The organism is Acinetobacter sp. 243_ASPC (genome assembly GCF_001054715.1).
GTDB lineage: Bacteria > Pseudomonadota > Gammaproteobacteria > Pseudomonadales > Moraxellaceae > Acinetobacter > Acinetobacter soli.
Genome location: NZ_JVOR01000105.1, coordinates 57,672 through 107,471 on the forward strand (window position 1 = coordinate 57,672; position 49,800 = coordinate 107,471).

Here is a 49,800-nt window from a genome sequence, read left to right on the forward strand (position 1 = left end):
CGCTTTTAACGCAATATGATAAAACCCGCTTTTAAAGGTGCTGGCCTGTTTGCGCGTACCCTCGGGCGCCATGCCAATCCAGATGCGTTCATGCTGTTCGATGGCCTGAACCACCTGCTCGGTTAAACCCGTACGTTTGCTGCGTTGTACCGGAATAAGCCCTAACCAGTTCAGTACGGGCGTACTGACCGGAGTAAAAAGCGAATCTTTGCCGAGTACCGTGATTTTAATGCCCAGACCACCGATGGCCAAAAAGCCGTACCATGCATCTAGGTTAGATGTATGGGGTGCAATAATCGCGACGGCTTTAGGAACATTAGGAAACTCGCCCTCAATTCGCCAGCCTTGAGCCAGAAATAACTGCCTGCACATGCGGCGGCTTAAGGCAGTGCCACGTTGCGGCACACGATCGGGAAGATCAGGAAAAAACTGGGTCATATCCATCTGTGGTCATGTTGGTCATCCTATTGTCATCTTAAGCCTTTGAAAGGTACGCTACATTGGCAAAATAGTTAGATGCATTTTAAAACAGACTGATTTTTGCAATTTTTTTGATTCGAGCCCGATACGCTATGCATGCAAGCCGTCTTTATCTGTTGTTATTTAGCCTGTATTGGGCACAAGGGTTACCCGTAGGCTTTATGACCCATGCCTTACCCGTCATTTTACGGGCACAAGGCGTGTCTTTGGCACAGATTGGCGGCTTTGGCCTGCTGATGCTGCCGTGGTCGATCAAAATTTTATGGGCACCTTGGGTCGATCGGTTTGGCAGTTCACGCATTGGGCATTATCGTAGCTGGATCATTCCCATGCAGGTATGCAGCATTTGCGGGCTTGTTGTGCTGGCGTATTTTCCGATTGAGGCATTGAACCAGCCACAATTTTTGTTGATGTTTTTTGTGCTGATGCTCTGGATTAATTTTTCAGGAGCCACTCAGGATATTGCCACCGATGCATTGGCCGTGAATTTACTCAAAACTGATCAACAGCACTGGGGCAATACCTTTCAGGTGATTGGTTCACGTTTAGGATTTATTGTGGGTGGCGGCGTACTTCTGTGGGCTGTCGATGCTTTGGGTTGGCAGAATACCTTTTTGTGTTTGGCGGCTCTAGTGGCACTTAACACCTTGCCCATTGTGCTACAACCCGCGCGACAGGATCGTCAGGGCGTGCAGGGCAGTGCGGCAAAATTATTCTCAATACGCCATTATTTGCAGCACTTTTTACAGTCTAAGACAACACGAGCATGGCTTACCGTTTTACTTAGCTTTAAGGTGGCAGATGGCTTGGCCGGCCCTTTACTCAAGCCGTTGATGGTCGATATAGGCTTGAGTTTTACCCAAATTGGGCTTTACATTACCGTGCTAGGTGCTGTGGCTGCATTACTGGGTGCATTCATTGCCGGATATCTACTTCAAAGTTTCAGCCGTGCAGGTGTACTGCTGTTCTTTTCAATAGTTAAAATTTTAACTCTTATTGGCTTTGCAGGATTGGGCTGGGCATACGAAAGCGGGATGTCAGTATCTTTTACGCTCATTTATGCGCTCAATGCACTTGAAGATCTATGCTCGGCGATGCTACTGGTGGTAATGCTCACACTGGTCATGCACTATAGCCGAAGTGCGCTTGCAGGCACGGATTTTACCTTTCAGGTTGCTTTGATGGCCACGGTCAGCGGTGGTTTTTACCTGATCAGCGGTGTTATTGCCGACCAGATTGGCTATGCCTGGATGCTGAGTTTGGTCGTGGTCATGGCTATTTTATCTGTGTTCCCCATTTACTTTTGGTCTAAAACATTAGGGCAGTCTCAAGCATCACTCTAGATCATGATTGGGCTAAACTGCTGCGTCATTTTTCGGTGCTGTATGTAAAATTCTACTACTGAGGATACCGAGCAAACTCAAAAATATTGCTTTAATTGTTATTATGTATAAATATGCCTGTATCGGTTTGATATTGTTGCGATAAAATGAAGCAAATACGCAATTGATCAAATGGTATAAAAACGACAAAGCTTTTATTTAAGTGTGTTTTAAGCTTATATTTTTACAGTAGAAAAGTAAGTGTTGCCAAAACAATAGTCAACACGCGATTTCATTTGATATGCAAAACAGTTATGTTGAGCCAAAATGATAATTATTCTGTTGCATCGAGTCAGCGTAAAAACAGATTATTGCTCGTTTTCCTGATGCATCAGATTCATGTTATTCCACAGTTGTGCGAGTCTAACCCATGACCAAAATTTTGATTATTGAAGATGATTTCATGATCGCTGAATCCACGATTACCTTATTGAAATATCATCAATTCGAGGTAGAGTGGGTGAATAATGGATTAGATGGCCTAGCGCATCTGTCAAAGCAGAAGTTTGATCTGGTGTTGCTCGATCTGGGCCTCCCCATGATGGACGGTATGCAAGTGCTGAAGCAGATCCGCCATAAAACCGCGGTGCCAGTGCTGATTATTTCAGCGCGTGACCAGCTCGAAAACCGTGTGGAAGGTTTGAATCAGGGGGCAGATGACTACCTGATCAAACCGTACGAGTTTGATGAATTGCTGGCACGAATCAATGCATTGCTGCGCCGCACCAACAGCAAAGACAACGCTGCTTTGCAGCAAGATCAGGTGTTAGTGAATGGCGATGTGGTGCTCAATGTTGAAAAACATGTGGCCACGTTTCAGGGTAAAGAAATTGAACTCTCAAACCGTGAGTGGGCGATTTTGATTCCGCTGATGTCACATCCGAACAAGATTTTTTCCAAAGCCAATCTAGAAGATAAGCTCTACGACTTTGATAGTGAAGTCACCAGCAATACCATTGAAGTGTATATTCACCATTTACGCTCTAAGCTGGGTAAAAACTTCATCCGTACCATCCGTGGATTAGGCTATCGAATGGGACAATCATAAGGAAACGCTGAGGATGGCCAAGCATTATTCATTAAGACGTCGATTAATCTGGGTCACCTCTGTTTTTAGTCTTTTACTGGGCTGTATTCTGGTTTTTACAGCCTATAAAGTTGCCTTGCACGAAACCAATCAGATTCTTGATGAGCAAATGCGCTATCTGGCCGATCGCACGGCACGTCAGCCGCTCTACAATCTCGACAGCCACTTTCAGGCCAATCACGAATATCACGAAGAAGATTTACTGGTCGATATCTGGGCCTACGACGATCAGCGCCATTTACAAGACGAAAATCAATTGTTGATGCCTCCGGTAAAAAAAGCCGGGTTTTATTCGCAAGAGACACGACAGGGCACCTTGCGCGCCTATGTCTTGCCTTTAGAAAATTACCAGATTCAGGTCAGTCAGCTCGAAAAAGTACGCAAAGTGGTAGCACTTGAGCTTGCGGCCAGCATGTTTTTACCTTATGGCTTTATTTTACCGTTTGCCTTGCTTGGCCTGATGGGCATTATTCGGCGTAACCTCAAGCCTTTTGATGATTTTAAACGTGAGCTGACGCAGCGCGATTCCAATGATCTGTCGCCTATTCACGATGAAACGTATCCTGAAGAACTGTTACCGACCATTGAAGAGATGAACCGCCTGTTTGAGCGAATTTCAGAATCTCAGCAAGAACAAAAACAGTTCGTGGCCGATGCTGCGCACGAGCTGCGCACGCCAATCACGGCACTGAATTTACAAACCAAAATTTTGTTGAGTCAGTTTCCTGACCACGCCGCACTGCAAAATCTCGGCAAAGGCTTGGCGCGAATCCAGCATTTGGTCACGCAGTTACTGGCGCTGGCCAAACAAGATGTTTCCTTGAGTGCTATTGAACGACACAGCAGCTTTGAGCTTAATGATGTAACGCTCAACTGTGTCGAGCAACTCATGAATCTGGCGGTAGAAAAAGATATCGATTTAGGTTTTGTACGTAATGAATCGGTAAAAATGGTCAGTGTTGAACCGACCGTGCATTCCATTGTTTTTAACCTGATTGATAACGCCATCAAATATACGCCAGCCGCAGGCGTGATCAATATTTCTGTCTATGAAGATGGCGAATACGCCTGTGCACAGATTGAAGATAGCGGCCCCGGAATTGACCCCGAGCATTACGACAAGGTGCTGAAGCGTTTTTATCGTGTGCATCATCACCTTGAAGTGGGGAGTGGGCTGGGGTTATCAATTGTCGATAAGGCCACCAGTCGGTTAGGTGGAGAACTTCAACTGCTCAGAAGCGAGGAGTTAGGCGGCTTAAGTGTGTTGGTGCGTATTCCCAAACAACCGCCGCATCATTAAGAATGCTGCTGGCGAGCACCCAAATGGCGTGCCGCCCACAAGTAGATTAGGCAGTTGATTGACCACGCCCACCATCCTGTCCATAAATTATGACTTAAAAAGTGTGCGCCGCGCATCATCTGTGCCCAGCCCATTGCAAAGCCTAAAATGAGCCCGGCAAACAAATAAAACAGTGCACGTCGATGATGTGTCGCGCGGTACACAAAGTAGCCAGTCATCAAGGCGAATCCGGTGCTGGCATGTCCACCCGGAAAACAGTGCCCATGTGTGGCGCTAAAATCCCAGACAAAACCCTGTGCTGCTGGGTGGGTCATATTCCAAGGGCAAGCATGAGACGACTGTGACTTAAGAATGCCAACGATACTGGTACACAGCATACTCACCCAAAACATATAGCCATATTGCCAGCGCTGCGCGGCCAGACGCGTCATTTTAAATGATGCCAGCCACAACACAAAAAATACTGCATAAACCCCGATGATGATGTTTTTCACAATCACATGATTCAGTTTGGCCAAATACCAGTTATCGCGATGATGAAATTGCCCTGTTGCATCGACCCACGGTGCAATCAAATGCAGATCAATCGCACCGCCTACCGGAAAGAGCATCATCAGTACAACTGCACTGCATGCGATCAGTACAAGCTGTACGCGCATAAAAACAGAAAATTGCATAAGGAATTGAATAAATATAGAAATCTCTGAGCATGATTTAAACGTGCCAAACTTAGCGATCACTTAAGCGACTACATCAAATCGCAGTTAAAAAAAAGCGACTCAGAGAGTCGCAAAAGCACAAACGGGTGCGGGATTAAAACATTCCATCTTCAGAATTTGCAGAGATTTTATGAATAGACAAGTCTGCGCCACGAAATTCATCTTCTTGGCTTAAACGAATGCCCATCACGGCTTTGAGTAGGCCATACACCACAAATCCACCCAGCACAGCAATTACAATTGCAAGACCCGTACCAATCAGTTGAGACATCATCGAGACACCGCCCAAGCCTCCAAACGCCTTTTGTCCAAATATCCCTACTGCAAGGCCTCCAAGGGCACCACAGACGCCATGTAAAGGCCACACACCAAGTACATCATCAACCTTGAGCTTGTTTTGTGTATAGGTAAACAGCTTCACAAAGATTACACCTGCCACAACACCGATCACCAATGCACTTACAGGATGCACAATATCTGACCCTGCACAGATGGCGACCAAGCCTGCCAGCGGGCCGTTGTGTAAAAAGCCGGGGTCATTTTTACCCATAAAGTTGGCGCTTAAGGTGCCGCCTACCATCGCCATCAGTGAATTGATGGCCACCAAGCCTGAAATCGCATCGACACGCTGGGCACTCATCACATTAAAACCAAACCAGCCCACAATTAAAATCCAAGACCCTAACGCTAAGAATGGAATGGACGAGGGCGGATGAGCACTGACACGTCCGTCTTTTTTATAACGACCATTTCGTGCGCCCAGTAAAACCACAGCTATGAGGGCAATCCAGCCGCCCATGGCATGAACCACCACTGATCCGGCAAAATCGTGAAAGCTGGCGCCAAATTGGCTTTCGAGCCATTTTTGCAGACCAAAGTTACCGTTCCATGCCATACCTTCAAACAGTGGATACACCAACGCCACCAGTGCAAACGTGGCAATGGCTTGTGGACGCATTTTGGCACGCTCGGCAATACCGCCCGAAATAATGGCCGGAATGGCAGCGGCAAAGGTCAGTAAAAAGAAACAGCGCATCAGGTTATAGCCATGATCCGCGGCGAGTACAGCACCAGTTTGAAAGAAGCTGTGCCCATAGGAGATGTAGTAGCCTACAAAAAAGTAAGCAATTGCAGAAATAGAAAAATCGGTCAGAATCTTACTGAGCGCATTGACCTGATTCTTATGCCGCACGGTGCCGAGCTCTAAAAAGGCAAACCCGGCATGCATGGCCAGCACCAGCACTGCGCCGAGCAATAAGAAAAATAAATCGACATTTTGCATAATTTGCTCAAAAAAAGTGCTTAAATCCAGCTTGGTTGCATATAAAAAATGATTTATGCACCAAAATGGTTAAGAAAATCTAAAGGGTGATTAACCACAACGCACGGTTGGGTTAATTTGCCTATTCAAAGCAAAAAACGCACCAATATTGGATTAAAATTTAAAGCTTCCGATAAGCGTGGTGCAGACTGAGCAAAAAGAGTGCTCTAAGGTGGGCTGATCTGACACGCTTTCCCTTCATATTCGTAACGGTGAAAACGATAATTGCTGCCATCCCAGCGCAAAACCGGAAAGCAGAACCCCGGCCCACCTACCGAAACGTCGGGCATACGATTTTTTCCTGTCGATTTTAATAACTCGGGCACACCTGTACCATCATAGCGCACGCGCCATACACCTTGCGCCGTTTTACTTAATAGCACAAACCCCATACCTGTCAGTCCATAACAGCCAGTATCTGCACTGCTGACAATGGCCTCGGGTAAACGGTCATGGTTGATGTCTTGATACAGCTCAAGCGTTGGCTCACCACATTCGGATTGCCACTTATTGTGATGAAACTGAAAACCGGCAGCTTTAAAAATCGCACGCTTTTCTGCTAATGGGGCGCGTACTGCTTCGGCAAAACCGGCAGTCGAGAACAAGCTGCTCAAAGTAAAGGCGCAGGTGAGAAGTAATCGGATATTCATAGGTGCTTTATTTTTGTTCATTTGCTTAAGTTTAACGCAAATTTTAAGCCTGATCCGATTTTTGCGCATAGAATGAATCAGGATTTAAAAATAACGATAGTAGACACTGATCGAACATGGCTCATATCTTTCTTGCACTTTTTCCCCTGATTGCGCTCATTGCGACAGGGTATCTGTTTAAAACCTATCAATTTTTTAGTGCAGAATTTTGGGCAGGCGCAGAAAAACTCAATTATTACGTGCTCTTTCCAGCGCTACTGTTTCATACCCTTGTTACGGCCAAAATTGATTTTCAGAATCTAAAGTACGTGATTATTGCCATGTTTACAGTTATTGCTGTGGCCACCGCTGTGCTGTATGGCATCAAGTATTTCAAAAATATCCGACCGGCACGCTTTGGTGTGCATGTACAAAGTATTGTACGTTTTAATACCTATATTGGGTTGGCTTTGGTGGCAGCGCTCTATCACAAAGAAGGCATGGCGATCTTGGCTATTTTGCTGGCGGTAAGTATTCCGGTGGTGAATGTAATTTCGGTGCTGTCACTTACCTCAAGTGAAAATATGGCCCTTAAACCCGTACTGCTGGCATTATTGAAAAATCCGCTCATTGTCTCTTGTCTATTTGGTGGCGTATTCAATGCACTCCAGATTCCGCTGTGGGACGGTATTTTAAATTTACTCAAGCTGTTTTCATCGTCGAGCTTACCTTTGGGGTTACTTTGTGTAGGCGCGGCGTTACAGTTTATGGAAATGAAAAAAGATGTGCCCGCCTTGCTACTCGATACCGCTGCGCGTTTGCTTATCATGCCTGCGCTAGCTTACATGGTGTGTATGTGGATGGGTTTATCGACGCTTGAAACCCAGATCATGGTGGTCTTTTTTGCATTGCCTACGGCATCTGCGGCTTACATTTTAACAAAAGTGCTGCGTGGTGATAGTCAGCTTATGGCAGCGGTGATTAGCTTACAAACCCTGTGTGCGGCCGTGACCTTACCGCTGGTGATTTGGTGGGTGGGCCAATAAGTTAACGTCTTTCAATGCTGTATGGCGTATTGTCTGCTAGCATAAATACACCCGTTGAATGGTTTTCTCTTTTAAATAAAACAGAGATGCGGCACAGGTCGCATCTGCCGTACTGGCTTCAACACCTTCATTTTTTAAAATCAGACGAGCCTCTTTGGGCGCTTCTTCAAAAGGCACAATATCGGCACCATCCAGTTTCGACATATCTACAAAATTTTCTCCCCGTTCAGTTGGCTCAAACGTGGTGAATACATTTAGATCGTAATCGTGAGTGTCATTTTGGTAGTAATACACGTCCTTGCTGTTGCCAAGACGAAACTCAAACAGATATTGCAAGCCTTTGGCATTCGGATTTTTAAGCACCCGAAACGCATCAGGGTGGCCATCACCATTGGCATCGATTATAAGCGGTTGTTTTAAATAGGTGCGATCGACCACATAACCTTCTGGTAAAGGCGTAGGGTTATCTACCAAATACGTTGGCTTTGAAGCAGCTTGCACCTTAATGTGAGCGGCGGGTTGAGCGGTATTTGTTTCTTGCTTTACTGCTGCGTGTTGTGGTGCAGTATTTTGCGTTGTCGAAGGGGCTTGCGGACTACAGGCACTGAATACACCCACCAACCACAATATGCCATATTGCTTTTTCATGTTGATCTTCTTGTATTGAAAATAGCCCATGCTGGGTGCTTTATGGTAACGCTTAAATTGAAAATCTTAAAGTTGATGTTATCGGCAGAGAAGCTGAGTATTTATGGTGAGATATCTTCCTGTGAATATTGTTGCTACACTTTTTCATTTTTAGGTGGTAGATGACTATGTCTTTTGATCTTAAGGTTACGATCAAGAAAAAGGGAGACGTATCTGGGCCGCAGAAAAAACTGAATGTGCTGATTGAGAAAATTGAACAACAAAAAAAGATGTTGGCGGCATGGCAAAATGCGCAAACCGAGATCCAGCACTACACCCGGCAAAAGCTGTTGCCTTTGTATCACGAATTGCACGAACTCTGGTTTCAGCAGCTCACCCAGCTTTGGAATGTATTGCATCAACATGAATTTTCTAAAGCAGAGATCGCCAAGCTTGATGAGAAAATTGCCCAGCTTGCAAAGCGCTTAAAGTGCTCTCAGATGCTCAATGCCGAACAGCATAAACAGGCAATTCAAATAGATACCTTTTATCGCCAGCACGCCGAGCACAATCAGCGCAAAGCTCCAAAAGAATTATCAGCGCATGCCGAACCTATACAAAATACAGCGCATGATTTTGATCAAGAGGATGCAGCCGAGGCTGATTTTGAGCGCTATGCAGCCGATCAGCAGCAGGCACGTGAACAAGCCAAACAGATACGGCAGCAACAAAAACGCGAACAGGCTGAGCAGATGGCAGCGCAATCACTCAAAACGGTGTATTTAAAAATAGCCGCCATAATTCATCCAGATCGCGAGCATAATGAAACCAGAAAAGTAGAAAAAACTGAGCTATTTCAACAAGCCAGCCAAGCCTATGAACAGCAGGATTTATTTTATCTGCTCAAAATGCAGTTACAGTTTGAGCAAAATAAAGGAGCTACCTCAAAGGAGCTTAGCTCTGAGCAAGTGAAGTTTTATAAATTGGCTTTAGATGCGCAAAGTCAGCAGATTGAAAGCCAGATCGAAGACATTCTAAACTCGTTTCAACTGGTTAAAAAACTCAAAGCCAATCAGGTACATACCAGTGATGTGTATAAAGCGATTGATGCAGATGCTACTGAGTTAAAGCAGCATGTGAAATGGGAAAAAGACTGTTTAAAGCATATGAAAAAGGTGAGTGGGGTGGAGATGTTGTTGGGGAGTGAATTGTTGTAAGTGTTTATGCGATATTATTTTAATTACTATCGAATAAATCTAATAATTTTATTCGATAGAGTTAATGGTATTAATTTAAACATTAGGCTACTTTTTGTTGGATAGCTTGAATCCAGGAGCTTATTTCTTCGTAGGCACCAATATCTTTAAGTAAGTCTTTAGTTAAAACTTTTGAAAGTTCATAATTCAACTTTTTTTTAATTTGTTCAGAACTATATTCTTTTAGAGATCTATCTCCATTTTCGAAACAATATTTCAAATGTTGACTTAGTTTTTTAGGAACATCTATACTATTCCATTCGGATTTCCACTGGTCATTTGAAAAATCAATAAATGGTTCAGAAAATTGATAACAATTTGAATATAGGTTTGGATGAATATAATTCTCTATTTCATAAAAATTAGTTTGAAATGCTTTATGTAGGGAATTTTGGTTTATCTTTTGAATAAATTTTCCATATTTTTTTACATCACGATCATAAATATGTATTTGAGAAATGTTAGGTAATTTATCTAAATACCTAAAAGTAACCCAATGCTCCAAATTTCCACCTCCAAGTGGGATTAATAAAACCTGAGGGTGATTTGATAAATCAAAATTGAAACAAGATATGGATATGTTTTTTAAAAATTCGATATCTGTTGGGCCTTCCATACAAATAATTAATTTTATATTTGTATAAATCTTACTAATCATTATATCAGGTGTTATTCCTAAAGATTCTGTAACTTTTTCTAGAATGGTTACATCATTTGTTTCAATTATTAATTCTTTATCTTGTTTATATAAATAAATAATATTTGAAAGTGGTACTAACGAACCTAAACTCGGACTATGAGTTGTTAAAAAAATTTGAGTATCAGCTTTTTCAGATAATTCAACTAAAGCAGAATATAGCATAACTTGCCAGTCTGGATGTTGGGCAGTTTCTGGTTCTTCCAGAGCATAGATTACTGTTCTATCATTAGATCTTTTCCTTTCTGCTTCAGCTCTGAAATAGTTTAAAAGAATTAGTCTACGTACTCCGCTTCCTCTTTTATTAATTGGTATTCCTGCTTCATCTTCAAATGTAAATGAAAAAAGAGTGTCCCATGCTTTAGTTGATACATTAGGAATTAACTGGTCAGCAATCTCTGGATTCATTTCTCTTAGTTTGGTTATTGTTCTTTGTCCCACTTCTTCAGTAGCACTTATAATTTGAGCTTTTAATTCATCAAGTTGAGTTTGCATATTTGCTAAAATTGATTTTGTAATAACTTTTAGTGGACTCTGTACTTCGGTATCTGAATCTTTATTTTCTCTATCAGCTTTAAATAGAAAGTATAGAGGAAAATCACTTTTTATTGCCTCATAAATTTTTTTACCGTCCTCAGCGTCAATTGGTATAAATGTTTCACTTAAGTCAATTGGCTGAACATCAGAAAAATTATAGATTGCTTGTCTAATAGAACTACTTTTTGCTTTGTTAACTGAGGAGGTATCATGTGAGCTATCAAATAGGGCTAAATCCTTCTTTAATTCTGATATCTTTTTATTTACTAAGGGTGTGGCAAATTTTTTATTCGGATAGTCTGAAACAATAAATGTTTTTAAAGACTTTGCTGTAATAGTCTGAGTAGAAGCACTCCAGACTTTTCTGATTGTTAAAAATTTCTCAGAATCTAGTAAATATTCATTTGTAAGATAGGTTGGAACTGTATCTATGGTATAGGATTTTCCTTGAGCAACTTGAAATGAAACTTGAATAATAATATCACTGTCTGATTCTAGCTCTCTTTTTTTACTAAGATCACTGACATCAATTTTAACTAACTCATTATTAAAAAAAATTTCTAGTGCTTCTAATATTGTAGATTTTCCAACATCGTTTTTGCCTATAATAACGTTTAAATTGTCGTGCAAATATATAGTTTGCTCTTTATAGCCCCTAAAATTTTTTATATATAATTTTGAAATGATCATTTTTTATCCTTTAATTGAAAAATCCCTCCTAATTAGAAGGGATTTTATTTTAAATATTCACTATTTTAAAGCTTAAAGCGCAGCAATCTGTTCCATGCTTTGCTTAATTTTCACAAGCTGATCAGCAAACTCAGCCAATTTCACTTTTTCACCTTCAACAACTGCTGCTGGTGCTTTGGCAACAAAGCCTTCATTAGCAAGTTTGTTGGCAATCTGGTCATGCTGCTTTTGTACTTTATCCAAATCTTTCTGTAAGCGGCCCAATTCTGCTTTCGGGTCGATCAAGCCTTTCATTGGAACAAATACAGATGCGTGGCCTACAACGCTAGAAGATGACAGTGGCGGCTCTTCACCTTGTGCCAAGAACGTAATGCTTTCTACTTTGGCCAAAGCTCTAAAGAGCGGCTGAATACGTTCGATCTGCGTGCGTTCGCTGTCAGAGATGTTTTGAAGCAATACTGGCAACAAGCGAGCATTACCCAAGCCCATTTCACCACGGATATTACGTACAGCACCGATTAAGCCTTGAAGCCATTGCATATCGGCTTCGGCTTGCTCATTCATTTTTGCAGCTTCCGGCACTGGGTATTTCGCCGTCATGATGGTGTCGCCACCTTTACCAATCATTGGCGCAAGCGTTTGCCAGATTTCTTCGGTCAGGTACGGCATCAGTGGATGCGCCAAACGAAGTGAGGCTTCCATCACTGCAAGCAATACGCGGCGAACTTCTGCTTTACGTTCTTCCGAAACTTCTGCATCGTTTAAAACTGGCTTGGTCAGTTCGACATACCAGTCGCAGTATTCGTTCCAAATGAAGTCATAAATGGTTTGCGCAGCAAGATCTAGACGATACGTTGCAAATGCCTGATGTACCGCTTGCTCGGCTTTTTGTAGGCGACTCATGATCCATTGCTCTGGCAATTCCCATAGCTCTGGGCGCGCTTCCTGAGCAACGGTTTGACCTTCTACGTTCATGAGTACGAAGCGGGTCGCGTTCCAGATTTTGTTACAGAAATTACGGTAGCCTTCTACACGCTTCAAATCAAACTTAATGTCACGGCCAGTGTTGGCAAGGGCACAGAACGTGAAACGCACGGCATCTGTACCATACGAGTTAATTCCTTCTGGGAATTCTTTACGCGTGGCTTTTTCAATTTTTTCGGCTTGTTTCGGGTTCATCAAACCAAAAGTACGTTTTTGTACCAAGCTTTCAAGATCAATCCCGTCAATCAAATCGAGCGGATCAAGTACGTTGCCTTTCGATTTCGACATCTTCTGGCCTTCGCCATCACGTACCAAACCATGTACATATACGGTCTTAAACGGCACTTGTGGCGTACCATCCTCATTCTTCATGAAGTGCATGGTCATCATGATCATGCGCGCCACCCAGAAGAAGATAATGTCAAAACCAGTTACCAATACATCGGTCGGGTGGAAGGTATTGAGGAAATAGTTTTCCGCATCTTTCTTGGCATCGCCTGTCCAGCCCAAGGTCGAGAATGTCCAGAGGCCCGAAGAGAACCATGTGTCTAACACGTCTTCGTCTTGTTGAAGCGCAAGGTCGGCAGCAAGGTTGTTTTTCGCACGAACTTCTTCTTCGTTACGGCCAACATATACATTGCCTTCAGCGTCGTACCATGCCGGAATACGGTGGCCCCACCACAACTGACGTGAAATACACCAGTCTTGAATGTTGTTCATCCATGCCATATACATGTTGGTGTATTGCTCTGGTACAAACTTGATGCGTCCGTCTTGAACTGCTTCAATTGCAGGCTGTGCCAATGGCGCAATTTTTACATACCACTGGTCGGTTAAAAGCGGCTCTACAATCACGCCTGAACGGTCACCGCGTGGCGCTTTGAGGTCATACGGCTGAATCTGGTCTAACCAGCCTTCTGCTTCGGCTTGTGCAACCAGTTTTTTACGTGCAGCAAAACGCTCCAAGCCAACATAATCTGCTGGCGCTGCAATTGCGTCAGAAATTTGTTCACCAGCTTTTGCAATATATTCAAACTCAGCCAGAACTTCGGCATTTTTATTGAAGATATTGATAATTGGCAAATCGTGGCGTTTACCTAAGTCGTAATCGTTAAAGTCGTGTGCAGGGGTGATTTTGACACAGCCTGTTCCGAAATCTTTTTCAACGTATTCATCGGCAACAATTGGAACCAAACGGCCCGTAATTGGCAACACAATATTTTTGCCAATCAAGTGCGCATAGCGTTCGTCTTCCGGATGTACCGCAACCGCAGTATCGCCTAATAGCGTTTCAGGACGCGTCGTGGCCACCACAAGGAAATCATGGCCGTCTTGAGTTTTGAGTGACTTGTCTTCAAAGAAATATTTGAAATGCCACAACGAGCCTTTTTCTTCAACCGACTCAACTTCAAGATCAGACAGCGCCGTTTGTAGTTTCGGGTCCCAGTTTACCAAGCGTTTACCGCGGTAAATCAAACCTTGCTCGTGTAGTTGAACAAACACTTCTTTCACGGCATTAGACAAACCATCGTCCATGGTAAAGCGTTCACGCGACCAGTCGACAGAAGAACCCAAACGACGAATTTGTTTGGTGATGGTGCCGCCAGATTGCTCTTTCCATTCCCAGACTTTGTCAATAAATTGCTCACGGCCCAAATCGTGACGGCTGACATTTTGTGCAGCCAACTGACGCTCTACAACCATTTGCGTGGCAATACCCGCGTGGTCGGTTCCCGGCTGCCATAAGGTATTTTTCCCCATCATGCGGTTATAGCGGGTGAGGGCATCCATAATGGCATTGTTAAAGCCGTGCCCCATGTGCAAGCTACCAGTGACGTTTGGCGGCGGAATCATAATACAAAACGAGTCACCTTGACCGGATGGCTTAAAGTAGCCTTTCTCTTCCCAGATTTGATACCATTTTCTTTCAATATCAGTGGGATCATAGGTGGTTGCGATGTTTTGGGCAGATTGAGCGTTGGCGTCAGTCATAGTAAAAATCAAAAATGAATAAAAAATTGCGACTATTGTAGCAAAAAATACATCGGAATTAATGCTTAACTCATCGACAAAAAATTTACCTGCTCGGCAAAACACGCTAGATTAAACCCAAACGCAGACATTCATGTCTTTACATGGATATCAGACAATAAAATGCGAGGGATGCTTCATGGGATATGCTGTATTTCTTAAAATCGATGAGGCCACGCATCATCATTTTGATCAGATTCATGCCCAGCTCAATCAGGGCACTACACAGCCGCAGTCCAAGCAATTGGGAATCGTACTTTCCGACATTTCCTGTCAAATCATTCAGCAAGTTTTTGGCGATATGCTGGCGCAGCAAAAGCACAAGCCCGATCAGTCCTTCATCAAACAAATCGACGAGTCTGAAAAAGTCATTCAGCAGGTCATGGCCACCATGAAAAAATATTTGCCGTGGTCAGTTTCATTTTTTAGCAATGAACGCCTGCTGCCACTAGTCAATTATCTGGCAAGTACCTTTCGAACAGAAGCGCAGACCACCTATATGCGCTACAGCCTCGATTCGGTCTTGGTGCAGGATACCTTTTCTGCGGTCGATAAAGTCCGCGCAGGGCAAGCCGTATATGTACCCAAAGCTTTTCAGGCGCTCACACAAATTGTCGATCAGGGCGTTACACAGCTCATTCGGACACCGAAGCAGCTCCTTAAGTTTAATCTGGTGGTCGATAAAACCTTAAACGGCGTGATTCATATGACCACGCATCTGGGCTACAAGCGTCTGGAAAAGCTGGGCACGCAAATTGACCCCGATATGGCAAATGACTATATTGAACACTTTATGGCATTTTTAAAAAAAGAAGCCTAACGCATTTATTTATAGGGTAAATTCTAATGTCAAAACTCAACTCGCTCGAAAATAAAGTGGTCTGGATTACAGGGGCATCTTCAGGTTTGGGTAAAGCCTTGGCACGTGAGTGTGCCTTACAGGGGGCACAGGTAATCTTAACTGCACGTCGTTATGATGAACTCGAAGCGGTGCGAGTGGGGCTGTTTAAACCAGAACAACATCTGTCTGTGGCTGCCGACATTACCGACGAATCTCAAGTGCGTCATGCCTATGCAGAAGTGTTAGCACAAAAAGGACGTATCGATTGGCTCATCAATAATGCGGGCCTGAGTCAACGCGCACTCATTCAAGACACCACCATGCAAACCGAACGTGCGATTATGGAAATTGATTATTTCTCGCAAGTGTTTCTGACCAAAACTGTATTGTCGACTTTTTTACAGCAAAAATCTGGACGTATTGCTTATGTGTCGAGTGTCGCGGGTTTGCTCGGAACACAGTACCGTGCCAGTTATTCGGCAGCCAAAGCCGCTATTCATATGTGGGCCAACAGCTTGCGCGCCGAAGTGGCAGAGCAGGGCGTTGGGGTTTCGGTGATCTTTCCCGGTTTTGTGAAAACCAATGTGTCACTCAATGCACTCAATGGAGAGGGAAAACCTCAAGGCCATCAAGATGAAGCCATTGAAAATGGTTTGGAGCCAGATGTATTTGCTCAAACCGTAGTCCGAGCACTGATCAATGATGAAGAATACATTGTAGTTGGTGGTGCCAAAGAGAAGTTAGGCGTACTGGTGTCTCGCTTATCGCCATCACTCTTGTACAAAATGATCCGTAAAACCAAAGTGAAATAATCAAACCATTCAATCTCGTTCAAGGACGCGAAATATCGCGTCCTTGTCGAGTGAGTTTTTAATCGATGACTTACTCAGTCACTCAGCGGACTGTTTGGTCAATCGCGGTACCATAGGCAAAGACTTCAACCATTCCGCCTTGCATGCCCAGTTCGGTGGTACTTAAACGTAGCCCCATAATATGCGTGCATCCATATTGCTGCGCCTGAAGTTTGAGCCTAACAATCGCTTCGCGCCGTGCCCGCTCTACCACGGTTTCATAGCTGGTGAGTCTGCCACCAAAGAAATTTTGAATATTGGCAATGATGTATTTAAAGTAATCGTGGGAAATTACCACATTACTTGAAACGAATTGTCCCGGCTGAACAGGTTGTACAAAACGATTGGTATCGAGTTGAATATGCGCCAGTAGTCGTTCTTTTTGTTCTAATTCTTTGAGGTGTTTACGCTCAAAGTATCTTCCAAATCCCCAGCCCACGACAAAGAGCACCACAAAAACGCCAAGCTGAAAAATAAGATTTTCCATGCAGTTGTCCTTGTTTACTGAAATGGATCGGGAAGCTTGGGCGTATTGGGCTGCACAATCACGGCTGTGCCGTATACAAACAGCTCCGAAGCACCTTGAGTAATATTGGAGGTCGAAAAGCGAATCCCCACAATGGCATTGGCACCGAGTTGTTGGGCTTTGGCAATCATACGTTGCATCGCCTCTTGACGCGATTCTTCTAACAGCTCGGTGTAGGCGGTCAACTCACCACCCACAATGTTTTTAAGTCCTGCCAGCAAATCACGACCAACATGCTTGCTTCGAACAGTACTTCCATACACCACGTCGAGTTGCTGCGTAATGTGATGGCCTGGCATATTTTCTAAATTACTTAATAACATACAGTTTTCTTCTTGGCATAATAAATATCAAGATAAGAAAAAAGAAACCACGTTGCAATGAAAAACACATAAAAAAAAAGCCCACCGAAGTGAGCTTTTCTAGAGTAATTCATTATTTCTTATGGCGTTCTGCACTCGATGCCGGATAGGTTACCGTCTGGGTTGAGGTTGCTTTTACACCGCCGCCCAAGGTTTTATACAGCTCGACCTGATTGTTTAAATTGGCTTGTTGAAGCAAAAGTAAACCCTGTTCCGCCGAATACGAGGTACGCTGTGCATCGAGTACCGTCAAGTAACCGTCAATACCTGCACGGAAACGCGCAGTAGAGAGGGTATAGTTACGGTTCGTTGCTTCCACCAAACGACGCTGTGCCTGTAAACGATCGCCAATGTTATTGCGCGTTGCCAGAGCATCATTTACTTCACGAAATGCGGTTTGAATCGACTTTTCGTAACTTGCTAAAGCCAACTGCTGGTCGGTTTTAGAGATGTTGACATTGGCACGGCGCGTACCCCAGTCAAAAATTGGTAAGTCGAGACTTGGACCAATCGACCAGATACCTGCACCCGATTTAAACAAATCGCTCAATTCAGTTGACGCATAACCCGCCGTTCCGGTGAGTGTAATCGTTGGAAATAACGCGGCTTTTGCTGCACCAATATTGGCACCTGCTGCACTGAGTTGATATTCCGAAGATTTCACATCTGGGCGGTTATTAAGTAAGTCACTTGGTAAACCCGTAGCAAAAATACTTTCACGCGTAATTGAACTGACCGGCTGATTCGGTAGCAAGTTTTGTGGCACTTGCTGACCCACCAATAGATCGAGCAGATTTTTGGCCTGAGCCATCTGAGTCTTGTAGTTGGCAACGTCATCACGTGCTGTTTCAACTGAAATTTGAGCCTGACGCAGCGGTACTTCACTATCAATACCCACATCAAAACGTTTTTTATTCAGGTTGTACGCATCGAGCTGTGATTTCAATGTTTGATCAGCCAGTTTTAAATTGGCAGTTGCAAACGAATAGCTCAACCATGCCTGAGCCACCTGACTCACCAGACTGATCTGGGTGGAGTCACGTGCTGCTTGTGTCGAGAGGTAATTGTCGAGTGCTGCATCTTTTAAGCTACGAACACGTCCCCAAAAATCCAGCTCATAGGCAGTCACGCCTAAACCGACCTGATACGTCGAGTAAGGATTGTTTGGATCACGTGTAGACGACACTTGACGAATCGCACTACCACTGGCACCAATGGTAGGTAACTGATCGTTTTTGGTAATCTGATACTGTTGTTGCGCACGCTGAATATTCAGTGCAGCAGTGCGTAGATCACGGTTATTGTTGAGCGCCAAATCAATCACTTGCAATAAGCGAGGATCAGAGAAAAAGTCTTTGTAGCCTTGCTCAGCAATAGACGGTCCTGAAGCATTTGAACTGTAGCTTGCAGGGATATCGGCTTTGGCAACTGGTTCTGGGCCACGCATGCTTTGACACGCGGTCAAAGCAAGCGCAAGTGCAGATACCGCAATGCTACGACCTGAAATAGACCATACTTTTTGCATCACGATCTGTGCTCCTGATTGTTGATGGTTTTAGGTTTGTACTTAAAGACACTTCGAATCCACACGAAGAACAATGGAATAAAGAAGATACCTAAAAGTGTTGAGCTGATCACACCGCCAAGAACACCATAGCCGACTGAATGCTGACTACCTGCACCTGCACCAGAGGCAAGCGCGAGAGGAAGTACACCAAAGCCGAAGGCGAGGGTGGTCATGATGATTGGGCGTAGACGCATTTTAGCGGCATGTAAGGTCGCTTCAAGTAAGTCTTCACCTTTTTCTTGCAGTTCTTTGGCAAACTCGACAATCAAGATCGCATTTTTTGCCGACAAACCAATCACCGCAATCATGGCAACTTGGAAGTAAATGTTATTGGATAAGTTCGGATCGCCTTTAATCATCGAGCCAAAGAAGGTTAACAAAACGGCACCAAATACACCCAGTGGCACCACCAGTAAGACCGAAAACGGAATCGACCAGCTTTCATACAGTGCAGCCAAGCACAAGAATACGATCAGCAACGACAATGCGTACAAGAATGGTGCCTGAGCGCCTGATTCGCGTTCTTCAAGCGATAAGCCGGTCCACTCATAGTCAAAGCCTTGTAAGCCCATCGATGGCAATTTGTTAACAATCTCTTCCATGGCCATCATGGCATCGCCCGAGCTGACACCCGTTGCTGGAGTACCTTGAAGGTTGACCGAAGACACACCGTTATAACGCTCAAGGCGTGGTGAACCATAGGTCCATTCGCCTGTCGCAAAGGCAGAGAACGGAACCATGGTGCCCGCACTATTACGAACATACCATTTGTCTAGATCGCCCGGCATCATGCGGCTGGCCGCATCACCTTGCAAGTAGACTTTTTTCACACGACCACGATCTACGAAATCGTTAATGTAAGATCCGCCCCATGCAATACTCATGGTAGTGTTGATATCGGAGATACTTACACCCATCGACCCTGCTTTGGCCTGATCGATATTGATTTGATATTGCGGTGTATCTTCTTGCCCGTTAGGACGAACACCCGTTAAGCGCTTGTCTTGTGCGGCCATACCCAAAATGGCATTACGCGCAGCAATCAGCTTGTCATGGCCTTGTCCGCTTGAATCTTTCAACTGCAAGTTAAAGCCTGCTGTGACACCGAGTTCAGGCATCGACGGCAATTGCAACGGAATAATGTACGATGCGTCTTTGACGATCATATTCAGTGCCATACCGCGCTGGATGATATTCCCAATCTGGGTTTCAGGCGTGGTCCGCTCACTCCAGTCTTTTAGACGGATAAAGGCAAGACCTGCGTTTTGACCCACACCGGTAAATGAGAAGCCCGATACAGTAAAGATCGACTGAACCGAATCTTTTTCCTTATCGAGGAAATAGTTGGTCATGGTATCAATGACTTTACCAGTTCGGTCTAAGGTCGCATTTGGTGGTAACTGTACTAAGGTCAGTACGATACCTTGGTCTTCTTCTGGTAAGAATGACGATGGCAGTTTGACAAAAACAAAGACCAAAATCCCGACCACAGCAGCATACAAAAGCCCAGAGAATAACTTGTGATGCAACATGCGCCCCACACCGTTTTGATAGCCATTCGATAGACGATCAAAACTGTGGTTAAACCAGCGGAAAAAGCGGGCAAATACATTGTTACTTGGCTTTTTGTTTGGATCGTGCTGTTTAAGCAAGGTCGCACAGAGGGCAGGGGTGAAAGTCAGAGCTACGATTAGCGAGAGCACCATCGCGGTGACCAGCGTAATCGAAAACTGACGATAAATGACCCCGGTAGTGCCAGAGAAAAATGCCATCGGTACGAATACCGCAGAAAGTACACTAGTAATCCCGATCAGGGCGCCAGAAATTTGCTGCATCGAGTGTTCGGTTGCAGTGACGGGGTCACTGTGTTCTTCAGCCATTACCCGTTCGACGTTTTCGACCACCACAATTGCATCATCGACCAAGAGACCAATGGCCAGTACCATGGCAAACATGGTCAGGGTGTTGATGGAGAAGCCAAAAATATTGATGACGGCGAAGGTTCCGAGTACAACTACAGGCACTGCAAGCGTTGGAATAATCGTTGCACGCCAGTTTTGTAGGAACAAGAACATCACGATAAACACCAGTACCACAGCTTCAATCAGTGTATGTACAACACTTTCAATCGAGAGGCGGATAAACGGTGTTGTGTCATACGCGAGCTGATCTTTTAGACCGGCAGGGTAGTTCTTACGTAACTGTTCTAAACGGTTTTCAACAGCTTGTGCAGTGTCTAACGCATTGGCACCTGTTGCAAGCTTGATAGCAAGACCACCCGCAGCTTTACCGTTGTATTTCGACTCAAACTGATAATTGTCTGAACCAAGTTCTACACGCGCAACATCTTGGAGTCGAACTTGAGCACCACCTGCGGTGTTTTTCAAGAAGATATTACGGAATTCTTCTGGCGTTTGAAGCAGACTTTGCGCAGTTACTGTCGCGTTCAGAACTTGCCCGTTGACGGCAGGTGCACCACCTAACTGACCCACTGCAACTTGCGCATTTTGAGCTTTAAGTGCAGTTGCTACGTCACTTGGTGTAAGTTGATAGCTGGTGAGTTTGGCTGGATCGAGCCAGATTCGCATAGCATAAGAGCCACCAAATACCTGAATCTCACCTACGCCTTCTACACGGCTAAGGGGTTCAGAAATATTTGAGTTTACGTAATCTTTAATGTCTGCATCAGACAGGCTGCCATCAGGTGAGTAAAATGCAATTACCTGTAAGAAGCTGCTGCCCGATTTGGTCACTTTTACGCCTTGGCGCTGTACATCTTCAGGTAAGAGTGCCGTTGCAGACTGCAACTTGTTTTGTACCTGTACCTGTGCGATATCTGGATCAATGCCTTGTTCAAAGTTTAATTGAATCGAGGCCTGACCGTTACCTGCACTGTTTGATGAAATATAACGTAAGCCATCCAGACCATTCATCTGTTGCTCAATAATCTGTGTCACTGTGTTTTCAACAGTTTGAGCAGATGCACCTGGATAAGTTGCAGCAATAGTAATGGTAGGCGGCGCAATCGTAGGATATTGTGCAATTGGCATTTTGGTCAGCGTAAGAATACCCGCCAACATAATGACCAATGCAATCACCCACGCAAAAATGGGGCGATGAATAAAAAACTTAGCCATTCTGTCTACCCCTTATGTATTTGAAGTAGTTTTTTGATCAGAAGGCGCCTTGTTCTGTTCAGTCATTTGTGGCTTGCCTGAGGTTGCTCCTTGAGCAGCTGCACCTTGTGGAGCGGCTGATTGCTCAGGTTTGGCCTGATATGGCTCAACCTTCACCTGCTGGCCTTCTTTAACTTTGGCTACGCCATCGACAATGACTTTATCTCCCTGTTTTAAGCCGCCAGTCACAATCCAGTTTTGACCTTGAACGCCAGAGGTCTGGATTTGACGTGTTTCAACCACACCTTTGGCATTGGCAATCATTGCAGTGGCTTGACCCGTTGGCGTACGGGTAACCGCAGCTTGAGGAATCAAATATGCATTTGGAATAACGGCCTGTGCAATCTGCGCCGTGGCGTACATGCCCGGTAACAATAAGTGATTCGGATTTGGGAACACCGCGCGTACCGTAATGGTTCCGGTTTCGGTGCTCACAGACGCATCAGAGAACGCCAATCGCCCTTCAATTGGATACATTGAACCATCTTCAAGACGAAGTTTGACTTTGGTGTTATTGCTGTTGTCTAGGCTACCTTTGCTCAGTTGCTGACGCAAACGAAGTAATTCGGCACTAGACTGCTGAATATCGACATAAATCGGATCAAGCTGTTGAATGCTGACCAACGCTGTGGTCTGGTTTGCAGTCACCAAAGCACCCGCTGTAACCGACGATTTACCCGATTGACCCGAAATAGGTGAGCGAATGGTCGAATAGCCCAGATCGACTTCTGCATTTTTCACTTGTGCGCGTGCAGCCGCAACTTGTGCTTCGGCAACGTTGACCTGACCCACTAAATCGTCATAATCCTGTTTGGCCACGGCATTGCTCGAAACCAATTGCTTATAACGGTTGAGTTTGGTTCTTAATGAACTGAGGTTGGCCTGTTGTTGCAACAGCGCAGCTTTTGCATTGTCGAGTGTGGCACGGTTGGTTCGAGAGTCGAGCTCATAAAGCGCTTGACCTTCACGTACGTAGCTGCCTTCTGCAAACAGGCGTTTTAAAATAATACCGCTGGTCTGTGGACGAACCTCAGAAATCTGGTACGCCGATGTGCGTCCAGACAATTCCACAGATTGTTCTACGCTTTGTGGTTGAGCAACAATGACACCTACTTGAGGAGGTGGCATCTGCTGTGCAGCTGCCGCTTGCTCAGCATTCTTGGAATCTTTGCTACAACCAACAAGTGCAATACTTGTTGCCAATGCGCAAGCAGTAAGGGCAGGAACCCAAAGCTTAGCCGACGTCATTCTTTCACCTCATTTAGATTCTTATCTAAAAATAATTTGTTTTTGTCTAACTTGGTTGTTAATAGCCCCAGCCAAAGCAACGAGGTCCAAATTAAACCAATGCCCCAGCCTGCCAGTACATCGGTAGGATAGTGAACCCCGACGTAAACTCTTGAAACCCCCATCATGCCAAACCACAGCAAGGCCACAAATGCAATTGGGAAATACCGGGGATGGTGGCGGTAAATCAACAGCGCGAGGCCTGCAAGTGTGGCTGCATAAACACTGTGAGCACTTGGAAACGATGCACCATAACTGTTGACGATGTGATACATCTCTGGCGGACGCGGTCTATCGAAGCACCATTTAAAGAGCCACCCCAATCCTATACTGCCCAGCACACTTAAAACGATAAAGACAACAATTGCTTTTTTACCGTTTAAGAAGTGGATAAGGCACCACAGCACAGTAACAAGAAGCACCGCAGGCATACCACCCAAGAAAGCAAGTCCGGTTGAAAGATGGTCAAATGCTGGATTCCTATGTTCACTCAACAACTGTACGACAGAAATGTCCCAAAACTGAGCGGTAGGAGAAAATAAAGCAGAAACGCCAACAATGAAAAAAATACAACCAATACAAAGCAGTAGGTATGGCATCATAGCAACCTTTACTGTTACCGAGGCCTTTGGCCAAGGATTGTGGAGTTAAAGTGTACTTTCGAGTACACTTTTTTTCAAGTCTAATATGCCTGATAGTAATTTCATTCTGAACAATTTTTAAGTTGCTTTAACATTACACAACAAAATTGTTAATGTTTTGTTTTTTCTGATTGAGTTAACGGGTCTTCGACTTCAACCGGTTGTTTTGGTGGCCAAAAAAAGTCGCTTGGACGGGTCAAAAAGTGGGTCATCACCAGTTTTGCCAAGGGTTTCCACTGCTCAAAACGTACGCGTCGCGCGCGCAATGCCACGATGATCGTTAAGGTAAAGCTGACAAATAAGTTGGTTAAACCAATCATCAGTACGCCCAAAAAAGAAACCACGATCAGACCGATGTCGGGTGAGCCATTGATGTTCATCAAGCCTTGAATAAAGTTGGCCGATGCAAAGGCAATATGACGAATATCGAGAGGTAGTCCCAAAATAAAGCCAATCGTGCCCATACTGCCAAGCATGATTCCGAATAAGAAATTACCTGCCAATGCCCCCAAGTTGCGTTCGACATAATCGGCAAAACGGTCTAAACGAGCTTGTCCCATCAGTCTGACTAAACGTATATCCGCTTTTAAGCGTGGACCGACTTTACGATAAACCGCCATATTGTCAAAGTAACCTGCAATCAAACCAGACAAAAATAAGCACACACCTGCAATCGCCGCATGTGGCACTGCCAGTGAGGTAAACGGATTTAAATCGTGCAGGGTTTTGGCGGCCTTGGCGTTGGTCATCAGTGGCTCATCGAGATTAAAATGCCACATAAACGCGATAAACGCCGCCACTGGTATTGCAATTGAGATATTGCCCAAAATTGCAATCAATTGGGTGCGGATAATATTAATAATGAGGGCCGCCAGTTCAGCCAGTTGTGCGTTTTTAGAACCTCTGCGCTGTTGTACGGTAGCTGCCAGTGCGGCAGCGGTCATGGCCGGTTGTTTGGTTGCCACGGTAAAGTGCAAGATATGAATCAGGACAAACCCCAGTGAGTAATTCATACTGTATACAAATGCCTGCATCAGCGGTGCCAATGTGACTCGCGCCGCTAGCGTTTTCAGGGTTGCCATGACCGCAATAATCGCACCGGCACCGGCGGCGGCCTTATACATTCCCAAAAAGCCTTTTTTGTCGGTACTCACATAGTGTTCGCCAGTTTTACTGGCATTTTCGGTGACTTGCAGAGCAATCAGTTCACTGTTGGTGCTGAGCAGCGCACGCACACTTTTTTCACTATAATGCGCGGCAGTTAAATCCTTGAGCAGCTCACCCAAAGCACGGTGTCGGCGCTGTTGATCTGCCACTACAATGGTCAGCAACAACTCAATCCGGTCTAAACACTGCTCAAGCAGCGAGAGCAGGTAGGTCAGGCTTAAACTGACCCCAATGCGTTTGGTGGCACGGCGGATTTTCAGTACCACATCGCGGCATTGATCAAACATCACCAAAGCCTGTGAGGCATCTGGTGGTTCGAGTACTGCCACTTCATGGCCGGTGTATTGCAACTGTTTGTACTGCTCAATAAACTCAATGACTTCGCGATTTTGCACCAGAAATGGTGATTCGTATTCTGAGAGTTCTGGCTGAGCGTTAATAAATTCAGGATATAAACCAATGCCGCTGATTCGATACGACAATACGGTAATGGCGGTGATCATTTCATCATGTACAACGCGTTTGCAGTCGACATTACCGTTACTTTGCCCCAGCACCTGAAACAGCTTATTCCAGCGTGCATCTTCAATGGCATCGAGCCAGTAACGATCACTTTTTTGATGAAATACTTGACCAATCAGGGTGCGTAAATCTTTGTGATCGATCAGGCTGGGCAACACATAAGCGCCCATGCGCTGAGAAAGCTGGTTCCAAAAACCATCCTGCGACAAAATGCCGCTGTCAGAGTACAAGCCACTTTGCTTGTACTGCTGGATCAAATGCAAAATAAACGCCTGTAGGGTATAGGCAGCATTGGGGGTGATCAGTAAGGATTGTACAAATGCATCAAATTTCTTATTGATCTCATCCAGATTGCGTGTGTCGGCAGGTCTCAAGCGATTAATGAGTTCGACTGCCAAAGATTCATCTAGTGCATTCGGGCTCTGTTCAAGCTGCGACTGCATGGTGGCATAAAGATCTAATAAGTGAATATGCATAGGCAACGTATGTGTAAATTTAGTTAGTTTTATTGAATTCGATGTAGCGCCATTTCTGTCAGGTTAAACAGTGCCTGACGTGCCTCACTTTCGGGAAGCTGGCTCAACGCTGCGAGCGCGGCTTGGGTTTCTTCTTCAGCACGTTGGCGACAATAATCAAGTGCACCCGACTGCTGTACAATCTGAATCACCTGATCGAGTTGCTCGACTCCGCCCGTCGCAATACTGCGTCGAACAATAGCATGCTGCTCACCCGTGGTATGTTGTAATGCTGAAATTAACGGCAAAGTGGGTTTACCTTCCATCAAATCATCACCAATATTTTTACCTAATGTTTCGGCATCCGAGGTGTAATCTAAAATATCGTCAATGATTTGAAATGCATTACCAAAGTGCCCGGCAAAAAGACGTAGCGGCTCGCGGTATTGCGGTGTATTGGATAATATCGCTGCGCCTTCGGTGGCCAGTTCAAACAAACGCGACGTTTTGCCGTGAATAATATCTAAATAAGTTTGTTCGGTGGTCTCTGGGTCGTGTTGGGCTTGGAGCTGCAATACTTCACCTTCGGCAATTTCACAGGTACCTGTCGAGAAATCTTTTAAAAGCACCATATCATTTAAATCGACCAGCAAATCAAATGCGCGCGAAATCAGAAAGTCGCCTACCAAGACTGCGGTTTGGTTATTCCAGGTCGCATTGGCGGTTGGACGGCCGCGTCTTAAACCTGATTCGTCGACTACATCGTCGTGTACCAGCGTAGCGGTATGCAGCATCTCAATAATCGCGGCAAGTTTACGGTGTGGCGCCAAGTCTTGTGCACCACAGGCCTTTGCAGCCAATAAACACATAATCGGACGCATACGTTTTCCGCCTGCCTCAACCACATGTTTACTGACCGCCATCACCAATGCGACTTTGGAAGTGATCCCTTCATTGATAAATTTATCCATCGCTGCAAAGTCGGTTGCAACAGGTGCGAGAATATCTTGCTTAAAGTCGATGGCCATTGAAGGGGAACCTCATCAATTTAGGGGAAACGTCACTAAAGGTGATATAGATTTAATTAAATCAGATGCTTAATCAAAAAAAGCGAGCCTAGACTTATACGCCACAAGCATTTTTCTTGCAGAAAAAAACCAAAAGATTGACCTATAAATGAAACGCCAGATTTGAAAATTAAGCCCAATTTACAGTAGCAAGTTGTTTTTAAACTGTATTTGAGATTTTACACATATTCCGTTTAAAAGCTAGGTTGTGCTTTTATTTGCTTTGTGTTTAAGCGTATGCATGATCCATTTCGGCTTTAACATATTATTTTTTGTTCGCTTACTTGTTGTTTGGTCAAATTTCACTTAAAATCTGTCGCCTTATATATCCCAGTGGCGTTCGTTTTAAGTTCAGTATGTCCCTTTACTGACACGACGACACGGGCTGAGTTGGAGTACATTATGTACGCAGTAATCCAAAGCGGTGGTAAACAGCACCGTGTAGTTGAGGGTGAAACCCTTAAAGTTGAATTATTGAAAGCTGAAACCGGTTCAACTATTACGTTTGATGACGTACTTATGCTTGTAAACGGCGAAAGCATTCAAATCGGTGCTCCAGTTGTGGCTGGCGCTACAGTAACTGCAGAAGTGGTTGGTCATGGTCGTCACGACAAAATCCGCATCATCAAAATGCGTCGTCGTAAACACTACCGTAAGCAACAAGGTCACCGTCAATGGTTTACCGAGTTGAAAATTACTGGTATTTCAGGCTAATCACGAGGAGTAATAGACATGGCTTCTAAAAAAGCTGGTGGATCGACTAAAAACGGTCGTGATTCGAATCCTAAAATGTTAGGTGTTAAAATCTACGGTGGCCAATCAGTAACTGCTGGTAACATCATCGTACGTCAACGTGGTACTGAATTCCACGCTGGTGCTAACGTTGGTATGGGTCGTGACCATACATTATTTGCTACTGCTGATGGCGTAGTAAAGTTTGAAGTGAAGGGTCAGTTTGGCCGTCGCTATGTAACAGTTGAATCTGTATAAGATTTAGATTGTTTGAAAAAGCCCACGATGTGGGCTTTTTTTATATCTGAAGATAAAGATGCTCTCCATCATGATGAATAAAACTCACAAAGCAGCCGTATAAAACTACAAAATGTCTTATTTTTTCAATTCTTAGCATATAATTTGTCGGGTAATATAAAAATCAAATTGATTGAAACACAACGAAAGACAAGGTGATATTATGACGATGCTTCGTAAAACCATGTGTGCAATAACGATAAGCGCAGCAACGCTTGCACCTGTCATGAGCACGACAGTGTTTGCCGCGACGCCTGCATCGGAACAACAAGCCACTTCAAACTTGGTGAAGCAACTCACGGGTATTCAAAGCTTGAGTGCCAACTTTGAGCAAACCACTAAAGTAACCAACTCAAAAGCGCCACAAAAGAAAGGGCTGACAGCGCAGCACATGAACCAGACCTTTAAAGGGGTAATGAAAGTTGCGCGTCCAGGAAAGTTTTTCTGGGAAACCTCAACGCCGTCTAAACAGACCATTGTGACCACGGGTAAAACGGTCTGGATTTATGACCCTGATCTACAACAAGCGATTCGTCAGAGTCTAGATGAACAGGTTGCCAATACGCCTGCGCTGCTCCTTTCTGGAAATACCAGTCAGATCATGCAGTCTTATCGGGTGACTCAGCCAGATCGTAGTAAAACTTACTACACATTGTATCCAAAAGACAGTGAGGGTGCCTTTCAAAGCCTGACCATCAGCTTTGGCGCAAATAAAGCACCAAGTTTGATGATTTTGCAAGATTCACTCGGTCAAACCACATATGTTCGATTTAATAACGTGAAGTTAAATGCTGCAATTCCGGCATCGACCTTTAATTTTACACCGCCAAAAGGCACGGATATTATCGATCAATAAGCCGTCAATATAAAAAAGCCGCGTATGCGGCTTTTTTTTGTGCTCAGGCTACATAACTTCAATGTTCAGTTTAAAAGTGGCTTTGCTATAGTGAACTCCATTGAGATGACATGATCATAATAGAGAGGAGTGCATATGGCTTTATTACCTACAAGAAAAACAACTGTTCTGGTTTCAATATTCAGTGCCACTTTACTGATCAGTGCTTGCCAACCCAAATCTGATGCAAAGAATGAGCAAAAATCTACGACAACTCCCGCCGCTCAGCCCAGTATTCCCGCATTAAAGGCCAAAGTGGTCGCAGTCAAATTGCCAAAAAACAAGCTATGTTTAGAAGATGGGTGTACCACCTATAACTTTCAAAGTGTTGAAACCAATCAGCCTTGGATTGATGCATATTTTAGCGAACGTATTAAAAAGGCCGATCCAAATGCCTTTGCCAATTTACCCGATCAGGCTGTGAAGTTGCCTGATGGAATGCCGCAAGATGGCCAAAGTATGATTTACGTGCGTTATTTGGGGCAAAATTACAATCTGGCTTCATTTGAATTATTCACATATACCTATTCGGCAGGTGCAGCACATGGGATGTATCACAAAGAATACGTTATTTTCGATTTGGCTCATAAAAAGCATGTGACGGTGGCAGATTTAATCCAGAACGGAAAAGAGGCAACCCTACTTGATCGACTCTACAGTTATAATCAAAGCTGGCTGGATGAACATAGCATTTCACGAGAAAAGCTAAAACTGAGCGACAACTATTATTATGGCAATGACGGCATCGTGTTTGTCTATCCACTTTATGAACTGGCCTCGTATGCTGAAGGGCTTACAGAGCTGACCTTGCCGTATGATCAAGCCAAAGATGTGATTAAACCTGAGTACTTGCCGAGTCAGCCTGTCATGCAATCGCCTTAATCTAGCTAAATTGAGTCTGAATTCAGGAGTAAAGCTGATTTAAGTCATTTAAAATTGTCGTGAAGTGCTGACTGTATTTTTTGATGTGAAGCGCTTACACTATAAGGCAGTTTTTTCCTTAACTTTTGATTGACTATGATCGACCCAAAATTACTCAGAAATAATATTGAAGCTGTAAATCTGGCCCTTGCTAAACGTGGTGTTCAACTTGATCCGGCTGAATGGTCAGCACTGGAAGCACGCCGCAAGGAGCTTCAATCCAAAACTGAAAGTTTGCAGGCAGAACGTAATGCCGGGGCGAAGCAAGTTGGCCAAATCAAAAAAGCGGGTGGTGATGCATCAGAAATCATGACCCGCATGCAAGCAATTGCAGATGAGATCAAAGCGGCCGAGGTGGCTTTGGCTGATCTACAGGCAGAGATTGAACAAAAAGCGCTCACTATTCCAAACTTGCCGCATGAATCTGTGCCAGAAGGCAAAGATGAAAGTGATAATCTGGAAATCTCGAAGTGGGGCACGCCGCGTCAATTTGATTTTGAAATCAAAGACCATACCGACTTGGGCGAATGGATGGGGGGGCTGGAGTTTGAAACGGCCACTAAACTCACCGGTTCACGCTTTAGCGTATTAAAAGGGCCTTTGGCACGCTTACAGCGCGCTTTGACTCAATTTATGCTCGATACACATACCTTAAAAAATGGTTACACCGAAGCATACGTGCCGTATTTGGTTAATGCAGATAGTTTGCGTGGCACAGGGCAGTTACCAAAGTTTGAAGAAGACTTATTTAAGTTACAAGGCGAAAAAGAATACTATCTCATTCCTACCGCCGAAGTGCCAATCACCAACTTTGTGCGTGATGAAATTATCGATGCCGATCGTCTTCCGCTGAAGTATGCAGCGCACACACCGTGTTTTCGTAGTGAGGCAGGTTCGTATGGTCGTGACACCCGTGGTCTGATCCGTCAGCATCAGTTTGATAAAGTAGAAATGGTGCAGATCGTTAAACCAGAAGATTCTATGCAGGCACTTGAAGAATTGACTGCACATGCTGAAGGGATCTTACAGGCACTCGGCTTGCCGTATCGCAAGATTTTGCTGTGTGGTGGTGATATGGGCTTTGGTTCAACCAAAACGTATGACCTTGAAGTGTGGGTACCGAGTCAAAATACCTATCGTGAAATTTCATCATGTTCAAATATGGGCGACTTTCAGGCACGCCGCATGATGGCGCGTTATCGTAGTGAAGCCAAGAAAACCGAATTGGTCCATACCTTAAACGGCTCTGGACTGGCTGTTGGTCGTACACTTTTAGCGGTGATGGAAAACTATCAACGTGCAGATGGTTCAATCGAAATTCCAGAAGTGTTGCGTCCGTACATGGGTGGTGCAACGTTTATCGATTAATTGCATCGATTGTGTGCATGATTTTTGCTTTTACCCACCCAATGTTTTGATTCCGAGGTAGGCAGTGGAAATTTTTCCAATTTCGCTTAAGTTACAGCAACAGCGTTGTTTGATTGTGGGAGGTGGGCATATTGCCTACCGTAAAGCTGTCCTACTGGTTAAAGCGGGCGCAATTTTAGATGTGGTTGCACCCGAGATTAGCAGTGATTTAACTGCATTGATCGATCAAAGTCAGGGCACTGCGTATCACAAGCCTTTTGAAGACACTGATCTGGAGCGTGCTTATCGATTGGTAATTGCAGCCACTGATGTTGCAGCCGTAAATAAGCGAGTATTCGAGCAATGCGAAGCGCGAACGATCTTGGTCAATAGCGTCGATGACATTCCCAATTGCCGCTTTATGGTGCCTGCCATTATTGATCGTTCACCGCTACTAATTTCTGTGGCTTCAAATGGCGCATCACCCGTGCTCTCGCGTCAGCTTCGCACGCAGATTGAAACATTGGTGCCACACGGCATGGGTAAACTGGCAGAGTTTTCTGGTCGCTGGCGCAAACAAGTGAAGGCCCAGATTGAAAATCCAGATGAGCGCCGTATTTTTTGGGAAGATTTATACAATAGTCCTTTAAAAGAGCAGGTGTTCAATGACAATCTGGATGCTGCAAACCAGATGATGACCGATGCACTGCAAAACTGGCGCACGCCTAAAGGTGAAGTGTATTTGGTCGGGGCTGGCCCGGGAGATCCAGAATTACTTACACTCAAAGCGTTACGCTTGATGCAGCAGGCCGATGTCGTTATTTATGACCGGTTGGTCTCTGCGCCAATTATGGAACTATGCCGTCGAGATGCAGACAAAGTCTATGTCGGGAAGGCGCGTTCAAATCATAGTGTGCCGCAAGAAGGCATCAATGAGTTGTTGGTCAAGTATGCGCAGGCTGGTAAACGGGTTTGTCGACTCAAAGGCGGTGATCCGTTTATCTTTGGCCGTGGGGGCGAAGAAATTCAGGAGCTTTTTGCTGCGGGTATTCCGTTTCAGGTGGTGCCCGGCATTACCGCTGCTTCGGGATGCTCAGCATATGCCGGTATTCCACTTACTCATCGTGACTATGCGCAGAGCGTACGGTTTTTAACAGGACACTTAAAAGCTGGATCTCCAGAGCTGCCATGGAAAGAGCTGGTCTATGAAAATCAGACCTTAGTGCTGTATATGGGGCTGGTCGGACTTGAACAGATTTGCGAGCAACTGATTGAACATGGTCAGCGGCCTGATATGCCTGTGGCCCTGATTTCAAAGGGTACTACGCCAGAGCAAAAAGTTGTTGTGGGAACATTACAGACCATCGCATCGAAAGTACTTGAGCACCACATTCATGCACCGACGCTGACGATTATTGGTGAAGTGGTGAATTTACGTGATCAGCTTCAATGGCATGATTCGGGGTCGAAAATTGCCTAATCCCATCCGTTCAGGTGTATCACCTGAACTTATTTCATCTAAGTGACAAGCGAGTAGTTAAGTGATTCACGTTGTTTTGTTTGAGCCTGAAATTCCTGCCAATACCGGTAATATCATACGCTTGTGCGCCAATACAGGTGCGCAGTTGCATTTGGTACGTCCGTTAGGATTTGAGCTGGATGATAAAAAGCTTAAACGTGCTGGGCTGGATTATCACGAATATGCGCGCATGAAAATCTGGGACAATATCCAATTATGCCTAGATGATTTACAGCGTCAGGGGGTTAGCGCGGTTTTTCCTCTGACCACCAAAGGCACATCGACCCCGCATACAGTCGATTTAAATCGACCTATTGCACTATTGATGGGGCCTGAAACGCGTGGATTGCCAGAAGCGGTACGCTTAATGTTTCCTCAGGAAAACTGGATTCGTTTGCCGATGGCAGAAAATTCTCGCAGTTTAAATCTGTCTAATGCTACGGCTGTAATTGTATACGAAGCATGGCGTCAGCAAGGTTTTAAAACCTTATCGGCAGTTTAAATGGTCTAGTAAGGTGTTTATTTTGTTCTGTAGCTTAGAGCAACAGAAATAAAAAAGGCGCGATGCGCCTTTTTTATTTCTTGGTTTATAACTTGTCGTCAAACTCATTATGCTGAGGTGCTGAGTATTTAAAACCTTTGGTTTTATAACCTAAGTACAAAATACCAAACATCGCCCACCACAAGCCGTATTTTAGCGCAGTGTCTTCAATTTCAAGCCACATGGCAAAAATACTAAAAAAGCCCAACAACGGAATGATTACAAAGTTTAAGATATCTTTAAAGTTTTTGGTGCGTCCATCACGAAGTGCATAGCGTGAAATGACCGACAGATTCACGAAGGTGAATGCTGTTAGGGCACCGAAACTGATCATTGAGATAATGATATCTAAGTCCATAAAGCCTGCAGCCAAGGCAACCACACCTACAATCATAATATTGTAAGACGGGGTATAACTGCTGCTGCTGATATGGCCAAAAATCTTCTTGTTGATAATCCCGTCACGGCCCATCACGTACATCAAACGCGATACGCCCGCATGTGCCGAAATACCCGACGCCATAACGGTCACAATTGCAAAAGCCAATACGTATGACTGAAACAGTGATCCACCTACAAGCATCAAGATATCAGGCTGGGTGGCTGCAATATCAGCAAAGTAGCTTTTTGGATCGCCCGGGAAATAAATCTGGATGAAGTACGTGCTGGCAATAAAAATGACACCCGCCAACAACGCTGTCAGAAAAATTGCTTTAGGTAGCGTTTTTTCCGTATCTTTGGTTTCTTCAGCCAGTGAGCTTAATGAGTCAAATCCGGTAAACGAGAAGCATAGCAAGGTGGCACCCGTTACGATTGCACCCAAGGAGGTCAGTTCGTTCCAAAAAGGTTCGAGGCTCCAGAGCTGATAGCGTGTTTCAGCAGTCATTGGTCCGTCTGCATTTAAGCCCATCTGGAGTTTTTCATAGACCAGATAAGTAAAGACGGCAATCACAATCAATTGAACCAAAACAATCCAGCTATTGAAATGCGCGACGAATTTCGCACCACGAAGGTTCACTCCCGTCATAAATGCGGTCAGTACAATGACCCAGACCCAGTGATTCACTGATGGGAACAACGCCTGTAAATAAATGACAGCCAGAATGATGTTGACCATAGGCGAGAGCAGATAGTCCAGCCATGATGACCAGCCGACCATAAAGCCAACATTGGGATGAATCGATTTTTGCGCATAGGTGTACGCAGATCCGGAAGACGGATAGCGACGAATCATATGGCCATAACTGATCGAGGTCAGCAAGATCGCAATCAGAGCAATGATATACGATGTGGGTACATGATGATGACTTTCTTCTGATACTAGGCCAAAAGTGTCAAATAGGGTCATCGGTTGAATATAAGCCAAACCGATGATGATGATGTGCCAGAGTCCTAGCGTCTTTTGCAGTTTAGCCGCAGGTTGAGTCCCAGTGTGAGTTGTCAACGGCGTATCCTCATAATCGTTGATCAAGGATCAGTCATGTCTGTTAAGGATCGTTTGAGACGAACGATCCCCCCTATACAAAAAGTAAAGTGCGCCAATCTATCCTAAAATGGGGCCTTTTGTCAGTAACTTTGTTGAATTTTTAGCAAATTTTTTGCCAACTTGACCAGTAAAAAAAATGAATAAAAATTCATCTAAAAATAAAAGAGTCTGAACTTAAAGTAAATTCAGACTCTTAGCAAAATTATAAAAAAATGAAGAATTACCAAGCTTTTTTCAAAATCGCTTTTAGATCAGCTAAGCTCGCTTCTTTTGGGTTATAAATAATTGAGCCATCATTGAGTGCTTTTTCAGCCACTTCATCGAGCTGAGCTTCGCTTATTTTGCCTGTTTCACGTAAGGTACGTGGCAGTTTGGTCATGCTGAATAAACGATCACGCATGGCCAAAATGGTGGAAATGGCCTTGTCTGCACGTTGATTGGCTGGTGTTTGTGCATAAATATCAGCGCCAGCCAGTGGCAGCAAGAGGTCGGCAATTTTTGGACCATTCACGTCTTTGTTGTATTCAAGCACGTACGGTAAGAATAGATTCATACATAAACCGTGCGGCAAATGCGCAACTGCACCCAAAGCATGACCGAGTGAATGCACCAGACCGACCATCGAATTTGAAAAAGCAATGCCGGCCATGGTAGAGGCTTGTGCCAGTTCAAGACGGCCTTGGGCATCGTTTGGATTTTCAATGACTTGAAACAGATGCTCGCTGATTTTTTTAATTCCGGCGCTGGCGTAAGCATCACTAATTGGATTTGCGGCTAGGCAGGTATAGGCTTCGACACAGTGGGTTAAAGCATCCATACCAGTCATTGCAGTGAGATGAGCGGGTAACGTCAGGGTCATGCGCGGATCTAAAATGGCAGCATGTGGCATCAAATAGTTCGAAGCAAAGGCCATTTTGACATTTTTTTCCGTATCTGACACAACGGCCACCATAGTGGCCTCAGAGCCTGTACCTGAGGTGGTCGGAATAACAAAAAACGGCTTTAACGGTTTAGGTAGATTGTGGGCACCTGAATATTTTAAGAGATCATCACCGCCCTCAGAAACCAGAATATTGGTGGCTTTCGAGGTATCAATCACGGAGCCGCCACCAATGGCAATAATGGCATCACAGCCATGCTCACGATACAACTCTGCTGCACGTCGAACCGTTTGCAGGCTAGAGTCGGGTGGAACATCATCAAAAATATAACCAATTACCGTATCGGTTGAGCCAAATGCTGCTTCGATGGGTTCGAGTAACTTGTTGGCACGCACGCCTTTGTCGGTAATGATAAAGGCTTTTTTTGCGCCCAAGGTAGCCAGTTCAAACGGAATATGTTCAAGCGCGGCATGGCCAGCAATCACTTTGACAGGACAGAAAAACTCATAGTAAGGCTTGGCCATGTTAAATACTCCGTTTTAAGTATGATTGTGCGACTTTAAGATAAATATGGGCGGCGCCGGTCAATTTGTCCTTCAATGCCAGCTCGCTTGGGTACTCTTTTACTGCAAGTGAAGCCACGACTTTAGGTAAAATCAAGGCTTCCATTTTATTTAGACACCGTACCAGACGAATTGCATACGACAGATCACCATCAGCAATCATACGGTCATTGGCAAATGCCTGTGCGGTACTTTCCTGAAAAGAAAATACTAAAAAAGCATGACTTAAATGCTTAAAGGTAATGGTGAGATCGGGTTTGATGTCGGTATTGGAAAGTAACTGAAGACGTTTATCTGGTGTTATCCGTGCCACGAAAGCTGGACCATGTGGAAAAACGTTCATTGATAAAACAAAATTGGCTGGAAACTTGGCAACTTCCTGTTGAATCTCTTGATCGACTTCACTTGCCATGGCAAGCCCGCGCCCAATCACATCCATCATGAGTTTGACGTAGCTCAGCTGCAATGCAGGTTTAACGGCTTTTATTGGAATCACTCTACTTTCCCTTTGCAGTTTCTAATTTTATTTAGAGTATTTACTCTAATTGATTTTTTGATGATCGAAAAGTGATTTATCGTGTGATGACTTGTACGTCACTAAAATCTTCGCGGGATTTAAAATAGTTCACTACCTGATCGCATAACTGTTCAAAGCTAGGATACGCAACCAGTAAGTCACATAACCGTACCATTTCGAGCCCAGCATAACCACAAGGATTAATACTTTGAAAGCCACTCAGGTCGCAATCGATATTTAAAGCCAGCCCATGATAACTGCGTCCGCGACGAATTTTAAACCCCAGTGAACCAATTTTACGCCCTGCAACATACACACCCGGGGCATCAGCTTTGGCATAAGCTTCAATGCCATAAGCTTGAAGCAGATCAATCATGAGTTGTTCAGCAAAAGAAACCAGCGTTCGAACATTCCATTTCAAACGGTTCAGATCAAATAAAAAGTAGATCACCATTTGTCCCGGACCATGCCACGTAACCTGACCGCCTCGATCAGATTGAACTACAGGAATGTCGGTTTGCAGCAAGATATGTTCTGGCTTTCCAGCCTGACCTTGAGTTAAAACAGGCTGATGTTGCAAAATCCACAATTGATCGGGAGTATCGGCATCCCGCTCATTGGTGAAGGTTTTCATTTCATCAAACAGATCTGCATAGGGATGCAACTGGGTGTATTGTCGAATGACGAGTGTAGGTTTTAAAACAGTATCATTCACAGATCGTATCTCTTCGTGTTTGAAGTGAAAGCAGAAATTAGATAGGCAAATAAAGAAAAACACGCCACAGGGCGTGTTTTAAAGCTTAAAGTGCAGTACGAATCAGTGGGCAAGCCGCCAAATCTGCATACAGTGCGTGCACTTGTTCAAGTTCTTCAAAGCGCAATTGCGCTGTTAAAGAATGATATTTTCCTGTACGTGATGGTTGCACCTTGATTGATGCAGCATCAAATTCAGGAAAGTGCTTCTGCAAAATATCAACAACAGCTACGCGAAGCTCATCTCCTGCATTACCAATCAATTTGATTGGATAATCCATTGGAAAAACCCAAAGATGTTCTTGTAATTCACGAGAAGGAGTGCGGTCTAACATATCAGTCTCCATAGTTAATGCCTAAGAAGATGCAGGCATTAAAGTATTTGGATCTTAAATGGGGGCAATCACCTGAGTATCAAGTGACTACTGATCAGCAGTGCTTAGTCATTTTCAAGGAATGAACGTAAGTGTTCAGAACGTGAAGGATGACGCAATTTGCGCAGTGCTTTCGCCTCAATTTGACGGATACGTTCACGTGTCACATCAAACTGTTTACCCACTTCTTCTAGCGTATGATCCGTTGGCATGTCGATACCAAAGCGCATTTTCAAGACTTTTGCTTCACGTTCAGTCAAATTTTCAAGCACTTCACGTGTTGCTTCTTTTAAGCCTTCTGAGGTTGCCGCATCAACTGGTGAAGTGATGTTTGAATCCTCGATAAAATCACCCAAATGCGAATCTTCGTCATCACCGATTGGTGTCTCCATCGAAATCGGTTCTTTGGCGATTTTAAGCACTTTACGGACTTTTACTTCGTCCATTTCCAAACGTTCACCCAGTTCTTCAGGTGTCGGTTCACGGCCCATTTCTTGTAGAAGCTGGCGAGATACACGGTTGATCTTGTTAATGGTTTCAATCATGTGTACCGGAATACGGATGGTACGTGCTTGGTCGGCAATCGAACGGGTAATGGCCTGACGAATCCACCATGTTGCATAGGTCGAAAATTTATAACCACGACGGTATTCAAATTTATCAACCGCTTTCATCAAGCCGATGTTACCTTCTTGAATGAGATCAAGGAATTGCAAACCACGGTTGGTGTACTTTTTCGCAATTGAAATGACCAGACGCAAGTTGGCTTCAACCATTTCTTTCTTGGCACGACGTGCTTTGGCTTCACCAACAGCCATACGTTTAGCAATTTCTTTGATCTCGCGGACGTTTAGATCCAGATCTTTCTCGATTTCAGCAATTTTTTGCTGGAAAGCCAAGATATCTGGGCGCACCTTTTCAAGATGGCCTTTGGTTTCGGCTGGTGCTTTTGCAATCTGTTCTTCAAGCCAGCTTGGGTTTGACTCTTGTCCCGGAAATGTAGTACGGAACTGGGTACGATCCATACGACCACGGCGGACAGCATAACGCATCACTTCACGTTCGTTAGAACGAATTTGCTCGTGTGTACCGCGAATCATCTCAGAGATAATATCAAACAGGCGAGGCGTGAACTTAAACATCATGAACACAGTGGCCAAAGACTCAAGTGCAGCTTTAGCTTCGTCGCTGTTACGACCATGTTTGGCAATCACAGATTTAGTGTTGTTCCACGCAGCTTCGAGTTCTTCAAAGCGAACTTTTGCAATTTCTGGATCTGGGCCTGAATCGCCTTCAGAGTCATCATCGCTTTCAGACTCTTCCTCTTCTTCATCCTCGTCATCGAGCTTGACCTCTTTGGTCGATTTAGTCGATGCATCATCGTCTTGATCAATCTCGGCTTCTTCTTCCAGAACTTCTGGAATCTCTTCGTCTGATTCAGGATCAAGATAACCAGACAAAATGTCGGCTAGACGGCGTTCGCCAGTCACATAATCATTATATTCTTGTAATACAACTTCAACAGCATTTGGCCAGTAAGCAATCGAATGAAGAACGTCACGAATACCTTCTTCAATACGTTTTGCAATGCTGATTTCGCCTTCGCGCGTTAAGAGTTCAACCGTTCCCATTTCACGCATGTACATACGTACAGGGTCTGTTGTACGGCCCGGTTCATTTTCCACAGACGCAAGTACAGCTGCAGCTTCTTCTTCTGCAACTTCATCGGCTTCTGTCGAATCACCGAACATCGTATCATCAGATTCAGGTGCACGTTCATGCACAGGAATACCAACGTCTTGAAGCATCTGGATAATGTCTTCAATCTGTTCGCTTTCTGTGATTGAGTCTGGGAGATGATCGTTAACCTCAGCGTAGGTTAAGTAACCTTGTTCTTTGCCTCGGCTAATCAGAGCCGCTACTTGAGAAGTAGGGGAATGCATATCGCTCATCTTTGCTTACTCTTCGTTGAATCTGTGGCAGTAAAAAACCGTGCATGATAGCACAATTCGCTATAAATGTTTTCAATTTGATCGATCAGATATAAATGAAAAAAATCTTTGATTTCACAGCTATTTTTTGAATATTGGGACAAAACGAATGTTTTTCAAGTGCAATGCCTGTTTATTTTTTCTTCCTGCTTCGCACATGATTCTCAACACTATCAAGACTTTTCTGAATATACAATTTTTTTGACGAAAAAAAATTCAAAAACCCTGAATTTATGAAAAAAAATAAATAAAACTTGACAAGGATTTTAAAGGGAGATAAATAGCGCCTAGAACATTCACATTTTTTCATTATGAGGTAGTTTTAGTGTCTTCTACAGATTTTGAATTAGATGATAACTACGGTGATGATGATGATGTTAGTTTTGATGAAGCATCAGGCAAAATCAGTGCCAAAGAATCATTAGAAAAGCGTCGTTTGATTGACGATCTACTCGCGCAGCGTCGATTGGAGCGTGAGCTGAAAGATTTTGATTATGATCTTGATGATGATGATCTTGATGACGACGACGAAGACTAACATAAATCAGATGTAGTCCATCTACGGCTGAAAATGATATGCTACAGCCTATTTTTATGAAATTGGATACACAATGAGTACTTTGAATTTAGACCTATTGAGCGATTATCTTGACGGTGACCAAAACGAATACGGTCTGGATTTTGCAGCTACTCATGGTTTTTTGTGTGCCATTGCGGTTGGACCACAGTTTGACCGCTGGTTAAATGAATTGTTTGAAGGCAATCAGAAAAGTGTGCCAACAGCAATCATTGAACAGATCAACATTTGGCTTGATCAGATTCGCCAAAATCTGGCCAATGAAGAAGGAATCGAGTTTCCTTTTGAAATTGAAGAAGCCGACACCGAGTCAAGTTTGGGCGACTGGAGCGTTGGTTTTGTCGATGCGATGTTTCTCAACGAAGATGCATGGTTTACACCAGAGCATGAAGAGCAATTGGTCGATTTGACTTTGCCGATTATGGTGTTCAGTGGCATTGATGAAGAAGATCCACAAATGGAATCTTTCCGTCGTAATGGTCAGTTGATGGATGAGCTGGCGGAAGAAATTCCAGAGAACCTAAATGAATTGTATTTGATGTACCATACACCCAACTAAAACGTTTTCGTGCTGCTTTTCGTCAAGTAGTTAAACGCAATGTTTGGCTTATTGGTTTAAAGCTGCGACTTGAACACACAAAAAACACCTCTAAAGAGGTGTTTTTTATTTTCATTTAGCGCGATAAATGCCAGATTTTTTCTTGTGCTTGTCGTCCTTTGTGTTGTTCTGATAATTCCACATGCGCCAGTTGTCGAATTGAATATTGCGATGCATAAAGCTGTTTAATTTCTTCTGTCTCGACCGAGAAAGGCGGGCCTTGAAAACTGTCTTGATCATACTGGTAACTCACCAGAAGCTGCACTGCGCCTTGAGTTATATCGATCAGATGCTGTGCGTAGCGGGCACGCATTTCAGGCGGTAATGCAATTAAGGCTGCGCGGTCATAAATTGCATCGATCTGCCCAATCTCTACATTGGATACATCGAAAAAATCACCAACAAAAAGATCGATTTCTGGATGATGATAGTGAACACATGCTTCAAGCTGTTTTTGTTCAAATACAATGCCCAGATCATCTTTCAACTGTTGCATCAAAGCATGAACTGCAACAGGACTCAGTTCAATCGCCACCACGCGAAAACCTTGTATGAGCAACCAGCCAATATCCAAAGTTTTCCCACTTAAAGGCACCAAAATACGAGCATGTGGCTGGAGTGATAAAGTAGATAAATACTGAATTAAGTAATCATTGGGCTGTGGCTGATGAAAACCAATTCGATTTTCTTGCCAGCGTTGATGCCAAAAATCTTGTTGCATGCCACTATCCTTTGTTTAAAGTATAAGTTGTAACGAGTTAAACCACGTTATTGAATAGATGAATTGCTAAATATAGTCCTATACCAAATACACCATGAGCAAAAACACTTTTAAGTCGCGCTTGCCACGCAGAGGGCACTCGTCGCGCAGCAATTCCAAATCCGAAACAAGGCTGCATTATAAAAAAGGGTATAAGCACGGTGAATAAACCAAATCCCACAGCACAAAAGAACAGAGGTTGCTGTTCGCTAGGGATTGCTAAATAATAAAGACCAGCAAAGCCTACACCAATCATATAATGTGCGAGCCAGCCCACCCATTTTTCATGGGTAAGTCGAGCTGAGTTAATGATATTACGATGACAAAAAAATCCTTTTGGCATAGATAAAAGCCACCGACCCACCAATGAATAGTCCAGTGATTGCACTCCAAACCAAAATTTTAACGCTGCCCTAGAAAGATCCATACAGATTGTTGCAGCCACACCGATCCAGAAAATATATACCACTTCCATTATTGCTTTAGCCTGATAAAGTAAGATACTACAGTCTACAAATTGAAGTGAACTTCAAGTCAAGATGAATGAGATCACGATTTCAACGCTTGTCCGTCAGACCGGATTAACAAGCTCAGCGCTGCGATATTATGAACGCATGGGCTTAATTCGTTCTATTGGGCGTAAAGGTTTGCAACGCGTCTTTTCTGAGCAGGTGTTAGAACAACTCGCTTTGATTGAATTAGGTAAAAAGGCAGGATTTAGTATTGCTGAAATTAAAGCCATGTTGGGGCGGCCAGATTCACAGGTAGATAAATTAAAACTTGAGGAAAAAGCACAGGAACTGGAGCAGAAAATAAGAGAACTTGAATCGCTCAGAAAAATGCTAAACCATGCCACGCAGTGTAGTTTTATCAATCCGTTGGAGTGCCCAAAGTTCAAGCGCATCATGGCATTGTCCAAAGCTGGATCAGTTTTAATCACTAAAGATTAAGATATCGAAGTGAAATGAACTATATTTAAGCTTTGCGTTTGAAGAATTTTCTATACAACCACATCAAACCTAACACTGCAACAATTGCCAAAATGACATATCCCACACGATGCATGATTGCAAACATGAGTGCTTGATTTTCACCAAAGTAAAAGCCCACACAAGCTAAAAATGTGGTCCAGATCAGTGTACCCAAGCTACTGTAGAGCATAAATTTCCAAAAGGGCATATGACTCATGCCAGCCGGAATACTAATGAGGGAGCGAACAGCCGGAATCATGCGTCCGAAAAAGACAATTCTGTGACCATAATGCTCAAACCATTCAAGTGCCTTGTGTACGTCTTTGCGCTTAATGAATAGATATTTGCCATAACGGTCTACAAGTTTAAATAAAGATTCTTGAGAAATCTTACGACCCAAAGCATACAAAACGGCTGCGGCAACAATCGAACCAAAGCTGCCAGCAACAATCACACCGACAATCTGTAACTGACCACGTGAGGCGGTGTAGCCTGCACTGGGCATAATAATTTCAGAGGGAATAGGAGGGAAGACATTGTCTAGAAACATTAAGAAGGCGATGCCCAAATAGCCTAAACGTTCAATAATCTGTATGACCCAATTTTCCATAGAATTGAATTGGTAAATAAAAAGATAGTAATGACAGTGCTTTAAATTTCAAAGATTTGTTATGTAAATTTATACATCGGCCTACTAAGATGCTCAAAAATGCTGAGACGTAATTTACGATCGAGTGTCGTATCAAGCGTACTGTCAGCTGTAAATCCTGCTGTCAAATTGTAAATATTGCGCTATTTGTTGGGTGAATCGTATAAGGTAAAACGGTAAAACCACCATATAAACTTTTATTAATCCAAATGAAAAAACGAATTAAAAAGTCAAATGATCTAAAGGCATCAGCATGCAAAAAATAGAAATAACGCAAGCAACTCCGCAAGATTTAGATTGGATCGTCGCGCTTTACCAAGCCAATACCAAACAACAGCTTCAGCAGCCAGTGCAGGGCTTTGTGCAGGATAATCCGCATTTTGAGCAGTTGGCACAAAAATGGATTGAGTCTTCATCGATTTATAAAGCTGAAATTGGGCAGCAGCCTGCAGGTTTTCTGGTACTTCAGCAGATGCATTCAATGAATGGCCCTGAAATTATTCAGTATATTCATCAACATGCCGATATCTTGGTGTTGAATGAAAGCCATCTGGCCGATATGCGTTATGCCACGTATGGACCTATTTTAGTTCATCATGATTATCGGGGCATGGGTGTTGCTAAGCGCTTATATGATCAGGCGATCCAAGATTTAAAACAGCAATCTTTTGATGCCTTGATTGCTTTTATTGATCTTGAAAATTCTACCTCGCTAAAAGTACATATCGATGGATTGGGCATGCGTATTATCGATAAAGTTGTACTTGCTTCAGGTCAGTTTTATATCATTGGTCAGGTCGTATAGAAACAAAAAAGCCGAAACAGTGTTTCGGCTTTATGATGTATTGATGAATTAAAGACGTTTACGTTTCGCGGCTGCAATTTGTGATTGACGCATACGGAAACCTTCTTTTTGTTTTTCTGTGGTTTTGTCTATGCAGTATACGCACGATACGCCGTGTTCATAACTTGGAAGCGCCACCTCTTCAGGTGTGAGCGGCCAGCCACATGCATGGCATTTTACATTTTGGCCTTCTTCGACACCGTGAGTGACTGCTGTACGGCCATCAAATACGAAACATTCACCTTCCCACATGCTTTCTTCGGCAGGTGTTTCCTCTAAGTACTTTAAAATGCCGCCTTTAAGGTGATACACCTCTTCAAAACCTTCTTGGAGCAATAAGGAGGTCGATTTTTCACAGCGAATCCCGCCCGTACAAAACATCGCAATCTTTTTATCTTTATGCTGTTCAAGATTCTTTTTCACATAATCTGGAAACTCACGGAAAGTTTCTGTTTTAGGATCGATCGCGCCTTTAAATGTCCCGGCCTTGTACTCATAATCATTTCGGGTATCAATCAGAATAACATCGTCACGACGGATCAAATCATTCCACTCTTTTGGATCTAAATAATGTCCAACCAGATCACGTGGCTTCACTTCCACACCCAAAGTCACAATTTCTTGTTTGAGTTTGATTTTCATTTTTCGAAATGGCTTGTCTGAGCTATGCGATTCTTTGTATTCCATCGCATTGAAGCCTTCATTCAATAAAAACTGGCGAATAGTATCAATTGCGTGGCGGTCACCTGCAACGGTACCGTTAATGCCTTCACTCGCTACGATTAGAGTTCCACACAGATTGATGGTTTTGACCAGATCAAGAAGACGTTGTTGCAAATCTGCAGCATCGGCTACTTCTTTAAATTGGTACAACGCGGCAACCACCCAATCATTGGTCGCTTGCTGTTCTACAGGTGCAAGCTGTTCTACAGTAGCGTTCATGGAAAACTCCAAACATAGATAACAAAAATTTAGGCGCATATTCTAGCTCGAATTTTTCCAATTGGCGAGAATTCAATACATTTTATAGGGATTTATTTGTCTAAGATGGAATATGTAAAAATGCCTAAGTTTTATTCAAAATCACAGGATGGATTTTAAAGTTTAAAGACTAAATATTGTGTTTTTTTAGATAAAGCATACAATATATAGTAGTTTTTGGCGTTTATGAATCATCCTATAAACGCGTATTGTAATTAATCGATAGGGAGATAAGTGTGACGCAAGATCGACGCATTACCACTTTGACGCCTTGTGCGGGGCGCTGTTCGACGACGTTTGGAGATAACGTCTGCCGTGGTTGTCGTCGTTTTAGCCATGAAATTATTCATTGGAACAGTTACACCCCAGAGCAGCAATTAAGCATCTGGACACGTTTAGACATTCAGTTAGACCAGATTCTAATTCCGATGCTCCCTCATGCCAATCTGGCGCAAGCTTTCGCGTTTCTCAAATTAAAGCGCGTACGTCTGTTTGAGCATGCATCTACTGGCCGCACTTTGTATCATGCCTTGAAAGTGTGCGAAAAAAATATCTATCTGGCCGATGAAAGTGGTCTAGGGATTCAAAGTCACCAAGTCAAACCGCTCTGGCAAGAGTTCGAACGTCGCATTTTATCCTTGGCTCAGGCCAGCTATGATTTTGCATGGTTACGCGCCGATGGCATGAAACAACACTTACTCGAAACGGTAGAAGATGACTTTTAAAAAAAGCCCGATGTCGGGCTTTTTTTGATCTGATAATCTTAAATTTGATGCTTTAGGCGATACTGCACCAATTCTTCAATGGTAATTACGGTCAAATGATGAGTTTGTGCATAGGCCAACACCTGAATACCTGCTGCCATTGTGCCATCTGGATTGGTCAATTCACATAACACGCCCGAAGGTTTTAAGCCTGCCAAACGTGCCAGATCAATTGTGGCTTCGGTATGACCACGGCGAGCCAATACGCCACCATCACGCGCGCGCAAAGGGAAGACATGGCCTGGACGATTTAGATCACTGGCGACCGCACCATCTTTAATGGCAGCTTGAATGGTGGTAACACGGTCTTTGGCTGAAACGCCTGTGGTGACGCCATATGCAGCCTCAATGGTGACGGTAAAGGCGGTATGAAACTGGCTGGAATTGTTTTGTACCATAGGAGGCAGCTCCAGATGATCGGCCAGTTGTTCTGAAAGGCAAAAACACACAATACCTGAACCGTCTCGAATCATACGCGCCATGGTCTCTACATTGAGGGTTTCGGCTGCCACAATCAGATCGGCTTCATTTTCACGATCAAAGTCGTCCATCACCAATACCGGTTTTCCGGCACGCATATCTTCAAGTGCTTGCTGAATACGTTGTTCGGCTGGAGAGAGGGCAGAGAAGAAAATTTCGGGTTGAATCAAACTAGACATATGAAATGCTCACGTAATGGACTGTACGGTTAAACATTTCAGGACTGATGAGAAATGGGGGCGCAGCAATACCACCCCAAAATGGTGGTATCGTAAAACGTCGTCTTCTTTCATCCGGACTATACCGTCGGCTCTGGAATTACACCAGATCTGCGCTGAAAGCATGACTCACTTTGCTGCGCTCGCGGGCTTGCTCGTGCTGAGCTTACCGCCGGTGGGGAATTGCACCCCGCCCTGAAGCGATGTGTGAATAGTATAGCGTTTTTTGCATGATTTCCGAGAGCCTTTTTTAGAACAATCAGTTCTATGCATAGTGTAAATTTTGCTTTGCCAAGCGGTACAAACACCCAAAAGCCCGCAGATTGCGGGCCTTTGGGTGTACAGTCATTTAAGCGACTTGTACCGGAATACAGTTTGCCGTGTGGTTGACGGTATTATCTGGATTTGCATACACTAAACGCGGTTTGTGCGCATTTGCTTCCACTTCGGTAAAGTCACCAAAGGTTGCAATAATAACTAGATCACCTACATCTGCCTGATGTGCAGCGCCACCATTCACCGAAATAATGCCTGAACGTTCTTCACCACGAATGGCATAAGTGGTAAAGCGTTTGCCATTGGTGACATTCCAGACATGAATTTCTTCATATTCACGTATCCCTGCCAAATCCATCAAGACACCATCAATCGCACAAGAGCCTTCATAATGAAGTTCGGCATGTGTGACTACGGCACGGTGAATTTTGCATTTTAATAATCGAGATAGCATGGCCAGCGTCTCCTGAGTTGACATAAGCGTCTGATCTTGTCCTTGAATCGGCACACGTTCACATCATTGTGAGCGAGTATGCGCATTTTGCTCTGATTCAAATCGCATGGCAAGCCTGATTGTTCAACAATTTATGCTAATTTGGCTTATATGCATTAATTTGGTTCATGGCTTGAGAGATTTGGCCGTCGACCAACAGTCTTAACTTTGACAAGGCATGATGAATGGCATCGTCCATAAGGCTCTGTTCGCTTTGTGGTGCTTTACCCAAAACGTGCCCAGAAACGCGATCTTTCGATCCAGGATGACCGATTCCAATTCTTAAGCGGTGAAAGTTTGGCCCAATATGCGGCACAATATCACGTAAACCATTATGACCACCGTGTCCGCCGCCTGTTTTTAAGCGAATCACACCTGGGTCCATATCTAGTTCGTCATGCGCAATCAGAATAGATTCAGGGGGAATTTGATAAAACTTTGAAAAAGGAACAACACTTTGTCCCGAACGATTCATGAAGGTCGTTGGAATTAAAAGACGAACATCGTGTCCTTCAATTTGGCCCCGTCCTGTATATCCATGAAACTTTGGATCTTTTTTTAATGTAATGTGATACTGATCTGCAAGTTGCTCAACAAACCAGAATCCTGCATTATGACGGGTCTGGGCGTATTCCGTTCCCGGATTACCCAGACCAACAATTAGCGAAATCTTAGACACTAATTTACGCCTTGAACACTTATGCGCGTTTGAAGTCAGCGTGCATAGGCGTGTTTTTTGCAGGGTGACGTTGTAACGCTTGGATTTTCACGTTTTCAACTTTGTCACCAAGTTTGATTTCAACAACTTCTTCAAAGAAAGCGTTGTTATCAAGCGCTTTAACAAGTTCACGAAGTTCGATTGTTACTGCTACAGGCTCAGCTTCACCACCATAGATGATTGCTGGAACAAGCGCTTCGCGACGAAGGCGGCGGCTCGCACCTTTCCCTTGCTTGTCTTCGTTACGCGCAGTAGCGTTAAGTACAAAATTTGCCATGAGATAAATCCTCATTAAAGTAAAATAAACTAAACTTGCGACCAGTTTAGTGATAGAAAACCCCAGCCAAGGCCAGGGTTTGAAAAATTCGGGCTATTATAGATAACTATCAAACATCGCGCTAATAGATTCTTCGTTATTAATACGACGAATTGTTTCAGCGACCATGCTTGCTACAGATACTTGGCGGATTTTGCCTAAATTCAATGCTTCAGGAGAAAGCGGAATGGTGTCAGTGACTACCAATTCGTCAAGCACAGAATTTTGCAAGTTTTCTAATGCCTTACCTGATAAAACAGGGTGAGTGGCATAAGCAACAACACGACGAGCACCAAATTGTTTCAGTGCATCGGCAGCTTTGCAAAGTGTACCGGCAGTATCAACCATATCGTCAACAATGACACAGTCACGATCTTTCACATCACCAATCAAATGCATCACTTGTGATTCATTTGCTTTTTGACGACGTTTGTCGATGATTGCAAGGTCGATATCACCCATTTGTTTTGCAACAGCGCGTGCACGTACCACACCACCAACGTCAGGTGAAACCACCATCAAGTTGTCATGCGATTGCTGACGCAAATCTGCAAGCAGGGCAGGCGTACCGTAGATGTTGTCGACAGGGATATCGAAGAAGCCTTGGATCTGGTCAGCATGAAGGTCGATCATGACAACACGGTCTACACCCACAGTGGTTAGCATATCTGCAACAACTTTTGCGGTAATAGGAACACGTGCTGAACGCGGACGACGATCTTGACGAGCATAGCCAAAATACGGAATAACAGCGGTAATACGACCAGCGCTAGCGCGACGTAATGCATCTGCCATCACCAAGATTTCCATCAGGTTATCATTGGTTGGAGCACATGTAGGCTGTACGATGAAAACGTCTTTACCACGAACATTTTCAGTAATTTCTACTGAAATTTCCCCATCAGAAAAGTGACCGACTGAAGCAGCACCGAGAGGAATATGTAAATGGCTTACGACTTTCTGGGCGAACTGTGGATGAGCATTTCCACTAAAAACGACAAGATTGGGCATGAAGCACCCTTGGCGGTTGGCATGTAATGAATTTGGATGGCAGGGGCGGCTGGATTCGAACCAACGGATGGCGAGATCA

General features: G+C 44.0%; 49 protein-coding genes and 1 riboswitch (1 of these 50 cut by a window edge). Of the genes, 19 read left to right on the forward strand and 30 right to left on the reverse strand.

The window, feature by feature from the left end; translation table 11 throughout:
* Positions 1 to 438, reverse strand: the 5' portion of a protein-coding gene (locus ADA42_RS14360; RefSeq protein WP_025094387.1) for a 1-acyl-sn-glycerol-3-phosphate acyltransferase. Its footprint begins 189 nt before the window's first position; only the first 438 of its 627 coding nucleotides appear in the window; the start codon lies at positions 436 to 438; its stop codon lies off the left edge, out of view.
* Positions 439 to 572: 134 nt separating this feature from the next.
* On the opposite strand from ADA42_RS14360, the gene ADA42_RS14365 reads away from it, so the two are divergent.
* From ADA42_RS14365 to ADA42_RS14375, 3 genes are all read left to right on the forward strand, one after another.
* Positions 573 to 1,823, forward strand: a complete 1,251-nt coding sequence (locus tag ADA42_RS14365; RefSeq protein ID WP_004941129.1) for an MFS transporter — start codon at positions 573 to 575, stop codon at positions 1,821 to 1,823.
* Positions 1,824 to 2,232: 409 nt separating this feature from the next.
* Positions 2,233 to 2,910: a DNA-binding response regulator PmrA gene (locus ADA42_RS14370; RefSeq protein WP_004941126.1), complete on the forward strand. Its 678-nt coding sequence runs from the start codon at positions 2,233 to 2,235 to the stop codon at positions 2,908 to 2,910.
* Positions 2,911 to 2,923: 13 nt separating this feature from the next.
* On the forward strand, positions 2,924 to 4,249 hold the full coding sequence (locus tag ADA42_RS14375) for a sensor histidine kinase (protein WP_004941123.1): 1,326 nt from the start codon (positions 2,924 to 2,926) through the stop codon (positions 4,247 to 4,249).
* Here the strand turns inward: ADA42_RS14375 and ADA42_RS14380 are convergent.
* The 3 genes from ADA42_RS14380 to ADA42_RS14390 all read right to left on the reverse strand — a co-directional run bounded on the left by ADA42_RS14380 (position 4,246) and on the right by ADA42_RS14390 (position 6,960).
* Entirely contained in the window at positions 4,246 to 4,908 is a 663-nt protein-coding gene (locus tag ADA42_RS14380; RefSeq protein WP_370685149.1) for a phosphatase PAP2 family protein, read from the reverse strand. The two genes, ADA42_RS14375 and ADA42_RS14380, sit on opposite strands and share 4 nt — an antisense overlap.
* A gap of 154 nt (positions 4,909 to 5,062) precedes the next feature.
* Positions 5,063 to 6,250 (reverse strand): ammonium transporter, encoded by a 1,188-nt coding sequence (locus ADA42_RS14385; RefSeq protein ID WP_048765892.1) that lies wholly within the window; start codon positions 6,248 to 6,250, stop codon positions 5,063 to 5,065.
* A gap of 206 nt (positions 6,251 to 6,456) precedes the next feature.
* Positions 6,457 to 6,960 carry a hypothetical protein gene (locus ADA42_RS14390; protein WP_228137579.1) on the reverse strand — a complete coding sequence of 168 codons (504 nt, stop codon included), beginning with the start codon at positions 6,958 to 6,960 and terminating at the stop codon, positions 6,457 to 6,459.
* 95 nt (positions 6,961 to 7,055) lie between these two features.
* On the opposite strand from ADA42_RS14390, the gene ADA42_RS14395 reads away from it, so the two are divergent.
* On the forward strand, positions 7,056 to 7,964 hold the full coding sequence (locus tag ADA42_RS14395; protein WP_048765895.1) for an AEC family transporter: 909 nt from the start codon (positions 7,056 to 7,058) through the stop codon (positions 7,962 to 7,964).
* 36 nt (positions 7,965 to 8,000) lie between these two features.
* Here ADA42_RS14395 and ADA42_RS14400 read toward each other — a convergent pair whose 3' ends face one another.
* A complete protein-coding gene (locus ADA42_RS14400) occupies positions 8,001 to 8,612 on the reverse strand; it encodes a hypothetical protein (protein ID WP_048765942.1) in 612 nt (203 codons plus the stop codon).
* Positions 8,613 to 8,779: 167 nt separating this feature from the next.
* On the opposite strand from ADA42_RS14400, the gene ADA42_RS14405 reads away from it, so the two are divergent.
* Positions 8,780 to 9,808 carry a hypothetical protein gene (locus tag ADA42_RS14405; RefSeq protein ID WP_048765897.1) on the forward strand — a complete coding sequence of 343 codons (1,029 nt, stop codon included), beginning with the start codon at positions 8,780 to 8,782 and terminating at the stop codon, positions 9,806 to 9,808.
* Positions 9,809 to 9,890: 82 nt separating this feature from the next.
* Here the strand turns inward: ADA42_RS14405 and ADA42_RS14410 are convergent, their stop codons facing one another.
* Positions 9,891 to 11,771, reverse strand: coding sequence for an ATP-binding protein (locus ADA42_RS14410; protein ID WP_048765899.1), 1,881 nt, complete (start codon positions 11,769 to 11,771; stop codon positions 9,891 to 9,893).
* A 72-nt stretch (positions 11,772 to 11,843) separates the two neighbouring features.
* Positions 11,844 to 14,747, reverse strand: a complete 2,904-nt coding sequence (locus tag ADA42_RS14415; RefSeq protein ID WP_048765901.1) for a valine--tRNA ligase — start codon at positions 14,745 to 14,747, stop codon at positions 11,844 to 11,846.
* 178 nt (positions 14,748 to 14,925) lie between these two features.
* Here ADA42_RS14415 and ADA42_RS14420 point away from each other — a divergent pair, with 178 nt between their 5' ends.
* The gene (locus ADA42_RS14420) at positions 14,926 to 15,606 is read left to right on the forward strand and encodes a hypothetical protein (protein WP_048765904.1); all 681 of its coding nucleotides are present in this window, start codon (positions 14,926 to 14,928) and stop codon (positions 15,604 to 15,606) included.
* A 26-nt stretch (positions 15,607 to 15,632) separates the two neighbouring features.
* Positions 15,633 to 16,439 carry an SDR family NAD(P)-dependent oxidoreductase gene (locus ADA42_RS14425; RefSeq protein WP_048765907.1) on the forward strand — a complete coding sequence of 269 codons (807 nt, stop codon included), beginning with the start codon at positions 15,633 to 15,635 and terminating at the stop codon, positions 16,437 to 16,439.
* A gap of 82 nt (positions 16,440 to 16,521) precedes the next feature.
* Here the strand turns inward: ADA42_RS14425 and ADA42_RS14430 are convergent, their stop codons facing one another.
* From ADA42_RS14430 to sdsA, 8 genes are all read right to left on the reverse strand, one after another.
* Positions 16,522 to 16,965 carry a YbjQ family protein gene (locus ADA42_RS14430; RefSeq protein WP_048765909.1) on the reverse strand — a complete coding sequence of 148 codons (444 nt, stop codon included), beginning with the start codon at positions 16,963 to 16,965 and terminating at the stop codon, positions 16,522 to 16,524.
* A 14-nt stretch (positions 16,966 to 16,979) separates the two neighbouring features.
* Positions 16,980 to 17,327, reverse strand: coding sequence for a YbjQ family protein (locus tag ADA42_RS14435; RefSeq protein WP_004941091.1), 348 nt, complete (start codon positions 17,325 to 17,327; stop codon positions 16,980 to 16,982).
* A 112-nt stretch (positions 17,328 to 17,439) separates the two neighbouring features.
* A complete protein-coding gene (gene adeK, locus ADA42_RS14440; protein ID WP_048765913.1) occupies positions 17,440 to 18,891 on the reverse strand; it encodes a multidrug efflux RND transporter AdeIJK outer membrane channel subunit AdeK in 1,452 nt (483 codons plus the stop codon).
* Positions 18,891 to 22,070, reverse strand: a complete 3,180-nt coding sequence (gene adeJ / locus ADA42_RS14445; RefSeq protein WP_004941086.1) for a multidrug efflux RND transporter permease subunit AdeJ — start codon at positions 22,068 to 22,070, stop codon at positions 18,891 to 18,893. Before adeJ ends, adeK begins: the two co-directional genes overlap by 1 nt.
* A gap of 12 nt (positions 22,071 to 22,082) precedes the next feature.
* The gene (locus ADA42_RS14450) at positions 22,083 to 23,357 is read right to left on the reverse strand and encodes an AdeA/AdeI family multidrug efflux RND transporter periplasmic adaptor subunit (protein WP_004941084.1); all 1,275 of its coding nucleotides are present in this window, start codon (positions 23,355 to 23,357) and stop codon (positions 22,083 to 22,085) included.
* Complete coding sequence (locus tag ADA42_RS14455; RefSeq protein ID WP_004943251.1) at positions 23,354 to 23,995, reverse strand: phosphatase PAP2 family protein; 642 nt, start codon at positions 23,993 to 23,995, stop codon at positions 23,354 to 23,356. Before ADA42_RS14455 ends, ADA42_RS14450 begins: the two co-directional genes overlap by 4 nt.
* Before the next feature lie 152 nt (positions 23,996 to 24,147).
* Positions 24,148 to 26,202 (reverse strand): site-specific recombinase, encoded by a 2,055-nt coding sequence (locus tag ADA42_RS14460; RefSeq protein ID WP_048765917.1) that lies wholly within the window; start codon positions 26,200 to 26,202, stop codon positions 24,148 to 24,150.
* Between the two features lie 29 nt (positions 26,203 to 26,231).
* Positions 26,232 to 27,209, reverse strand: coding sequence for an All-trans-nonaprenyl-diphosphate synthase (gene sdsA, locus ADA42_RS14465; protein ID WP_004941075.1), 978 nt, complete (start codon positions 27,207 to 27,209; stop codon positions 26,232 to 26,234).
* A 441-nt stretch (positions 27,210 to 27,650) separates the two neighbouring features.
* Here sdsA and rplU point away from each other — a divergent pair, with 441 nt between their 5' ends.
* The 7 genes from rplU to ADA42_RS14500 all read left to right on the forward strand — a co-directional run bounded on the left by rplU (position 27,651) and on the right by ADA42_RS14500 (position 33,461).
* Complete coding sequence (gene rplU / locus ADA42_RS14470) at positions 27,651 to 27,962, forward strand: 50S ribosomal protein L21 (RefSeq protein WP_004941071.1); 312 nt, start codon at positions 27,651 to 27,653, stop codon at positions 27,960 to 27,962.
* 18 nt (positions 27,963 to 27,980) lie between these two features.
* Positions 27,981 to 28,238, forward strand: coding sequence for a 50S ribosomal protein L27 (rpmA, locus tag ADA42_RS14475; protein ID WP_004929519.1), 258 nt, complete (start codon positions 27,981 to 27,983; stop codon positions 28,236 to 28,238).
* A gap of 202 nt (positions 28,239 to 28,440) precedes the next feature.
* Complete coding sequence (gene lolA / locus ADA42_RS14480) at positions 28,441 to 29,133, forward strand: outer membrane lipoprotein chaperone LolA (protein WP_004941067.1); 693 nt, start codon at positions 28,441 to 28,443, stop codon at positions 29,131 to 29,133.
* Between the two features lie 135 nt (positions 29,134 to 29,268).
* Entirely contained in the window at positions 29,269 to 30,054 is a 786-nt protein-coding gene (locus tag ADA42_RS14485; RefSeq protein WP_004943246.1) for an RsiV family protein, read from the forward strand.
* A gap of 135 nt (positions 30,055 to 30,189) precedes the next feature.
* Positions 30,190 to 31,461 (forward strand): serine--tRNA ligase, encoded by a 1,272-nt coding sequence (gene serS, locus ADA42_RS14490; RefSeq protein ID WP_004941063.1) that lies wholly within the window; start codon positions 30,190 to 30,192, stop codon positions 31,459 to 31,461.
* A gap of 64 nt (positions 31,462 to 31,525) precedes the next feature.
* The gene (cysG, locus tag ADA42_RS14495; protein WP_004941062.1) at positions 31,526 to 32,920 is read left to right on the forward strand and encodes a siroheme synthase CysG; all 1,395 of its coding nucleotides are present in this window, start codon (positions 31,526 to 31,528) and stop codon (positions 32,918 to 32,920) included.
* A 61-nt stretch (positions 32,921 to 32,981) separates the two neighbouring features.
* Positions 32,982 to 33,461 carry a tRNA (cytidine(34)-2'-O)-methyltransferase gene (locus ADA42_RS14500; RefSeq protein ID WP_048765922.1) on the forward strand — a complete coding sequence of 160 codons (480 nt, stop codon included), beginning with the start codon at positions 32,982 to 32,984 and terminating at the stop codon, positions 33,459 to 33,461.
* Between the two features lie 85 nt (positions 33,462 to 33,546).
* Here the strand turns inward: ADA42_RS14500 and ADA42_RS14505 are convergent, their stop codons facing one another.
* From ADA42_RS14505 to rpoD, 6 genes are all read right to left on the reverse strand, one after another.
* Positions 33,547 to 34,944 carry an APC family permease gene (locus tag ADA42_RS14505; RefSeq protein ID WP_004943238.1) on the reverse strand — a complete coding sequence of 466 codons (1,398 nt, stop codon included), beginning with the start codon at positions 34,942 to 34,944 and terminating at the stop codon, positions 33,547 to 33,549.
* 262 nt (positions 34,945 to 35,206) lie between these two features.
* Positions 35,207 to 36,391 (reverse strand): iron-containing alcohol dehydrogenase, encoded by a 1,185-nt coding sequence (locus ADA42_RS14510; protein ID WP_004941054.1) that lies wholly within the window; start codon positions 36,389 to 36,391, stop codon positions 35,207 to 35,209.
* Position 36,392: 1 nt separating this feature from the next.
* On the reverse strand, positions 36,393 to 36,926 hold the full coding sequence (locus ADA42_RS14515; RefSeq protein WP_048765925.1) for a hypothetical protein: 534 nt from the start codon (positions 36,924 to 36,926) through the stop codon (positions 36,393 to 36,395).
* 76 nt (positions 36,927 to 37,002) lie between these two features.
* A complete protein-coding gene (gene lipB / locus ADA42_RS14520; protein WP_048765927.1) occupies positions 37,003 to 37,662 on the reverse strand; it encodes a lipoyl(octanoyl) transferase LipB in 660 nt (219 codons plus the stop codon).
* An 85-nt stretch (positions 37,663 to 37,747) separates the two neighbouring features.
* Complete coding sequence (locus tag ADA42_RS14525) at positions 37,748 to 38,035, reverse strand: YbeD family protein (RefSeq protein ID WP_004941045.1); 288 nt, start codon at positions 38,033 to 38,035, stop codon at positions 37,748 to 37,750.
* Between the two features lie 104 nt (positions 38,036 to 38,139).
* Positions 38,140 to 40,026, reverse strand: a complete 1,887-nt coding sequence (rpoD, locus tag ADA42_RS14530; protein ID WP_004941043.1) for an RNA polymerase sigma factor RpoD — start codon at positions 40,024 to 40,026, stop codon at positions 38,140 to 38,142.
* A gap of 364 nt (positions 40,027 to 40,390) precedes the next feature.
* Between rpoD and ADA42_RS14535 the strand changes: the two genes are divergently transcribed.
* Both ADA42_RS14535 and ADA42_RS14540 read left to right on the forward strand, forming a co-directional pair.
* Positions 40,391 to 40,603 (forward strand): PA3496 family putative envelope integrity protein, encoded by a 213-nt coding sequence (locus ADA42_RS14535; protein WP_004941040.1) that lies wholly within the window; start codon positions 40,391 to 40,393, stop codon positions 40,601 to 40,603.
* Between the two features lie 73 nt (positions 40,604 to 40,676).
* A complete protein-coding gene (locus ADA42_RS14540; RefSeq protein WP_004941036.1) occupies positions 40,677 to 41,201 on the forward strand; it encodes a YecA family protein in 525 nt (174 codons plus the stop codon).
* A gap of 115 nt (positions 41,202 to 41,316) precedes the next feature.
* Here the strand turns inward: ADA42_RS14540 and tmpT are convergent, their stop codons facing one another.
* Positions 41,317 to 41,961, reverse strand: a complete 645-nt coding sequence (tmpT, locus tag ADA42_RS14545; RefSeq protein ID WP_004941034.1) for a thiopurine S-methyltransferase — start codon at positions 41,959 to 41,961, stop codon at positions 41,317 to 41,319.
* A gap of 37 nt (positions 41,962 to 41,998) precedes the next feature.
* Positions 41,999 to 42,475 (reverse strand): DUF2938 family protein, encoded by a 477-nt coding sequence (locus ADA42_RS14550; protein WP_048765929.1) that lies wholly within the window; start codon positions 42,473 to 42,475, stop codon positions 41,999 to 42,001.
* 64 nt (positions 42,476 to 42,539) lie between these two features.
* On the opposite strand from ADA42_RS14550, the gene ADA42_RS14555 reads away from it, so the two are divergent.
* Positions 42,540 to 42,950: a MerR family DNA-binding protein gene (locus ADA42_RS14555; RefSeq protein WP_004941025.1), complete on the forward strand. Its 411-nt coding sequence runs from the start codon at positions 42,540 to 42,542 to the stop codon at positions 42,948 to 42,950.
* A gap of 25 nt (positions 42,951 to 42,975) precedes the next feature.
* Here the strand turns inward: ADA42_RS14555 and ADA42_RS14560 are convergent, their stop codons facing one another.
* On the reverse strand, positions 42,976 to 43,581 hold the full coding sequence (locus tag ADA42_RS14560; RefSeq protein WP_048765930.1) for a DedA family protein: 606 nt from the start codon (positions 43,579 to 43,581) through the stop codon (positions 42,976 to 42,978).
* Between the two features lie 292 nt (positions 43,582 to 43,873).
* Between ADA42_RS14560 and ADA42_RS14565 the strand changes: the two genes are divergently transcribed.
* Complete coding sequence (locus ADA42_RS14565) at positions 43,874 to 44,425, forward strand: GNAT family N-acetyltransferase (protein ID WP_048765932.1); 552 nt, start codon at positions 43,874 to 43,876, stop codon at positions 44,423 to 44,425.
* A 48-nt stretch (positions 44,426 to 44,473) separates the two neighbouring features.
* Here the strand turns inward: ADA42_RS14565 and ADA42_RS14570 are convergent, their stop codons facing one another.
* Positions 44,474 to 45,406, reverse strand: a complete 933-nt coding sequence (locus tag ADA42_RS14570; RefSeq protein ID WP_004943210.1) for a rhodanese-related sulfurtransferase — start codon at positions 45,404 to 45,406, stop codon at positions 44,474 to 44,476.
* A gap of 275 nt (positions 45,407 to 45,681) precedes the next feature.
* Here ADA42_RS14570 and ADA42_RS14575 point away from each other — a divergent pair, with 275 nt between their 5' ends.
* Positions 45,682 to 46,170, forward strand: coding sequence for a DUF1289 domain-containing protein (locus ADA42_RS14575; RefSeq protein WP_004941011.1), 489 nt, complete (start codon positions 45,682 to 45,684; stop codon positions 46,168 to 46,170).
* 38 nt (positions 46,171 to 46,208) lie between these two features.
* Here the strand turns inward: ADA42_RS14575 and ribB are convergent, their stop codons facing one another.
* The 5 genes from ribB to ADA42_RS14600 all read right to left on the reverse strand — a co-directional run bounded on the left by ribB (position 46,209) and on the right by ADA42_RS14600 (position 49,721).
* A complete protein-coding gene (gene ribB, locus ADA42_RS14580; RefSeq protein ID WP_048765934.1) occupies positions 46,209 to 46,868 on the reverse strand; it encodes a 3,4-dihydroxy-2-butanone-4-phosphate synthase in 660 nt (219 codons plus the stop codon).
* 98 nt (positions 46,869 to 46,966) lie between these two features.
* A riboswitch (FMN riboswitch) is annotated at positions 46,967 to 47,113 on the reverse strand.
* Between the two features lie 143 nt (positions 47,114 to 47,256).
* On the reverse strand, positions 47,257 to 47,637 hold the full coding sequence (panD, locus tag ADA42_RS14585; RefSeq protein WP_004941003.1) for an aspartate 1-decarboxylase: 381 nt from the start codon (positions 47,635 to 47,637) through the stop codon (positions 47,257 to 47,259).
* 136 nt (positions 47,638 to 47,773) lie between these two features.
* On the reverse strand, positions 47,774 to 48,355 hold the full coding sequence (pth, locus tag ADA42_RS14590) for an aminoacyl-tRNA hydrolase (RefSeq protein WP_004941001.1): 582 nt from the start codon (positions 48,353 to 48,355) through the stop codon (positions 47,774 to 47,776).
* Between the two features lie 19 nt (positions 48,356 to 48,374).
* Positions 48,375 to 48,671 carry a 50S ribosomal protein L25 gene (gene rplY, locus ADA42_RS14595; RefSeq protein WP_004941000.1) on the reverse strand — a complete coding sequence of 99 codons (297 nt, stop codon included), beginning with the start codon at positions 48,669 to 48,671 and terminating at the stop codon, positions 48,375 to 48,377.
* Between the two features lie 96 nt (positions 48,672 to 48,767).
* Complete coding sequence (locus ADA42_RS14600; RefSeq protein ID WP_004929444.1) at positions 48,768 to 49,721, reverse strand: ribose-phosphate pyrophosphokinase; 954 nt, start codon at positions 49,719 to 49,721, stop codon at positions 48,768 to 48,770.
* Positions 49,722 to 49,800: the final 79 nt, after the last annotated feature.

Excerpts from the sequence above, each read along its gene's own strand:
- ribB (WP_048765934.1), bottom strand. The coding sequence starts at position 46,868 with ATGTCTAGTTTGATTCAACCCGAAATTTTCTTCTCTGCCCTCTCTCCA.
- ADA42_RS14555 (WP_004941025.1), top strand. The coding sequence starts at position 42,540 with ATGAATGAGATCACGATTTCAACGCTTGTCCGTCAGACCGGATTAACA.
- ADA42_RS14380 (WP_370685149.1), bottom strand. The coding sequence starts at position 4,908 with ATGCGCGTACAGCTTGTACTGATCGCATGCAGTGCAGTTGTACTGATG.
- ADA42_RS14455 (WP_004943251.1), bottom strand. The coding sequence starts at position 23,995 with ATGCCATACCTACTGCTTTGTATTGGTTGTATTTTTTTCATTGTTGGC.
- adeJ (WP_004941086.1), bottom strand. The coding sequence starts at position 22,070 with ATGGCTAAGTTTTTTATTCATCGCCCCATTTTTGCGTGGGTGATTGCA.
- ADA42_RS14450 (WP_004941084.1), bottom strand. The coding sequence starts at position 23,357 with ATGACGTCGGCTAAGCTTTGGGTTCCTGCCCTTACTGCTTGCGCATTG.
- rpoD (WP_004941043.1), bottom strand. The coding sequence starts at position 40,026 with ATGAGCGATATGCATTCCCCTACTTCTCAAGTAGCGGCTCTGATTAGC.
- ADA42_RS14395 (WP_048765895.1), top strand. The coding sequence starts at position 7,056 with ATGGCTCATATCTTTCTTGCACTTTTTCCCCTGATTGCGCTCATTGCG.
- ADA42_RS14385 (WP_048765892.1), bottom strand. The coding sequence starts at position 6,250 with ATGCAAAATGTCGATTTATTTTTCTTATTGCTCGGCGCAGTGCTGGTG.
- ADA42_RS14485 (WP_004943246.1), top strand. The coding sequence starts at position 29,269 with ATGGCTTTATTACCTACAAGAAAAACAACTGTTCTGGTTTCAATATTC.
- rpmA (WP_004929519.1), top strand. The coding sequence starts at position 27,981 with ATGGCTTCTAAAAAAGCTGGTGGATCGACTAAAAACGGTCGTGATTCG.
- ADA42_RS14405 (WP_048765897.1), top strand. The coding sequence starts at position 8,780 with ATGTCTTTTGATCTTAAGGTTACGATCAAGAAAAAGGGAGACGTATCT.
- ADA42_RS14375 (WP_004941123.1), top strand. The coding sequence starts at position 2,924 with ATGGCCAAGCATTATTCATTAAGACGTCGATTAATCTGGGTCACCTCT.
- ADA42_RS14460 (WP_048765917.1), bottom strand. The coding sequence starts at position 26,202 with ATGCATATTCACTTATTAGATCTTTATGCCACCATGCAGTCGCAGCTT.
- ADA42_RS14410 (WP_048765899.1), bottom strand. The coding sequence starts at position 11,771 with ATGATCATTTCAAAATTATATATAAAAAATTTTAGGGGCTATAAAGAG.
- panD (WP_004941003.1), bottom strand. The coding sequence starts at position 47,637 with ATGCTATCTCGATTATTAAAATGCAAAATTCACCGTGCCGTAGTCACA.
- ADA42_RS14565 (WP_048765932.1), top strand. The coding sequence starts at position 43,874 with ATGCAAAAAATAGAAATAACGCAAGCAACTCCGCAAGATTTAGATTGG.
- ADA42_RS14415 (WP_048765901.1), bottom strand. The coding sequence starts at position 14,747 with ATGACTGACGCCAACGCTCAATCTGCCCAAAACATCGCAACCACCTAT.
- rplY (WP_004941000.1), bottom strand. The coding sequence starts at position 48,671 with ATGGCAAATTTTGTACTTAACGCTACTGCGCGTAACGAAGACAAGCAA.
- ADA42_RS14390 (WP_228137579.1), bottom strand. The coding sequence starts at position 6,960 with ATGAACAAAAATAAAGCACCTATGAATATCCGATTACTTCTCACCTGC.
- rplU (WP_004941071.1), top strand. The coding sequence starts at position 27,651 with ATGTACGCAGTAATCCAAAGCGGTGGTAAACAGCACCGTGTAGTTGAG.
- lolA (WP_004941067.1), top strand. The coding sequence starts at position 28,441 with ATGACGATGCTTCGTAAAACCATGTGTGCAATAACGATAAGCGCAGCA.
- ADA42_RS14570 (WP_004943210.1), bottom strand. The coding sequence starts at position 45,406 with ATGAACGCTACTGTAGAACAGCTTGCACCTGTAGAACAGCAAGCGACC.
- sdsA (WP_004941075.1), bottom strand. The coding sequence starts at position 27,209 with ATGGCCATCGACTTTAAGCAAGATATTCTCGCACCTGTTGCAACCGAC.
- ADA42_RS14540 (WP_004941036.1), top strand. The coding sequence starts at position 40,677 with ATGAGTACTTTGAATTTAGACCTATTGAGCGATTATCTTGACGGTGAC.
- ADA42_RS14420 (WP_048765904.1), top strand. The coding sequence starts at position 14,926 with ATGGGATATGCTGTATTTCTTAAAATCGATGAGGCCACGCATCATCAT.
- ADA42_RS14525 (WP_004941045.1), bottom strand. The coding sequence starts at position 38,035 with ATGTTAGACCGCACTCCTTCTCGTGAATTACAAGAACATCTTTGGGTT.
- ADA42_RS14510 (WP_004941054.1), bottom strand. The coding sequence starts at position 36,391 with ATGGCCAAGCCTTACTATGAGTTTTTCTGTCCTGTCAAAGTGATTGCT.
- adeK (WP_048765913.1), bottom strand. The coding sequence starts at position 18,891 with ATGCAAAAAGTATGGTCTATTTCAGGTCGTAGCATTGCGGTATCTGCA.
- ADA42_RS14365 (WP_004941129.1), top strand. The coding sequence starts at position 573 with ATGCATGCAAGCCGTCTTTATCTGTTGTTATTTAGCCTGTATTGGGCA.
- ADA42_RS14435 (WP_004941091.1), bottom strand. The coding sequence starts at position 17,327 with ATGTTATTAAGTAATTTAGAAAATATGCCAGGCCATCACATTACGCAG.
- ADA42_RS14560 (WP_048765930.1), bottom strand. The coding sequence starts at position 43,581 with ATGGAAAATTGGGTCATACAGATTATTGAACGTTTAGGCTATTTGGGC.
- ADA42_RS14425 (WP_048765907.1), top strand. The coding sequence starts at position 15,633 with ATGTCAAAACTCAACTCGCTCGAAAATAAAGTGGTCTGGATTACAGGG.
- ADA42_RS14550 (WP_048765929.1), bottom strand. The coding sequence starts at position 42,475 with ATGGAAGTGGTATATATTTTCTGGATCGGTGTGGCTGCAACAATCTGT.
- ADA42_RS14430 (WP_048765909.1), bottom strand. The coding sequence starts at position 16,965 with ATGGAAAATCTTATTTTTCAGCTTGGCGTTTTTGTGGTGCTCTTTGTC.
- ADA42_RS14400 (WP_048765942.1), bottom strand. The coding sequence starts at position 8,612 with ATGAAAAAGCAATATGGCATATTGTGGTTGGTGGGTGTATTCAGTGCC.
- ADA42_RS14370 (WP_004941126.1), top strand. The coding sequence starts at position 2,233 with ATGACCAAAATTTTGATTATTGAAGATGATTTCATGATCGCTGAATCC.
- tmpT (WP_004941034.1), bottom strand. The coding sequence starts at position 41,961 with ATGCAACAAGATTTTTGGCATCAACGCTGGCAAGAAAATCGAATTGGT.
- serS (WP_004941063.1), top strand. The coding sequence starts at position 30,190 with ATGATCGACCCAAAATTACTCAGAAATAATATTGAAGCTGTAAATCTG.
- ADA42_RS14600 (WP_004929444.1), bottom strand. The coding sequence starts at position 49,721 with ATGCCCAATCTTGTCGTTTTTAGTGGAAATGCTCATCCACAGTTCGCC.